The sequence below is a fragment of the Eubacterium segne genome (assembly GCF_014287775.1).
Lineage (GTDB): Bacteria > Bacillota > Clostridia > Lachnospirales > Lachnospiraceae > Eubacterium_G > Eubacterium_G segne.
Genome location: NZ_JACOOZ010000002.1, coordinates 173,015 through 230,685 on the forward strand (window position 1 = coordinate 173,015; position 57,671 = coordinate 230,685).

General features: G+C 36.2%; 33 protein-coding genes and 1 other annotated feature (2 of these 34 running past the window's edge). Of the genes, 3 read left to right on the plus strand and 30 right to left on the minus strand.

Annotation, left to right across the window (positions count from 1 at the left end; translation table 11 throughout):
* From H8S00_RS03195 to H8S00_RS03240, 10 genes are all read right to left on the minus strand, one after another.
* A protein-coding gene (locus H8S00_RS03195) for a SigB/SigF/SigG family RNA polymerase sigma factor (RefSeq protein ID WP_118588942.1) crosses the window boundary here: on the minus strand, window positions 1–431 show its 5' portion. Its footprint begins 283 nt before the window's first position; the window shows 431 of its 714 coding nt (coding positions 1–431); it begins with the start codon at window positions 429–431; its stop codon lies beyond the left edge, outside the window.
* A 2-nt stretch (window positions 432–433) separates the two neighbouring features.
* Window positions 434–904 carry an anti-sigma F factor gene (spoIIAB, locus tag H8S00_RS03200; protein ID WP_021953413.1) on the minus strand — a complete coding sequence of 157 codons (471 nt, stop codon included), beginning with the start codon at window positions 902–904 and terminating at the stop codon, window positions 434–436.
* 9 nt (window positions 905–913) lie between these two features.
* Window positions 914–1,243 (minus strand): STAS domain-containing protein, encoded by a 330-nt coding sequence (locus tag H8S00_RS03205; protein ID WP_021953414.1) that lies wholly within the window; start codon window positions 1,241–1,243, stop codon window positions 914–916.
* Between the two features lie 103 nt (window positions 1,244–1,346).
* Window positions 1,347–2,828 carry a tetratricopeptide repeat protein gene (locus H8S00_RS03210; protein WP_118588941.1) on the minus strand — a complete coding sequence of 494 codons (1,482 nt, stop codon included), beginning with the start codon at window positions 2,826–2,828 and terminating at the stop codon, window positions 1,347–1,349.
* Between the two features lie 20 nt (window positions 2,829–2,848).
* Window positions 2,849–2,995 (minus strand): hypothetical protein, encoded by a 147-nt coding sequence (locus H8S00_RS03215; protein ID WP_021953416.1) that lies wholly within the window; start codon window positions 2,993–2,995, stop codon window positions 2,849–2,851.
* A gap of 10 nt (window positions 2,996–3,005) precedes the next feature.
* Window positions 3,006–5,645 carry a valine--tRNA ligase gene (locus H8S00_RS03220; RefSeq protein ID WP_118588940.1) on the minus strand — a complete coding sequence of 880 codons (2,640 nt, stop codon included), beginning with the start codon at window positions 5,643–5,645 and terminating at the stop codon, window positions 3,006–3,008.
* An 82-nt stretch (window positions 5,646–5,727) separates the two neighbouring features.
* Window positions 5,728–5,935: a binding site (T-box leader), on the minus strand.
* A gap of 57 nt (window positions 5,936–5,992) precedes the next feature.
* Window positions 5,993–6,772 carry a tetratricopeptide repeat protein gene (locus H8S00_RS03225; protein WP_021953418.1) on the minus strand — a complete coding sequence of 260 codons (780 nt, stop codon included), beginning with the start codon at window positions 6,770–6,772 and terminating at the stop codon, window positions 5,993–5,995.
* 20 nt (window positions 6,773–6,792) lie between these two features.
* Window positions 6,793–8,031, minus strand: a complete 1,239-nt coding sequence (locus H8S00_RS03230; protein WP_118588939.1) for a DUF5716 family protein — start codon at window positions 8,029–8,031, stop codon at window positions 6,793–6,795.
* Window positions 8,032–8,071: 40 nt separating this feature from the next.
* Window positions 8,072–11,608, minus strand: a complete 3,537-nt coding sequence (locus H8S00_RS03235) for a DUF5717 family protein (protein ID WP_118588938.1) — start codon at window positions 11,606–11,608, stop codon at window positions 8,072–8,074.
* A complete protein-coding gene (locus H8S00_RS03240) occupies window positions 11,609–12,931 on the minus strand; it encodes a replication-associated recombination protein A (protein ID WP_021953421.1) in 1,323 nt (440 codons plus the stop codon). It lies immediately after the preceding gene.
* 201 nt (window positions 12,932–13,132) lie between these two features.
* Here H8S00_RS03240 and H8S00_RS03245 point away from each other — a divergent pair, with 201 nt between their 5' ends.
* Window positions 13,133–14,512, plus strand: a complete 1,380-nt coding sequence (locus H8S00_RS03245; protein ID WP_021953422.1) for a citrate/2-methylcitrate synthase — start codon at window positions 13,133–13,135, stop codon at window positions 14,510–14,512.
* 128 nt (window positions 14,513–14,640) lie between these two features.
* On the opposite strand, the gene dnaJ is transcribed toward H8S00_RS03245, so the two are convergent.
* The 4 genes from dnaJ to hrcA form a co-directional block, all read right to left on the minus strand.
* A complete protein-coding gene (dnaJ, locus tag H8S00_RS03250; RefSeq protein ID WP_118588937.1) occupies window positions 14,641–15,801 on the minus strand; it encodes a molecular chaperone DnaJ in 1,161 nt (386 codons plus the stop codon).
* A 117-nt stretch (window positions 15,802–15,918) separates the two neighbouring features.
* A complete protein-coding gene (dnaK, locus tag H8S00_RS03255; RefSeq protein WP_118588936.1) occupies window positions 15,919–17,781 on the minus strand; it encodes a molecular chaperone DnaK in 1,863 nt (620 codons plus the stop codon).
* Between the two features lie 34 nt (window positions 17,782–17,815).
* The gene (gene grpE / locus H8S00_RS03260) at window positions 17,816–18,457 is read right to left on the minus strand and encodes a nucleotide exchange factor GrpE (protein ID WP_118588935.1); all 642 of its coding nucleotides are present in this window, start codon (window positions 18,455–18,457) and stop codon (window positions 17,816–17,818) included.
* 30 nt (window positions 18,458–18,487) lie between these two features.
* On the minus strand, window positions 18,488–19,531 hold the full coding sequence (hrcA, locus tag H8S00_RS03265) for a heat-inducible transcriptional repressor HrcA (RefSeq protein WP_118588934.1): 1,044 nt from the start codon (window positions 19,529–19,531) through the stop codon (window positions 18,488–18,490).
* Between the two features lie 347 nt (window positions 19,532–19,878).
* On the opposite strand from hrcA, the gene H8S00_RS03270 reads away from it, so the two are divergent.
* Entirely contained in the window at window positions 19,879–21,282 is a 1,404-nt protein-coding gene (locus H8S00_RS03270) for an MATE family efflux transporter (protein ID WP_243053017.1), read from the plus strand.
* Between the two features lie 59 nt (window positions 21,283–21,341).
* Here H8S00_RS03270 and H8S00_RS03275 read toward each other — a convergent pair whose 3' ends face one another.
* The 4 genes from H8S00_RS03275 to epsC form a co-directional block, all read right to left on the minus strand.
* A complete protein-coding gene (locus H8S00_RS03275) occupies window positions 21,342–23,660 on the minus strand; it encodes a PTS sugar transporter subunit IIABC (protein ID WP_186839984.1) in 2,319 nt (772 codons plus the stop codon).
* 72 nt (window positions 23,661–23,732) lie between these two features.
* Window positions 23,733–24,584: a patatin-like phospholipase family protein gene (locus tag H8S00_RS03280; RefSeq protein ID WP_021953429.1), complete on the minus strand. Its 852-nt coding sequence runs from the start codon at window positions 24,582–24,584 to the stop codon at window positions 23,733–23,735.
* Between the two features lie 55 nt (window positions 24,585–24,639).
* Window positions 24,640–25,179, minus strand: a complete 540-nt coding sequence (gene rbr / locus H8S00_RS03285; RefSeq protein WP_021953430.1) for a rubrerythrin — start codon at window positions 25,177–25,179, stop codon at window positions 24,640–24,642.
* A gap of 149 nt (window positions 25,180–25,328) precedes the next feature.
* Window positions 25,329–26,300: a serine O-acetyltransferase EpsC gene (gene epsC, locus H8S00_RS03290; protein ID WP_021953431.1), complete on the minus strand. Its 972-nt coding sequence runs from the start codon at window positions 26,298–26,300 to the stop codon at window positions 25,329–25,331.
* Window positions 26,301–27,215: 915 nt separating this feature from the next.
* Between epsC and H8S00_RS03295 the strand changes: the two genes are divergently transcribed.
* Window positions 27,216–28,568: an MATE family efflux transporter gene (locus H8S00_RS03295; protein ID WP_118588932.1), complete on the plus strand. Its 1,353-nt coding sequence runs from the start codon at window positions 27,216–27,218 to the stop codon at window positions 28,566–28,568.
* An 89-nt stretch (window positions 28,569–28,657) separates the two neighbouring features.
* Here H8S00_RS03295 and aroB read toward each other — a convergent pair whose 3' ends face one another.
* The 12 genes from aroB to H8S00_RS03355 all read right to left on the minus strand — a co-directional run.
* Window positions 28,658–29,770: a 3-dehydroquinate synthase gene (aroB, locus tag H8S00_RS03300; RefSeq protein ID WP_118588931.1), complete on the minus strand. Its 1,113-nt coding sequence runs from the start codon at window positions 29,768–29,770 to the stop codon at window positions 28,658–28,660.
* A 99-nt stretch (window positions 29,771–29,869) separates the two neighbouring features.
* Window positions 29,870–30,637: an SDR family NAD(P)-dependent oxidoreductase gene (locus tag H8S00_RS03305; protein ID WP_118588930.1), complete on the minus strand. Its 768-nt coding sequence runs from the start codon at window positions 30,635–30,637 to the stop codon at window positions 29,870–29,872.
* 74 nt (window positions 30,638–30,711) lie between these two features.
* Window positions 30,712–31,035, minus strand: a complete 324-nt coding sequence (locus H8S00_RS03310) for a cupin domain-containing protein (RefSeq protein WP_347497878.1) — start codon at window positions 31,033–31,035, stop codon at window positions 30,712–30,714.
* 36 nt (window positions 31,036–31,071) lie between these two features.
* The gene (locus H8S00_RS03315; protein WP_118588928.1) at window positions 31,072–33,186 is read right to left on the minus strand and encodes a leucine-rich repeat protein; all 2,115 of its coding nucleotides are present in this window, start codon (window positions 33,184–33,186) and stop codon (window positions 31,072–31,074) included.
* A 12-nt stretch (window positions 33,187–33,198) separates the two neighbouring features.
* Window positions 33,199–34,092 (minus strand): hypothetical protein, encoded by an 894-nt coding sequence (locus H8S00_RS03320; RefSeq protein ID WP_118588927.1) that lies wholly within the window; start codon window positions 34,090–34,092, stop codon window positions 33,199–33,201.
* Window positions 34,085–35,242 carry a radical SAM protein gene (locus tag H8S00_RS03325; RefSeq protein WP_243053016.1) on the minus strand — a complete coding sequence of 386 codons (1,158 nt, stop codon included), beginning with the start codon at window positions 35,240–35,242 and terminating at the stop codon, window positions 34,085–34,087. The genes H8S00_RS03320 and H8S00_RS03325 overlap by 8 nt, the downstream gene beginning before the upstream one ends.
* Before the next feature lie 14 nt (window positions 35,243–35,256).
* A complete protein-coding gene (locus H8S00_RS03330) occupies window positions 35,257–36,111 on the minus strand; it encodes a hypothetical protein (protein WP_186839985.1) in 855 nt (284 codons plus the stop codon).
* A gap of 58 nt (window positions 36,112–36,169) precedes the next feature.
* Window positions 36,170–36,409 carry a hypothetical protein gene (locus H8S00_RS03335; RefSeq protein WP_021952642.1) on the minus strand — a complete coding sequence of 80 codons (240 nt, stop codon included), beginning with the start codon at window positions 36,407–36,409 and terminating at the stop codon, window positions 36,170–36,172.
* Window positions 36,409–42,393: a fibro-slime domain-containing protein gene (locus tag H8S00_RS03340; protein WP_118588925.1), complete on the minus strand. Its 5,985-nt coding sequence runs from the start codon at window positions 42,391–42,393 to the stop codon at window positions 36,409–36,411. The genes H8S00_RS03335 and H8S00_RS03340 overlap by 1 nt, the downstream gene beginning before the upstream one ends.
* A gap of 342 nt (window positions 42,394–42,735) precedes the next feature.
* The gene (locus H8S00_RS03345; RefSeq protein ID WP_021952640.1) at window positions 42,736–43,317 is read right to left on the minus strand and encodes a sortase family protein; all 582 of its coding nucleotides are present in this window, start codon (window positions 43,315–43,317) and stop codon (window positions 42,736–42,738) included.
* A 72-nt stretch (window positions 43,318–43,389) separates the two neighbouring features.
* Window positions 43,390–49,794: an InlB B-repeat-containing protein gene (locus tag H8S00_RS03350; protein WP_118588924.1), complete on the minus strand. Its 6,405-nt coding sequence runs from the start codon at window positions 49,792–49,794 to the stop codon at window positions 43,390–43,392.
* A 12-nt stretch (window positions 49,795–49,806) separates the two neighbouring features.
* A protein-coding gene (locus H8S00_RS03355; protein ID WP_118588923.1) for a hypothetical protein crosses the window boundary here: on the minus strand, window positions 49,807–57,671 show its 3' portion. The gene runs 25 nt beyond the window's last position; only the last 7,865 of its 7,890 coding nucleotides appear in the window; its start codon lies off the right edge, out of view — the gene reads right to left on this strand; its stop codon occupies window positions 49,807–49,809.

The following is a 57,671-nucleotide window of genomic DNA, read 5'->3' on the forward strand; positions in this document are numbered from 1 at the left end:
TCTCTTGATGCATCTAATGCAGTTATTATTTCCTCACAGGTTAAATCACATACTTTAGACAATTCCTCCACCGTAGGTTCCCTGTTATTATCTTTTCTGAATTTTTCCGTTTCTAAATAAATTTTCAATTGATTTTCTTTTATGGTTCTGCTTATTTTAATAATGCCATCATCTCTTAAAAAGCGTCTGATTTCTCCTGCTATCAGTGGCACTGCATAGGTGGAAAATGCCACTTTAAAATTAACATCAAACCTGTCAATTGCCTTAAGCATTCCTATACAGCCTATTTGAAATAAATCCTCACTTTCATAGCCTCTGTTTAAAAATCTCCTGACAATGCTCCAGATAAGACCACTGTTTTCTAAAAGTACCTTGTCCCTTGCTGCTTTATCTCCCTTATGAGCCATTTCTATTAACGATAATACATCCATTATCAGATTTTTTCCTGCTTTGTTAATCTCTTTGTCATGGAAACCTTAGTACCACGACCTTTTTCTGACTCTACAATCAGTTCATCCATAAACATTTCCATAAACATAAATCCCATTCCGGAGCGTTCTAACTCCGGTTTAGTTGTAAACAACGGCTCTCTTGCTTTTTCTATGTTTTCAATTCCAACACCTTCATCTTTTATTTCAATTTTTATGGTTGTATCTGTTTCGTATGTACTATCATTTTTCTTTATTTTATTTGTAAGCATGTTGCACTTCATGTATACAGTTCCCGTTTTTTCCCCGTATCCGTGAATTATTGCATTAGTAACTGCCTCTGAAACAGCAGTTTTTATGTCATTTATTTCTTCGATTGTAGGGTCAACCTCCGTGAGAAAGGCAGCCACCACCATTCTTGCCAGACTTTCATTTTGTGACTTGGCATCAAACGTAATGCTCATATTATTCTCCATACTTTCCTCCTAATATCTGGATAAATCCGGTGTTATTGTTTTTTCAACAATTTTGTACAAACCTGAAATAGTTAATATTCTGTCAATAGAATTATTAATATTAGTAACAGTAACTTTACCGCCCCGGTTTTTAACTAACTTATACCGTCCCATAATAACCCCGATTCCTGAACTGTCCATAAATTTTGTTCTTTTAAAATTAAAAATAATGTTTTGAATTTTGTTTGAAATAATATACCAGTCCGACTGCTCTGTTATGATTTTTGCATTATGATGGTCTAATTCTTCCGGTAAATAAATCAACAGATTTCTTCCCCTTACTTCATATAAAACTTCCATTGTAATCCCCCTTAAAATTTTATAAACATGGCTCAATACCTGTTTTACCATAACCACAAAAAGAGAACCCTTTTAAGGTTCTCTTCTTTAGTATTTTTATATTTTATTCTGAACTTCCGCCGTCTCCGCTATCACCGCCATTGTCTCCGTTATCACCATTGTTGCCGTCATCGCCGCCATTGTCTGATAACATATTTCTTGCTCTATCTGCGTATTCTGAATCTCCAAAATCATCAACGATTTTCTTGAAATACTTATTGGAGTTAGTTGTATCTCCCTGCCTGTTATAGGCATAGGCTAAGTAATAAATCGCTTTAACGTTGTTTTTATTTGCCTCAATACACTTTGTAAACTGTGTTATTGCTGTTTCGTAATCTGCACTTTCGTAGGCGCTCATACCTGCATCAAAAGCTGAATTTTCCACTCTTGATGACAACTGATCACTTAATGACTTGTACACCGATGTAAATGAAGCTGATTCCATCTTCATTTTGCCATCAACCTTTTCTAATGACTTTGCACTATTGTCGTAATCCTTTGCTAAGTAATACTGTACTGCCTCTAAAAGATTACTGTAGTTTGTGCTTAAAGTATTTCCCGTGCCAGTATACTGGGCAAGACTCGTTTTAAGCTTGTCCCTTTCCTTCTTTATTGTATCCACCTGATCCTGCAATTCGGAAATTGTAGAATTTTTTATAGCAATCTTTTGATTATATTCAACCTTTGTGTCATTTACTTTATCAGAAATGCCTGCAATTCTTGCCGGAGTAACAATAAAGTAAACCAATGCTGCGCCAAGCAAGACACCTATTATTATGTGTAAAATACTTTGGGCACTGCTAATAGCCTCTTTAAAATTGTTTTGTGGAACAATAACATCATTTCCACTTAAGTAAGGTCTGTCAACCATTACACCTCTTAAGCTTCGTCTTCGCTCCATTCTCCTGTCAGGATCATTTTTCTTTTCATCCTCCATATACTCGTTAATTTCTCTTAAATAACGGATACTTAAAGGATTGCACTTGTCAATTTTAAGAGACTTCTTTATTGTTCTCTTTGCTCTCTCGTACTGACCGTTTTTGGTGTAAAGTAAAGCTAAAAGCTGATAGGCCTTTATCAGATTAGGATTCTGATTAAGGACTTTCTTAAGCTGAATTATAGCCATGTCGTCAGTTCCGCTCTTGGCATAATTAAGAGCTACATTGAACTTCTTTATAGTATGATTCAACTCGTCTACTTTTCCCTTTTCCTGCTGTATAGCTACAAGATATCGGTCTGCCGGGTTGTTATCCGGCTGAATGTTGGTGCTCATAACCCACTCGGAAAATGCCTGAACTGTCTCTCCCATTTCAAAATACACAAGTCCTAAAAGATTTCTGGCATCAATATTACGTTTGTTTAACTTAACACAACGTCTTAAGGTATCTGCTGCTCCGGCTAAATCTCTGTTTCTTGCCTTTGTAAGACCCACGTTGTAATATGTGTTGGACAAACGCACAATTCTCTTGTAGACGCTTACATCCATACCACAGTGACTGCAATAATCACTGTTAGTAAGGACATTTCCACAATTATAGCATATCATCTGTTAAATCCATCCTTTGCTTATTTGTTCTCGCCCTTTAGTTCCTCAACCATCTGTATCATAACATCAGTAATGTCTGATATATTGTTGTTATAGATGGCGTTTTCTGCCTCTTCTATTTCAAGGCTTGGATGAAATTTTTTAATTTCTTCTTCAAAATTAATCATATCCTTCTCCTTATTTTTCTAAATGTGAAAGCTGTCCCTTAACCTGTTCCATCATCTGTTCATATTTAGCCTTCTTTTCCTTCTCCTCATTTATTTTCTTTTCAGGAGCCTTACTTACAAAGTTAGGATTTGAAAGCATTCCGTTTACTCTTGCAAGTTCCTTGTTAAGGCGTTCAACTTCCTTATGAAGTCTCTCAATTTCCTTTGCAATGTCAACAAGTTCGGCAAATGGCATGTAAATAGTAGCCTTTGGAATAACTACTGATACAGCGTCATCCTCAATGCCTTCCTTATCACTTTGAATAATAACCTCACTGGCATATCCTAAGGTAGCAAAGAATACATTTCCCTTTTCAAAGATTTCACGTACAGTTGCATCATCAGATACAACAAATACTTTTGCCTTCTTGCTTGGTGCAACATTCATCTCTGAACGTATATTTCTGATAGAACGTACAGCTTCCTTAATAGTTTCAACTGCTGCTTCTTCTTTTTCAAATGTGTTTTCTTCTGAATACTCAGGCCATGATGAAATCATAATGGACTCTTCATCATCCTGAATATTACAGAATATTTCCTCTGTAATAAATGGCATATATGGATGTAAAAGTTTTAATGAGTCAATTAATACTTTCTTAAGTGTCCATAATGCAGCCTGTTTTGTATCATCATTATCATTGTACAATCTAGGCTTAACCATTTCAATATACCAGTCACAAAATTCTTCCCAAATAAAGTTGTAAATTTTGTCAGCTGCTATACCAAGTTCAAATTTATCAAGATTTTCTGTCACATCTTTTGCCAAAGTGTTAACTTTTGATAAAATCCACTTATCTGCATCAGTTAAGTTTTCAGGTTTCTTACCTAAATCAATATTTTCTTCAGGAAGATTCATCTGGATAAATCTTGAAGCATTCCAAACCTTATTGGCAAAGTTTCTTGATGCCTCTACTCTTTCCCAATAGAATCTCATGTCGTTACCAGGTGCATTTCCCGTAATAAGGGTAAATCTTAATGCGTCAGCACCATATTTATCAATAACCTCCAATGGGTCTATACCGTTTCCTAAAGATTTTGACATTTTACGTCCCTGTGAATCTCTAACAAGTCCGTGTATCAAAACTGTATCAAAAGGTACCTCTCCTGTATGTTCAAGTCCTGAGAACATCATTCTCATTACCCAGAAAGGTATAATATCATATCCTGTTACTAATGTATTAGTAGGATAGAAGTAATCCATTTCTTCTGTTTTATCAGGCCAGCCCAGCGTACTAAATGGCCATAATGCTGATGAGAACCATGTATCAAGAGTATCCGGATCCTGTCTCATTTCCTTACCACACTTAGGACATACTGCATGGTCTTCCTTTGTTACAACCATTTCACCACAGTCATCACAGTAAAATGCAGGAATCTGGTGTCCCCACCATAACTGACGTGAAATACACCAGTCACGGATATTTTCAAGCCAATGGAAATATGTTTTATCAAAATATCCCGGTACAAACTTAGTGTCACCTTTTTTAACAGCTTCTATTGCAGGCTTTGCCAGCTCATCCATCTTTACAAACCACTGCTTTGAAACTCTTGGTTCAATAGTTGTATGACATCTGTAACATGTACCTACATTATGTTCATGGTCTTCAACCTTAACCAGATATCCTTCCTTGTCTAAATCTTCTACAATTGCCTTTCTTGCTTCATATCTGTCCATACCTGCGTACTTAGGATAATCATCAACAATCTTAGCATCGTCTGTTAAAACATTAATAACAGGTAAGTTGTGACGAAGTCCAACTTCAAAATCGTTAGGATCATGGGCAGGTGTAATTTTAACTACACCGGTACCAAAGTCAATACCTACATAGTCATCGGCAATAATAGGGATTTCTCTTCCAACTAAAGGAAGTGTAAGCATCTTTCCTATTAAATGTTTATATCTGTCATCATTTGGGTTTACTGCTACTGCTGTATCACCAAGTAATGTTTCAGGTCTTGTTGTAGCCAGCTGGATATATCCTGAACCATCTGTTAAAGGATATCTTAAGTGCCAGAATTTACCTGCCTGGTCTTCATATTCTACCTCTGCATCTGAAATAGATGTAAGGCAATGAGGGCACCAGTTAATAATTCTTTCACCCTTGTAAATCTGCTTTTTGTTATATAAATTAACAAAAACTTCCTTTACCGCCTTTGAACAGCCTTCATCCATGGTAAATCTTTCTCTGTCCCAGTCACAGGATGAACCAATCTTTTTAAGCTGTGAAACAATACGTCCGCCGTACTGCTTTTTCCACGCCCATGCTCTGTCTAAGAATGCGTCTCTCCCAATATCTTCCTTGGTAATGCCTTCTTCACGCATTTTTTCTACAATCTTAGCTTCTGTGGCAATTGATGCATGATCAGTTCCCGGAAGCCATAAGGCTTCATAGCCCTGCATTCTCTTAAATCTAATCAAAATATCCTGCATTGTATTATCAAGGGCATGTCCCATATGAAGCTGCCCTGTAATATTTGGAGGTGGCATAACAATAGTAAACGGCTTTCTGCTTCTGTCTACTTCTGCATGGAAATATTTCTTTTCCTGCCACTTTTCATAAAGTCTGTCTTCAATCTCTGCGGGATTGTAATTCTTTTCAAATTCCTTCATTGTTTTCTCCTATTCTGTAAGATTATGAAAAGAAAAAGAGCAGCCATGCCACTCTTTTCTTTTGTATAGTAACCGGTAGCACACAAAGGGCGAATATATCGCGGTACCACCTTTCTTTATCACTTATCTTATCCTGTAACGGGGATGAAACGTCTGCGGCTAATTGGATAATCCATTTTTTACCACGGCTGCTTAGAAACTACCTTCACAAATACCTTCCTAAGAGGCTTCCACCATCCCTCTTTCTCTATAAGGGGTTATCTGCTACTCCTTTTCCTCAACGCATTTAAACATATAGTCAATGATAAATATTTTATTTATGTTTGTCAACATCTAATATCAGCAAATTAACTGTTTATTTCCACAATATATTCTTTTCTGCACTGAGTTACAAACATATCCTCATTTTCTTTTTTCCACTCTGACTGTATATGCACTTTTCTCTTTATAAGTTCTGCCCTAAGTCTGTTAATAACCGTATCGCTTACCTTATATTTTTCCTTATCTATGTTAAGTCTCTTTTCATTATCACTTAACAAATCACATAGCAAAACCGACTCTAAGGACTCGTTGGACTTATTTAACCTGTATGCACATCTAAAGGCTGCTGCTCCATGTTCATATTCAAACAATCTTGCATATGCTACACCTAAATTGTTGTAAACATCTCCGTAAAATCTTTCCGGAAGTTCTGTGTTTATAGCCTTGTTAAGAATACTGTTATAGTAGTTAATTGCCATGTTATATTTGTCTGTATCCATAAGTATGTCCGCCTTCGCCTTTATTCGTTCAGCTGTTGTTTTTGAACAAAGGGCAACTAAATGATTTTCCAGTTTTTCTGCTTCTCTTTCAGAATAATATCCGGAATTTTTAATAACAAAGGCAATTTTTTCTCCCAGTTCGCCTTTCTTTGCTATTATCTGCTTTAACCCGGAAGCAATGGTTGTCTGCTTTAGTTCATTTTCAATATAATCAATTAATGTATCACTGAAAAAGGTATCATCTATTAAATACAGATAATTGTACAAATAATAACTTAACTCCTCAATTGAATATATGTTTTTGTTGACTTCCTTAATATAGTATGGTTTCTCTGTATGTATCGTACACAAAGTAATATAATTCATGACGTCTCCTCTTAAAAGTTCTATAAAGTAATTTCTTTTTTAACTGACATTCCTGAGGATTTAAAGAATTCTCCAAATCCTAAATCCTTTATTTCTATTTCAAAGGAATTTTCAGAAAGATATCTGAAATTTATTTCAAGTCTTGTGGTATTTGGCGGTCTCTTAGGAAAATCCTTTAAATCAATTTTGAAACTTTCATTGGCATGATTCATAATGTCCTGAATTTCAAAGGAAGCCTCCGTAGGTTTTTCCATTATACACTCAGCCTTTGATTTTGCCTGGTGCCAATACTCTCCAATGTTTGAAAGGGTAATGTAACTATCATGTTCCTTATATTTAACAGCCATAACAATTTTAACTCTCGTACGTCCCTTACAGGAAATAAGATATTTATCAAGAACCGGTACATAGAAAAATTCTCTTGCGCCATAGGCTGCCCCTTTTACTATAAGGTTACTACCTTTAAAAACTCTTCTGTTTCTGCACAAAACGGATAAGGTTTTCTGCCATCCGTCTACATAAAATCCTTCTCCTGAAAGAAAAACTCCTGACACAACATGTTTTTTAAGCTGTTCCTCCAAAAATTCAGAAAGTATTTCATCAGCTCCAAGAGGCTCTCTTGTAACTAAATCCATAGTGAATAAATTGCTTAAATCCGTCATTCTTACATCTGCCACATGAGGCTGTCTTCCTTTTATAACATTTAATCTTCTACATGAAAACTCATGTTTATCCAGCTGCAAAAACAAAACATTATTTATCCATATATCCTTATTCTGATTTAAAACATAGTATACAAAGCTTTCTGAGTGACTTATTACCTTTATGTCTTTTTCATTGTATCCCAACTCAGTAAATACCTCCAGCAGTCCCTTTATAACCTGAGGATTTACCTGATTTACAGTTACAAGAATATTTTTTATTAAACGTCCGTTGCTGTAATTAACCGCTAATTTAATTAGATATGACATAAATGTGGAAACTGCTTTTTTTGCCTCATCAGCATCATTTTCACTGTCTTCGTTGAATATTTCCGGAAGATTTTTGTAAACTTTGCTTTTTTCAAGTCTTCCTTTATTAACTGCCTCATCGCCTGCTGACCATTCATTCAATTCACTGTTGTAGCATACAACGGCGGGAATCATATAATTATCCTCTGTTCCCACACTTACGGACTGGGGATTTCCATCATTATCCAAATATGCTATCTGTGCATAGTCCATAGAAAAATCTATTCCTAAAATCATTCCTTTTCCCAAAGCCTTGTCCTCCTAGTACCAGCTTAATTTCCGATGTAATTTATAAAAGCTTAAAGATTTCTTTGCCTGCTTCCTTACAAAGAGCATATGACTGCATTATCTCCCTTGCCGCATCCTCTCTTCCTAAAGCCCTGCAAATCATCATTCCATTTATCATTCCAAAACGTGACTCATCGTTGTAAATATTTTTTTCTGTTATTCTTACGGAATAATTATCCACTACCTTTCCATCAGGGTCTTCATCTGAATACTCCTTAATGCTGTAGTCAATTTCTTCACCATAAAACATAATTATTTCCTTAGTAAATATTCCCTGATAAATGCTTCCCATTTCTTCCGTAACTTTCTTTGTACGTCCCTCAGGAGTCTTTATGCTATAGGTAATATCTACCCTGTGTTTTGGATTTGTTCTAAAATCAATTATGGTTTTGTCCACAAGATTAAATGGTATCTTAAACCACTTATTAAACTTCTTATAAAACTCAAAATTAATATTATTCTTTGCCAATGTTTCTATTAATGACTGAAGAATCTTAATCTGTCTTTCAGTAAGGCTTGTTTTTTTAGACATAGCCTCCACAAAAGCAATACTACATATAACCGGTGTGTTTAATCCGTTGTCATATTCCTGCTCAAGAATTTCCCACACCACATCCGGACATTGCACCTTCTTAATAAAGTAGTTGTATGTCACATATGTGTAAAATGCCTTTCTTATAACTGTAGATGTTGCTTCTTCTAAATAAGACATATAAATATCATATATTTTGTTTTCTGTATTTCCTTCAAAAATATACTGCACCAAGAGACGTTCAGCCATTGTATTATCCTTTATGCCTTTTGCTTTAATGGCAAGGTACAACTGGTAAAGTTCAAGACTTCCTGCCTCATAGTATTTTCCAAGGAACCTTAATACTCCCTCATCCCTGCATCCGTTTCTAAATGCACTGGCACACATTTCTTCCACATAGTCATTTGGGTCACATTCAGGATTTGCCACTAACTCTATGCATACCTTTTCTAACAGGGAATTGCTTATTCCCTTATAACCATACTTTGCCATATACGGATAAATCATTTCCATAAAGTTCTTTTCAATCATAACTTCCATTACTTTATTTCGTGATTTAACATCCAGTGAAGCCATATCAATTTGAAGAAGATAAATATCCAAATCTCCTTTATCGTAGCCCTTGTAATAATAATCCACAATAAACTCAATCAGTCTTTGCCTAAATTCCTCAGTAAGTCCCGGTGCACCCACCATTGCCTTTAATTCAATAAGCTTTCCCGGATTGTCTGCAGGATTTCTCATGATTTTTTCAATGTCACATAATTCTGTTAAAAGATTGCTTCCCACCTTTGAAACCGGTGCCGTTATTTCCATTTTTGAGATTTCATATTCCACATCTGAAATAATTCTTCCCCTTTTGTCCATAAATACAATAACCGGATTATCTGTATATAACTGAACATACGCCATTCCGTCTATAAAGGACACTGTCTGGAAATCTTTTATTTCTTTATGATTTACAATAACATGCTTTATTTTCCTGTTATTAACCCTGATACAATAAGTATGGAGAACCTTAGCCATATTATCACCTAAGTTTCCCACAATAAAATCATCATTTAAAATTCTGTTGTATATAACTCTTAAATGACGGTTGTTATTGCCCTTCATAAGCTCTTCTGTTACATATTTTTCCAAATCATTGTAGCATTTAGTATAAATTTCATCTGTGTCACTGAAATTAGTTACAAGATTTGCGTAAAAATAATCTCTGTTATACATTAAAGTATCAGTGCCATATGAAAAATACTTATATGCTGATTTTTCCAGCATATTGTAATTATCCACATCTATTGTGTATATATAATACTCGTAAAGATTAGTGATTTTTAATTCTTTTTTTACACCTTCACTTATCCACTTAGAGTATTCCTTGTTGGCTCTGTTTCCATTAATAATTGCACCGCAAATACAGTAAAGTACATCTGTACTTTCAGTTTCCTCATATAACCTGCTTAAGATATTAATATAGTTTTCGTTAAATTCCCTCTCCCTGCCAATAATATCTGCTGCCTGTTTTGCCAACTCTATTCCAACCATATGATACTTGCCGGCAAAATTTAAAATCTGGATTTCAAATTTGTTAAGCATTCTAAAAAGTTCCGGCTGCTCATTAATAACCTTTGCTGCCTCATAATACATAATAGGGCTGTGACAGCCGTTATTAAACATTCTCTTTACTAATGTATATTTAAGGCTTGGATTTTCATCATACCTGTCATCCATGTAAAACAGCATCCATAAAAGCTGCCATTTGTCGTATCCGCCTTCAAAATAACCTTTTATTTCTTCCTTAACTTCATATGTGTAGGAAGCATCATTTTTATATATAGATTTTAAATATAAATAATAGCAATAATAAATTACAGACTTTTCATCTTTAATGGAAACAAGATTAGATGCCCTGTTTAAATATTCTAATGCCATTTCGTCATCATTATTAGTTATTCCCACCTGAGCCTTTGCCAAAACTCCAACAATGTCATTTTTATTAGCTATTAATCTTTCCTCAGCAAGATTTAAAAGATTACTTTTCCATTTTTTACCATCTATAACCCCGGTACGGAAATCCAGATAGTTTTTTACCATATTGATGGTACTTTTTTTGTTTTTAAGGTACTCATCAATACTGTCTTTCTGATTTACAATAACCACATCATACACCAGTTTTTCGTTAGAGCTTCTTAAAATAATTCTTCCGCAATTACTTCCTCCGTGAAGTCTTCCTGCATTAATGAGATACTGATATTCAGCAATTTTTCCGTTAAATTCATCTCCGGAAATTTTGTCCTTACAGCCATAGAAGAAGTCTCCCTGAACTTCCACGTCTATGTCCACGTAGCCCCAGCCGCTTCTTGAAATATTTAACACATCGCCATAGTTTTCTTTTATATCCGTATACTCTTTTATGGTATTAGAAATACTTATTTTCACTTTGTCCTTTAGTTTCATTCCTACTAAAAATTCCTCAAGAGCAATGTTTCTGTTAGTATTTCTCATTACCTGATTATACAAAGTAAGGGCATGGTCATCTTTTTTAAGGAAATATGTTTTAAATTCCTTTGATAAAAACAGCAAAAGTGCCTCATCATAGCTCACTCTTACAAGTTTCACAAAGTCCGTAAGAGCTGTAATTTCACCTATGGAAGATGTTATAACCTGCTTTTTCACTGTTATGCCAAAAGGAATGGCATAGTCCCCAGCAGTGGTTATTACACTAATGGTTCCGCTTATTACCTGTCCCTCATACATATTTTTAGAGGATACAACATATTTAACCTTATTGTTAATCCCATTAAACTGGTTGTTCTCAAATTCAATGTGATTGTCAGTGGAAAAAACAATACCTTTAACGCTCATTCCGTGCTTACCATTAATGGCAATCTCTCCGTATGTGCTTTCCCCCTGCTCTAATTCCACTGCTATTCTATTTTCAGATATTTCCGCATCCGGTGTTTCATACACCGCATTTCCTGATGCCAGTTTATCTATTAATGCCTTCAATTAATCAATACCTCTTATCTTTTTAAAATATTCTTTAACTTCTGCTTCATATCCTAAATCTCCCGGATTGTAAAACTTTGAACCTACCAGTTCATCCGGAAGATACTGCTGATTAACATAATGGTTAGGATAATCGTGTGCATATTTATATCCTATACCATGTCCCAGTGCCGCTGAACCTTTATAATGTGCGTCCATTAAATGCACCGGCACCTTACTGGTTACTGTATTTTTCACTGTATCCATTGCCTTAAATATGGCATTGTAGGCTGAATTGCTCTTCGGTGAAGAAGCAACATATATTACCGCTTCTGACAAAATAATCTGTGCCTCCGGCATTCCCACCTGATGTACCGACTGTGCTGCCGCCGTGGCTACAACTAATGCCTGTGGATTTGCCATTCCCACATCCTCTGCTGCACAAATCATTATTCTTCTCGCTATGAAGTCAACGCTTTCTCCTGCATACAGCATTCTGGCTAAATAATACACTGCCGCATCCGGGTCTGAGCCACGCATGCTTTTTATAAATGCAGATATTGTATCATAGTGGTTGTCCCCTGACTTGTCATATCTTAATGCTCTTTTTTGTATACACTGCTCTGCCACATCTAGTGTTATATGTATCTTTCCATCTTGGCTTTTATCAGTGGTAAGGATACCTAATTCAACTGCATTTAGTGCTGTTCTTGCATCACCGTTAGATATTTCCGCCAAAAACCGTGCTGCATCTTTATCAATAACTCCGTTGTAAATTCCCATTCCATTTTCTTTATCTTCAACGGCTCTATATATTAACTTTTCAATATTTTCCGTGGACAAAGGTTTTAATTCAAATATAATTGAACGGGATATTAAAGCTGAATTTACCTCAAAATAAGGATTTTCAGTAGTAGCTCCTATAAGGATTATTGTTCCATCCTCCACGAAAGGTAAAAGATAGTCCTGCTGTCCCTTGTTAAATCTATGAATCTCATCTATAAACAAAATAGTCTTTTTGCCACTCATTGCCATGTTCTGTTTGGCAGTTTCCACTACCTCTTCCATGTCCTTTTTTCCTGCCACTGTAGCATTTAACTGTTTAAATTCAGCACTGGTAGTATTAGCAATAACCTTGGCAAGAGTTGTTTTCCCTGTTCCCGGAGGGCCGTAAAAAATAACCGAACTGATTTTATCTGCCTTTATTGCTCTATATAGAAGTTTTCCCTCGCCTATAATATGCTCCTGTCCTACAACCTGCTCTAGTGTTTTCGGACGCAGCCTGCTGGCTAAGGGTGACTCTTTTTCACTATTTATATTTCTTGCATAATCAAATATGTCCATATCAAACCTCTGTGGTAAATATAATAAATATGCTATTAGCCATTTGGGTTTATTGTATCACAAAACCCGGTATTGAGGAAGTGTCTTATTGTTTTTCCTTAAGTTGAGTTTATTCTATTTTTATGTTAAAATAGATTGTCATATTGTGTTTTTTTATGACAATTACTTAATTTTAATTTTAAAAAAAGGAGGGAAAATATATTGCTATTAAATGAAAATTCATTTGAGACTGAAGATAAGCTTACGGCACAAATTGAAAGGTACGCTGACCGTTGCGTAAACAATTCCTGCATAGATCCAAGTCTCTATGATGTATATAACGTTAAAAGAGGTTTACGTGAAAAAGGTGGAAAAGGTGTTCTTACCGGTCTTACTGAAATAGGTGATGTTCATTCATTTGAGGTGGTTGACGGTGTTACGGTTCCATGCGAGGGACAGCTGTTCTACCGTGGAATGAATATAGAAGATATTGTTAATGGATTTATTGCTGAGGACAGATTCGGATTTGAGGAAGTAACTTACCTGTTATTATTTGGCGAACTACCTAATGCAAAACGCCTTGAAAATTTCAATAATGTTCTTGCTTCATTTTGTAATCTTCCTTCATCCTTTGTAAGAGACATTGTTATGAAGGCTACAAGCAAGGATATGATGAATCTTTTGGCACGATGTGTATTGTCCCTGTATTCATGGGACGATAACCCTGATGATACTTCCATTCCAAACGTTTTACGTCAGAGTTTAAGTCTTATAGCAAGAGTTCCTCTTATTTCAGTATATGGATATCAGTCAATGAGGCATTATCACTATCATGATAATCTTCACATTATAAATCCTGACCCTAAGCTATCAACAGCTGAAAATATCTTAAGACTTTTAAGACCCGACAGCTCCTATACTAATTTGGAAGCTAAAATTTTGGATTTGGCACTTGTTCTTCATGCAGAACATGGCGGTGGTAATAACTCAACCTTTACTAACCATGTTGTATCTTCATCAGGAACAGATACATACTCAGCAATTGCCGCCTCTCTTTGTTCCTTAAAGGGTCCAAGACACGGTGGTGCTAATGTTAAGGTTAAGAAAATGTTTGATAACATGAAAGAAACTGTTAATGACTGGAACGACGATGATGAGGTTAAAAATTATCTTAAGGGTATCTTAGATAAACGTCTCTTTGACCAGTCAGGATTAATATATGGTATTGGTCATGCTGTTTATGCCATATCAGACCCAAGAGCCAAACTTTTGAAGAGTTTCACAAAAAAACTTGCCGAAGAAAAGAATCTTATGGACGAGTATCATCTTTATGAAAATGTTGAACGTCTTGCCCCTGAGGTTATTTCAAAGGCTCACAACAGAAAGAAAAGTGTTAGTGCCAACGTAGATTTCTACAGTGGATTTGTATATTCGATGTTAGGTTTACCTGATGAATTATATACCCCAATGTTTGCTGCCGCCAGAATGGCAGGTTGGAGTGCACACCGTATTGAAGAAATCATTAATGCCGGAAAGATTATCCGTCCGGCTTACAAGAACGTGGCAAAACCTACGGCATATGTACCACTTAACAAGCGATAAACAAAATATGACTTTAAATAATATACATTTTTAAATAAAACAAAGGCAGTTAGTTTAAGCAAATTGTTCATTCTAACTGCCTTTATTCTTTCAGATTTAATTTTCAGCAAATCTGAATTTCTCTATTTTTAAAAGAATTTCTTCTTTCTCTTCTTCTCAGTTCCTCCCGGTTTTGCATCGTCAAACTCATGAAGTGTATTGCCTGAGATTTCATCAAATTTCTTAAGAAGCTCTTTTTGTTCTGAATTTAAGTGAGTAGGAACGTCTACCACAAGAGTTGAATACTGGTCTCCCTTTGTATTCTGATTGTGTACATTGCAAACGCCCTTTCCCTTAAGTCTGATACGTGTTCCTGTTTGTGTACCCGGCTTAATGTTAAATTTAACATCACCATCTATGGTTTTGACACGAATATCTCCACCTAATGCTGCCTGTGCATATGATATACGGGTATTGTTATACAAATTCATACCATCACGCTCAAAGTTTGCACTTGGAGATACACGAACATCAACTAACAAATCACCTCTTGGACCACCGTTTGTACCCGGTTCCCCTTCACCTGTTTTACGGATTCTCTGCATATCATCAATACCTGCAGGAATATCAATAGTAACTTTCTTCTTCGTCTGTTTATATCCATTGCCATAGCAATCAGGACATTTTTCCTTGATAATTTTACCTGTTCCGCGACAATCAGGACATACCTGAGTACTTTGCATCATACCAAACATAGTCTGCTGACGTGAAACATACTGACCCTGACCATTACATTTAGGACACTTTTCAGGAGAAGTTCCAGGCTTTGCACCTGTTCCGTTACAGGTTTTACATATTTCCTTGTAATTAATTGTAACTTCCTTCTTGCATCCAAATACAGCCTCTTCAAAAGTAATTCGGATACCACATCTCACATCGGCTCCACGCATTGGACCGTTATTGCTTCTTGAACGTCCACGGCTTCCACCTCCGAAAATATCACCAAAGATATCACCGAATCCACCGAAAATATCACCGAAATCCATATTGTTAAAGTCAAAGCCACCTGCTCCGCCACTGCCATCAAAAGCCGCATGACCAAACTGGTCGTACTGCTTTCTCTTTTCATCATCAGATAACACCGCATATGCTTCTGATGCTTCCTTGAACTTTGCAGCTGCCTCTTCATTTCCCGGATTTGCATCAGGGTGATACTTTTTTGCCAGAGTTCTATATGCTTTTTTTATTGTGGCTGCATCAGCGTTCTTGTCAACGCCTAACACCTCATAATAATCTCTCTTATCTGCCATAATAATATACCTTCCATCGTTAAAAAATAGCGTATCTTATTTCGTGGGAAAACCCGTCCGTTTGAAACGGGCGGGATTCTCCGGTAATAAGGGGCATCACCCCATTATATTTTTAATTTATACTTCTGTGAAGTCTCCATCAACCACATCGTCATCATGTGGTGCGGCTCCACCTGCATTCATGTCAGGACCTGCACCCTGTGCTCCTGCAGCACCCTGTGCCTGTTCGTACATCTTCTGGAATAACTGCTGTGCTGAGTTCATTAATTTCTCTTTTCCAGCCTTTAATTCCTCAACCTGAGCCTCTGTAGGTTCATTAGCACCAATTGCAGAAACTGTGGCCTTTAATGCATCGATGTCAGCCTGAACTGCCTGCTTATCACCTTCTGCTAACTTATCACCGGCTTCGCTCATTGCCTGTTCTGTCTGAGTAATGATAGCTTCAGCGTCATTCTTTGCATCAATTGCTTCCTTACGTTTCTTATCAGCTGCTTCATATTCAGCTGCTTCCTTAACTGCCTTATCAATATCTTCATCTGACATATTTGATCCGGCTGTAATTGTAATGTGCTGTTCCTTGCCTGTTCCAAGGTCTTTAGCTGATACATTAACAATACCGTTTGCATCAATATCAAATGTAACCTCAATCTGTGGAACACCTCTTCTTGCTGGAGGAATTCCATCAAGTCTGAACTGTCCAAGGGACTTGTTATCTCTTGCGAACTGTCTCTCACCCTGTACTACGTTAATATCAACTGCTGTCTGGTTATCTGCTGCTGTTGAGAAAATCTGGCTCTTCTTTGTAGGAATAGTTGTATTTCTCTCAATAAGTCTTGTAGCAACACCCCCCATTGTTTCAATTGATAATGAAAGTGGAGTAACATCAAGAAGAAGAATATCACCGGCACCTGCGTCACCTGCTAATTTACCACCCTGAATTGAGGCACCAATAGCTACACATTCATCAGGATTCATCTTCTTTGATGGCTCGTGACCTGTTAACTGTTTAACCTTATCCTGAACAGCCGGGATTCTTGTAGAACCACCAACTAATAATACTTTGCTAAGCTCTGAAGCTGTAATTCCTGCATCCTTTAACGCATTCTGTACAGGAATAGCTGTTCTCTCAACTAAGTCTCTTGTAAGTTCATCAAACTTAGCCTTTGTAAGAGTCATGTTAAGATGCTGTGGTCCCTGCTCATTAGCTGTAATGAATGGGATGTTAATTTCAACCTGTGTAGATGATGAAAGTTTCTTCTTAGCATCTTCTGCTTCAGCTTTAATTCTTTCCATAGCCATCTTATCATTTGAAAGGTCAATACCTGTTTTTGACTTAAAGTCAGCTACCATATAATCCATAACCTTCTTATCAAAGTCATCACCACCAAGCTTATTATCACCGTTTGTTGCTAAAACTTCGATAACGCCATCACCGATTTCGATAACAGATACATCAAATGTTCCACCACCTAAATCGTATACCATAATCTTTTGTTCTTTTTCATTATCAAGACCATAAGCCAAAGCTGCTGCTGTAGGCTCGTTGATAATTCTCTTAACATCAAGACCTGCAATCTTACCTGCATCCTTTGTAGCCTGTCTCTGAGCATCATTGAAATATGCCGGAACAGTTATAACTGCTTCTGTAACTTTTTCACCAAGATAGCTTTCTGCATCAGCTTTCAACTTCTGAAGAATCATAGCTGAAATAGCCTGTGGTGTATAAGACTTGTCGTTAATAGTAACTTTATAATCTGTACCCATATGTCTCTTAATTGATGATACTGTACCTTCTGCATTAGTTACTGCCTGACGTTTAGCCTGCTCACCAACTAATCTTTCACCATCTTTTTTAAAAGCAACTACTGAAGGAGTTGTTCTTGCTCCATCTGCATTTGTTATAACTGTAGGTTCTCCACCTTCCATAACAGCTACACATGAGTTTGTTGTTCCTAAATCAATACCAATAATCTTTCCCATTTTATTTTCCTCCTAAAATAACATAAAACTTTAGTTAATTTGCAACTTTTACCATACTGTGTCTAATAACAGTATCTCTATATTTATAGCCTTTCTGCAGTTCCTGAGAAACAATGTTTTCACCAAGTTCATCGTTTTCCTCATGCATTACTGCATTGTGAAGGTCAGAGTCAAATTCCTTTCCTTCGGCTTCAATAGCTGTAACTCCCATTTCATCAAGAGTTGAAAGTAATTGTTTATAAATAAGATTCATTCCCTGTCCTACAGGTGACTCTAAATCTTCTTCACTAAGTGCTGCAACTCCTCTTTCAAAGTTGTCTACTATAGGAAGTATCTTCTCTATAATAGATTTGGCACCTGTTTCAAACATTGCTGCCTTTTCCTTTTCGCTTCGGCTTCTGAAGTTTTGGAACTCTGCAAATAATCTCTGGTACTTATCATTAAGTTCCTCTATCTGCTGGTCTTTTTTGTCCTTCTTCTTTAAGCCACGCTTTTTTTTCTTATCAGGATTTTCATTCTTGTCTGATGCCTCCTGTTTTTCCTCTGCCACATCCTGTGATTTTGCATCCTGTGACTTTTCTTCTTTTTTAGATTCTTCCTTTACTTTCTCTGTAGTTTCTTCATTTGCCACATCTTTTTCAAGGTTCTCATCTAAATCTTTATTTTCCTTTTGCATCGGATAATCATCCTTTCTTAAAACTTTATACTAATTATCATCTTTAAAAGTCTCACTTAACTGTTCTTTAACAGTTCTTAAAGTTTCAACAACCTTTTCGTAGTCCATTCGCTTCGGTCCTATAATACCGATAGTTCCTTTAAATCCATCTTCAAGCTCGTATGTTGCCGTGACAACGCTACAATCCTTCATGGACTTAACCGGGCTCTCACTACCTATATATACCTGAATGCCTGTTTCCTCATCACTTTCATTAATAAGTTCTGTCAGCTGTGACTTTTCTTCTAATGTTGTAAGTAACTGGCTGGCTCTTTCCTTATCACTAAGCTCAGGATATTTAAAAATATTAGTGGCACCTGATGTGTAAATCTTCATCTGTGCCTCTGTAGCAATAGCTTCCGTAATGGTCTTTAACACTTCATTAACCAATCCCTCAAGTTCTCCTGCCTGAGATGTTAATGTGGAAATAACTCCTAAGTTGATTTCCTCTAATGACAAACCTGCCAAAACAGTGTTAAGTGCCACATTCAATCTCACTATCATTTCCTGACTAATCTGCTGTGTAGTCTTTATAATTCTGTTAACTACGTGATTCTTGTCAGAAACAACAGTGCATAACAACTGATTTTCATCAATTACTGATAATTGAACAAACTTGATTTTATTCTCCTGAGACTTCGGTGCGGATACCATGGTGGCATAATTGGTATTATTTGCTAATACCTTTGCCATATTTTGAAGTAATGTCTCAACCTTATCAACCTTCTCAATTAACAAATCTTCTTTTTCAGTTACCTTCTTTTCTCTTTCATCTAACTCAGACATCTTATCCTTTAAGATATTGTCCACATAAAATCTGTAACCCTTATCTGTAGGAATACGTCCTGCCGATGTATGGGGCTGGATAATGTATCCCATCTCTTCTAAGTCAGACATTTCATTTCTAATGGTAGCTGAACTTAAATTCAAATCAGTGTTCTTGGAAATGGTTCTGGAACCTACCGGCTCGCCTGTTTCTAAGTAGCTTCTGATGATAGCATCTAAAATCTTTTCTTTTCTATCACTAAGTTCCATAAGCATCTCCTTTCTTTGATTTATTAGCACTCATTAGTTTCGAGTGCTAATATTTCATCTGACACTAAAATATCACTATCAAAGTACTTTGTCAACAATTTTATTAAAAAAGATTTGTTAATAAATTGTAAACATTTTTAACGCCACTATTTTAAGTTTTTCTTCTATTATAATAATGCACATTACCAATATATCTTAAAACTATAAAATTAATTTATATTTTTATATTGATTGTAGTGGAATCATGTGTTATTCTACTACCTATTGCAATTAATTATTGTGATTATTTTATACAGTTATTTATTGCTGTTTTTATTTAAATTATTTAATGAGATGAGGTTATTTTAATGGTTGCGGAAGGAAAACAGACTTTTAGAACAAAATATTTTGGCGACAAAGCTTTTTACAAAATGATTATGGCTATTGCACTGCCTATTGTTATTCAAAATCTTCTTACTAACTTTGTTGCTATGCTTGATAATGTAATGGTAGGAAAAATCGGAACAGACCAGATGACCGGTGTTGCCATTATTAACCAGTTATTTTTTGTGTTTAATCTGGCAGTTTTTGGTGGAATGTCCGGAGCGGGAATTTTTTCTGCCCAATATTTCGGTCAGAATAATCATAATGGTGCCAGAAATGTATTTAGAATGAAATTAATTATAGGAATATTTATTATTGCCATAAGCATGTGTGTTTTAATTATTCTCCACGAACCTTTAATTAATATGTTCCTGCATGAAGGTGGGGCTTCCGGAAATATCCATGCTACATTTAAATATGCCAGGGATTATCTATACATCATGCTTTTTAGTATTATTCCTTTTGTAGTGGCAAATTGCTATAGCACAACCCTTAAGGAAGCCGGTCAAACCATGGTTCCTATGATAGCAGGACTTTTAGCCGTTATTGTTGACTTTGTTTTCAATGCTCTTTTAATATTCGGTTTACTTGGTTTTCCAAAACTGGGAGTCATAGGTGCTGCCATTGCAACAGTTATGTCAAGATTTGTTGAATGTGGATATCTTATAATTTATACCTACAGACACAGTGATAAATATAGGTTTATTAAAGGTGTTTATAGCAATTTGCATGTGCCTTCCTCTCTTGTAAAAAAGATTCTTTTACGCGGTACTCCCTTATTATTTAACGAATTGCTTTGGGCCGCCGGAATAACAATGCAGACACAGGCACTTTCTACCAGAGGACTTTCGGCCATAGCCGGGCTTAATATTTCCAACACTCTTAATAATGTAGTTAATACATTTTTCTTAACAATGGGCATTGCCATTTCTATTGTTATTGGTCAGTTAATTGGTGCCGGCAAGCTAAAAGAGGCTAAGGAAACGGATACGAAGATGATCACTTTTTCTTTAATGATTTCTCTTGGAGTATCTGCCCTGTTGCTTATTGCAGCACCTTTGTTCCCACGTATATATAACACAACCGGAGAAATACGTTATCTTGCCACAAGATTTATTTTGGTATATGTTCTTGCCACACCATTTAACGCCTTTACCAATGCGGCGTACTTTACTCTTAGAAGTGGTGGCAAAACGGTTATGACTTTTATTTTTGACAGTGGTTTTATATGGGCGGTAAATGTACCTGTGGCAATGCTACTGGCACATTTCACTAATCTGCCGATTGTGTGGATGTTCTTTATTATAAGTATGCTTGATGCCATTAAATCTGTTGTGGGATTTATTCTTGTGAAAAAAGGCGATTGGCTAAATATAATTGTGGAGTAGGAAACCGGGGCGGTGAAATTTCATTTTTGTAATTTCACCTGCCCTGCCTATCTCCACAGCTATTCCGAAATTTCAATTTCAAACAATTCTTCTCCTGCCTGTACTGCACCTTCTTTTAGAAGTTTTATAGTCATCCTGTTATTCATATCAGTGCACAAAACCGGTGATACAATGGATGGAGCATTTTTCTTCAAATATTCCAAATCAAGTTTCATAAGAGTGTCTCCATATTTTACTTTGTCTCCGGCTCTTACAAACACATCGAATCCTTTTCCTCCTAACTTTACTGTATCAATTCCCACATGAATAATATAATTTAATCCATTTGAATCCTTTATTCCTATGGCATGCTTAGAATCAAAGACAAATGTCACTTCTCCATCTACCGGTGCCTTGACTATCGGTGCCCTTGGTGTCACCGCAGCACCATCCCCCATCATTTTTGAAGCAAAAGCCTCATCAGGCACATTTTCAATTTTATCCGCAAATCCGGTAATTGGACTTAAAACAAGAATCTTTTTCCCTCCGGATGTAATACTTGTTTCTTTCCTCGTAATACCATTCCCATTATTCTCATTACTTTCCATGGTACCATTCTTATTCCTCTCTATGGTATCATTCTCATTATTTTCTCTGATACTATCCTTATGGTTCTCCCTTAAAGCCTCCGTTTCTTTTCCTATGGTATCTGCTAAGTCACTTTCTAAAAATTCCTCAAAATCAGATTTTATTACCGTGACTTTTGGCCCGTATATTATTTGCACCCCATTGCCTTTGTGAACAACCCCTGATGCACCTGTCATTCTCAGAACTGAATCATTTACCAAATTGGCATTAAAAACCGTACACCTTAACCTTGTAGCACAGCAATCCACATCTGAAATATTGTCTTTTCCACCTAAGCCTTTGCAAATGGCAATAGACAATTCATTAGCGATTGCTTCTTTAGAGCCATCTCCCTCGTCACTTCCTGCTGAGCTGCCTGATTTACTTCCTGCTACACCATCGGATTCACTTACTGCTGTATCTCCCAAATCAGTTCCTGAGCTGCCTTTCTTTTTCGCATCCACATCACTTCGTTTATATAATTTAACCTCGTCATCATCAAATCTTCCGGGAGTTCTTAAATTAAGTTTTTTAATAAGGAAACTAAATAAGAAATAATAAATTATGAAATAAAACACTCCTACAATAACAACCCATATCCAGTTTGTTTTGGCATTTCCCTGTAAAATACCAAAAAGGAAAAGGTCAATAAGTCCCCCTGAAAAAGTCATTCCTACTCCAACATTAAAGAAATGCATTAATGCGTAAGCTAAGCCGGCAAAAACGCAATGTATTCCATACAAAAGAGGCGCTACAAATAAAAATGTGAACTCTAAAGGCTCAGTGATACCTGTAACCATTGACGTCAGTGCTGCTGAAAGTAAAAGTCCATATACAAGTTTTCTTTTTCCGGGCTGTGCCGTGCGATACATGGCAAGAGCTGCCCCGGGAAGTCCGAAAATCATAAGTGGAAATTTTCCTGACATAAATCTTGTAGCCGAAACTGCAAAATGAGTTACTCCTGAATCTGCCAACTGTGCAAAGAAAATGTTTTGGGCACCTTCAACAATACGCCCTCCAACTTCCATTGTTCCCCCAACAGCAGTCTGCCAGAAAGGAATATAAAATACATGATGCAGTCCAAAGGGAATTAACAATCTTTCCATAAATCCGTAAACCCATGTTCCGATGTATCCTGAATTAAGTACAACATTTCCTACTGAGTTTATTCCTATTTGGATCGGTGGCCAGATAAAATACATCAATATTCCCACCAAAGTGTAAACAAGTGCACTTATAATAGGTACAAATCTCGTTCCTCCGAAAAACGATAAAACCTGAGGAAGTTCAATTCGATAAAACCTGTTGTGAAGTGCCGCCACTCCCAGACCAACAACAATTCCACCGAAAACACCCATTTGCAGTGATGTAATTCCGCATACATCAGCCACTGCCCCCTGAAGCATATTTTCAATTCCACCATTTATAGATATAAGAGCACTAATTGATGCATGCATAATAAAAAACGCAATTACCGCAGACAGCGCCGCAACTTCTTTCTCCTTTTTTGCCATGCCTATGGCTACCCCAATGGCAAACAAAATAGGCAGGTTAGAGAACACAATATTTCCGGCATCATTCATAACCTGAAAGATTCCGTGAAAAACTGTCCCCTGCCCCATGATTCCTTCTAATCCATATGTTTTAAGAGTGGTTTCATTAGTAAATGAGCCACCTATTCCAAGAAGTAAACCTGCTACCGGCAATATGGCTATAGGAAGCATAAAAGACCTGCCTACACGTTGTAATACACCAAAAATTCTGTCTTTCATATGACTCTCCTTTTTTTATTATTCAACATTATTTTGAACCAAAAAAGGAAAATCATACCCGATTTTTGCCAATTACATTTCTAAAAACTTTTTAATATTTTCAATATGCTGTAATCCTTCTTTTCTACCGGTCTCGTACAAAGCCTTTAACTTTTCCGGATCAGTCTCTGTCCTTTTAATTTTAATAGGATTATTTGGACGGATTACATATACCTGCTTTTTCTTCTCCATTTCCCTGATATCGTCAAGAGTTTTGTTGTACATTTCATGTCTTATTTCCATATCATGCACTAAATTAGGGTACTTCTTTCCCATTTTTAACTTAATTAAAGGAAGAGCACTGCTTTTTTTCTTCCGATAACCATCATGCTGGGTAAGAATAATAACATTTCTGTCATATCCCATTTTCTGAAACTCATGAATAGGAATAGGATCAGCAATTCCGCCGTCTAACATCTTTTGTCCGTCTATTTCAACTATATTAGATACCAGAGGCATAGATGCAGATGCACGATACCATTCAACATCCACCCTGTCTCCATTAGGGCATTTGTGATAAACCGGCTTTCCTGTTTCAATATCTGTTGCCACGGCGTAAAACTCCATTGGATTTTCCTGATATGTTTTTATGTCAAAAACATCTAATTTTTCCGGCAACTGCCTGTAACAGAAATCTGCTCCATACAAATCACCGGTTTTTATCAGAGATCTTATTCCCACATATCGGGGATCTTTGGAATATTTTAAATTGTACCTGATGGTACGACCAATCTGCTTTGATTTGAAATTACAGCCAAAAGTAGCACCTGCTGAAACTCCTATGGTTCCGTCCACAGTAATATTATTTTCCATCATTACATCCAGAACACCTGCAGTATACATACCACGCATGGCTCCGCCTTCTAATACAAGTCCCGTTTTCATAACCGTCTCCTTCTTGTCAAATTGGTTCTTTGCCTACTAAGTAGTCATTTACATATTAATAGTTTTCAGGTTTTACCTGGAAATAAGACTGTGGATGTGCACAGACAGGGCAAACTTCCGGTGCCTTTTTACCGATAACAATATGTCCACAGTTTAAGCACTGCCATACGCAATCTCCATCCTTTGAAAATACCAAATCACCTTCAATATTTTCCAGTAATTTCTTGTATCTTTCTTCATGTTCTTTTTCAATTTTTGCAACACCGTCAAACAAATCTGCGATTTCGTTAAAGCCTTCTTCTCTTGCTTCCTTGGCAAACTCTGCATACATATCTGTCCACTCGTAATTTTCACCTGCAGCCGCATCCTTTAAATTCTCTACAGTTGATGGAATTGCTCCGCCATGTAATAATTTAAACCAGATTTTTGCATGTTCCTTTTCATTAGCTGCTGTTTCTTCAAAAATATTTGCAATCTGAACATATCCATCCTTTTTTGCCTTTGATGCGTAATATGTGTACTTATTTCTTGCCTGTGACTCTCCTGCAAATGCAGCCATTAAATTTGCCTCTGTTCTTGATCCTTTTAACTCCATAGTATTTCCTCCTAATATTTTAGATGTGCCCAACGACACACCTTATTTTTATGAGAATGCCCCAAACTCCTGTATTTCTAATTAATTTCAGGCATTCCACATTATATGGTTATCCCACATTTTATTTTTATGCATATTCTGCATGTTTTCTAAATAATATAAAACCAGCTTTCATCCTGCTCTAAATCAGTTATTTCAATGCCTGAAGCCTCTTTTTTGTTTTTTCCGGTTTTGTAATTTAACTCCTGATTTTTGATGCTTACCCTGGTTTCCGGTGCAATGGAACTGGTGATAAATGCGTTACTTCCTATTACTGAATTTCTTCCTATTACAGTTTCACCTCCAAGTACCGAAGCCCCTGAATAAATAGTAACGTTATCCTCAATAGTCGGATGCCTCTTTACACCCTTTAATTTCTGACCGCCTCTTGTAGACAGGGCACCAATGGTTACTCCCTGATACACCTTTACATTATCACCAATGATAGTTGTTTCTCCCACAACTATTCCTGTTCCATGATCCATAAAGAAATATTTTCCAATAGTTGCTCCCGGATGAATGTCTATTCCGGTCTGACTGTGAGCATGTTCAGTCATAATTCTTGGAATAAGTGGTACCGACAGTTTAAAAAGTTCATGGGCAATACGGTTTATGGTAATAGTGTATAATCCCGGATAAGACAAAATTATCTCATTTCTGTTAAATGCCGCTGGGTCACCATCAAAAGCCGCCTGAACATCTGTCTCTGTATACTCTCTTATCAAAGGAATCTTTTTGAAAAACTCTAATGTAATCTTTTCAGCTTTTTCAGCCATTTCGTCTTCGTTTGCATTCTGATTTTCCGGCAACTGCCTAAGAGCTATGGCAATTTGTTTATTCAAATTAAACATAACATCTTCTAACAAAACCGTAAGTCTGCTGTTTAAATTATAAAATCTATAGGTTTTTTCCCTGAAGAATCCCGGAAAGACAATTTTCAACATCTTATCTAATATATCAACTATAACCTCCGTATCCGGTTGGTCAAAAAGTTCAATCTGATTGATTGTTCTGTCATCCTTATAGTCTTCCAACAATTCTCCAACAATATTCCTAATTTCTTCTTCACGTCCGTCTCTCATATATTTAACTCCTCGACTTAAGTTACTTTTATATAATACTAGCACAATTTTTGAAATATGTGTAACTCTTTTTTAGGTTATGTGTCAGGCTCGATGTTAGTTTCAATGGCAAGTTAGGATTCGTGCCGGGAATTAATCATGAAATTGTTGTTTTCCCGGTTTGTTTCTTTGGTTTCAGCCGGGGAAGAAACAATTCGTGCCAGGAATTCGTTATGAAATCCTTCTTTTCCCGGTTTGTTTCTTTGGTTTCAACCGGGTAAGAGGTGATTTATGCCGGGAATTCATTATGAAATCTTTCTTTTACCGGTTTGTTTCTTTGGTTTTAGCCGGGGAAGGGGCGATTCATGCCAGGAATTCATTATGAAATCCTTCTTTTCCCGGTTTGTTTCTTTGGTTTCAGCCGGGTAAGAGGTGATTCATGCCGGGAATTCATTATGAAATCTTTCTTTTCCCGGTTTGTTTCTTTGGTTTCAACCGGGTAAGAGGTGATTCATGCCGGGAATTCATTATGAAATCCTTCTTTTCCCGGTTTGTTTCTTTGGTTTCAGCCGGGTAAGAGGTGATTCATGCCGGGAATTCATTATGAAATCTTTCTTTTCCCGGTTTGTTTCTTTAGTTCAAGTCGGGGAAGGGGCGATTTCTAAATGATTCCATCAAAATAACCCCAACGTCAAAAAAATCCAACGCCCAATAACCACAATGTCCAAAAAATTTTGGCTGAAGTAGAAATAAACTTTTCACTTCAACAAAAAATTTCAACATTTTTTGATTTAGTTGTAGACATATTTTTTATTAGTGATAGAATAAAGTGATATTTATCGGAAGGGGGCAAAACAGGGAGTTTTTTCGGGTATTTCACTTGGTATCTAACCTCATACTTTGTAATGTATCTCCCTGTTGTTTTTACAAAAATTTATGGGACAAGTTACTATCGATAACCGTGCTTTTTATAAGCAGATTCTGGTACTGGGAGCGCCTGTTGCTCTACAGAACTTTTTTCAGGCATTAGTTAATATGCTTGATGTTTTTATGATTGGACAGCTAGGTGCTGCCGAGGTTACTGCCGTAGCCATGGGAAGTGGCTGGATTGGACTTTTGTTCTATCTTTTTAATGGAATAACTGCCACAGGCGGCGTTTTTATATCCCAATATTGGGGAAAGAAAGATACCAGGTCTATTCATCATTATATGGGACTGATGTTTATATTAAACCTGACGTTTTCCATTATATTCGCCATATTTACGGCATTATTTTCGGATACGATTATGTTGCTTTACTCGAAGGACCCTGAGGTTATAGCCCTTGGAAGTTCTTATATGAAAATAATGAGTATTTCATGTGTCCTTATCGGACTTATAAATGTATGTTCCATATCTTTAGTAAGCACGGAAAAAACATTTATAACAATGTTTGGAACAATTATTTCTCTTTCAACAAATACAATTTTTAACTACATACTTATATTTGGAAATTTTGGTGCTCCAAAGCTTGGAGTCCGGGGTGCTGCCATAGGTACAATCATCGCCCTTACCCTTGAGCTTCTGTTTTTATATGGCGTATCCATTATAAAGAAGTTTCCGATTTGTGCACCGATAAAAGAATATTTCCAGTTTTCCTTTAGTGATGTAAAAAAATACTTTCACTACGGAACATTTCTTATTATGTGTGAGGTTGTATTTGCCATTGGAAATAACATTTACAATATCGGATACAAATACACCGGAACTGCATCCCAGGCGGCTTTGCAGATTGTAAACACCTTTACCCAGTTAGCAATGATTCTATCTCAGGGAATTGGAACTGCTGCCGGAATTATGCTTGGTAAATTATTGGGTGAAAATAAATTAGAGTTGGTAAAGGCCTACAGCAGACGATTTATGGTTCTTATACCGGCAGTTGCATTTGTTCTGGGAGTAATTATAGCATTATTCTCACCACTGCTTCTTAGTATGTTTAATGTAGGCGAGGAATCCTTAGGCTATGCTCAAAAAATGATGGTTATTTTTGCTTTGACCATGCCATTTAGGGCAGAGAACTTTGCCATTGTAGCAGGTATTTTAAGAAGCGGCGGAGACAGTCTGTATTGCTTCTTGGCAAACTTTGTGGGCAACTGGCTGGTGGGAATTCCTATGGTATTCCTTGGTGCAGTTGGACTTCATCTTCCGGTATACTGGGTTTACCTGATGGTTTCCGCTGATGAATTAGGAAAAATGGTTGTAGGAATGCCTAGGGCATTGTCCTACAAATGGGTAAAAAATATCACATAATTAAATAAATTATGTTGCACTCTAAAATAAAAAAGTGAATCAAATCTTTTTTCATTTAAATAAGCTGTCGCCAATTCGACAGCTTATTTTTACATATCCATAATAATTTCTCTTGCTACACTTTCTTCAACCTGTGTTGCATAAACTCCCGGCGAGAACTCAACAATAGCTCCGATTCCATTTTGAATAACAAAACGTAATTTTCCATCCTTAACTTTTTTATCAGTATAAAGCTTCTTTACTAAAGCTTCCCTGTCTATGTAATCAGGAATTTCTGTTGGAAGCTGTGCCTTTTGATATAGGTTTATAACCCTTGTTCTCTCTTCCTCTGTAACATATCCCATTTTCTTTGCCAGATTTACCTCTGCCACCATGCCTATAGCCAATGCTTCACCGTGAAGAAGCCGGTAATCGCTTACAGTTTCAATTGCCCTGCCAACGGTATGACCTAAATTAAGGACCTCCCTAAGTCCGCTTTCCCTTTCATCCTTCATTACAACATGATATTTTATACTGCAATTTTCCTCTGCAACCTTTTCGCAAACATCTTTATCCACAGCCATTATTTTATCAATATTCTTCTCTAAATATTCAAAGAAATCACTGCTGGCTAAACATGCATGCTTTATGGTTTCTGCCAAGCCACTGGATAACTGTCTCTTTGGAAGAGTCTTCCATGCGGCAATATCAATGTAAACCTTTTGAGGTTGGTTAAACATTCCAATAAGGTTTGTAGCAAGAGGAGTATCTACTGCGGTTTTGCCTCCAACTGATGCATCAGCAGAAGCAAGTAATGTGGTGGCATAATTTATAAAAGGTACGCCTCTTCCATAGGTTCCTGCCACAAAGCCTGCCAAGTCCGTAACCACTCCGCCGCCTACTGCTATAATACAGCAATCTCTGCGGTATCCCTTTGAAAGCATTGTATCTTCCACATACTCCTTTGTCTCTCTTGTTTTACTTTTTTCACCGGCTTCAAAAACAATCAAATCTGTCTTAAATCCTGCTGTTTCAATTAACTTATGTATTTTTTCACCATATAAATCCTTAACCACAGAATCTGTTACAACTACATATTTCTTTATATTCCCTACAAGGCCGGCTTTTAAATCTAAAATTAACTTTTCTTCCAAAGAAAAACCAATTTCAATATCATAACTGTCATCCACTACCTTTTTTAATTCTACGTTAAATGTACTCATATTTGTCCTTTCCTAAAACGCCCTAACATAGCTTTGTCAAACGTCTAACGTAATTTTCTCTATTGGTGCTTTGCAAAATGCTCTGATATAATGTAATCTTTAGTTCTTTGTCTTTTTCTTCTGCTGCATTGCAACTATTTTAAGCAGACTCTGCTTTGGCAAAAGTTTTTGTCCCATTACGCATATTTTCATTTTTAATGAAGGTACAATAATAACCTTTCTCTTTTTCATTCCCATTAAGGCTTCCTTAACACAGCATTTAGGAGTAATTCCTTTAAGGGCAAAAACAACATCTGCCATTTCATTAAATTCCGTGTCTACAGGTCCGGGACACAGCGCCCCCACATAGATTTTACTGCCCTCTTCTTTTAATTCCTGTGCCACCGCCTGGGTAATGCTTGTAACATATGCCTTTGTAGCATAATATGTCGCCATATAAGGCCCTGCCGGAAGAAGCCCTGCTGAGGAGGCTACGTTTAAAATTCTTCCATAACCCTGGAGTTTCATTTTTTGAAGGACTTTTTTAAATAAAATATGCATTGCCCTGATATTTACATTAATCATGGAAACTTCCTTTGCTAAATCCGTATCCTGAAAATTTCCACAGGTGCCAAAACCTGCATTATTTATAAAAACATTAATGTCCCTATGAGATATTTTTTCCCATAACTGATAACACTCCAATTCGTTAGACAAATCAGAGACAACAATCTCACAGGGAACTGAAAGTTCCGATGCCAATTTTTCCAGCCTGTCCTTTCTTCTTGCAGTAAGGATAAGGCTGTAGCCCATTCTGGCAAAAGCTCTGGCAAACTCCATTCCAATTCCGGAACTTGCACCTGTTATAACAGCTGTTTTTGTTTTCATGAAAAAACCTCCTTGCATAATATGTAGAACCTCTTCCCTGCGGTCAGAGGCATTTCGTCGGAAATATTTTTACACTAGAATGAAACAACTAATTCCATCTTGAATTTTTCTTCCCCAAAAACTGCATGAGGAACATCCTTTGGCATAATAAGTGATTCACCTTCTGTTAAGGTGAACACCTCTCCACCTACTGTAAAACGGCCTTTTCCGTCAAGTACAGTAACCATGGCATCTCCACCTGATGCATGAGTTGATATTTCCTCTCCCTTATCGAAAGAAAAAATGGTAACACTTACAAAATCGTTTTGAACCAAAGTCTTGCTAACAACCTGTCCATCCCGATATTCAACTAAATTCTTTAATAATATTTTTTCCTGTTTTGGAATATTCTTGTACAATTTGCCTCGTCCTTTCATAAAAGCCTATGGCTTAACCTATTTTTTAATTTTAACCTTTTTAGAAGTCCATCTACTATAATATACCTTTTTACCGACTTTTTTATAACATCTTACCTTTACATACAGAACTTTTTTGTTCTTTATTTTGCTACTTTTAACTGTAAAGACATTTTTCTTAACCTTCTTGGTTACGGTTTTTGATTTGGCATATTTCTTAGAACTTGAAATTTTAATTTCATATCCGCTTATGCCTTTTATCTTATTAAGGGATATTTTAACCTTGTTTGAAGCTAATTTTTTGCTGAATTTAGACACTTTTGTCTTTTTAACAGTCACTTTACCTACAGTGGTAGTTTGCTGTTTTTTAGTGGTAATATTTTCCCCTCCGGAAGTCTTTGTAGTGGTTTCCGGTTGCGTAGGAGCCACTGTTGTAGGCTTCTGTGTTGGAGCCACTGCCGTTGGTTCGCTCCCCGGCTCTGTTGCCGGCTGTGATGTTACAGGCTCGCTGCCAGGCTCTGTAGTTGGCTCTGCTGTCGGTGCCTCTGTGGTTGACTCTGTAGTTGGAGCTTCTGTTTCATCTTCCTTAATAAGCTTCACTGCTACATCAAAACTTCCAATAGCGTTTTTATCCTCAAATTTTGTATCAAGGAAATATACCTTATTAGCTTCAAGGTGATAACTGATAAAGAAATTGCTGTCATAATTTCCGTCAGAAAGTTCCCCTCTGTCATCATTTTCTAATAAGAGATTTTCATCTACATCATAGAGAGCTGCCCATGTATCTGTATCATCACCTATGGAATAAATATTATAATCTCCTGATTTAGCCGGAATAAATCTTAAACGGCTAGTCTGATTCTTTTCAACAACATTTACCGTGGTGTTCTTTCTTGTGGTTAAATCCTGTATATTTAACTGAGTTACCACTACAATATCATATGTTGTTGTTTTTCCTCCATACTCAACAGTAAGAGTTCTTCTTTCCACCTTGTCAGAGGCAAAGCCCTTAACTGAAAAGCCTGAACTTTTAATTGCACTGGTTCCGTCTACATAATTAACCTTTATTTCAAGACCTACACAATTAAATTTATCACCTATAGCAAATACAGTTTTCTTTGGATATTCTGATATTTCAATAGAACTAACCTTCTTCTCTGATAATTCACTAAACTGCAAATCATTTCTTTTAGCGTATGTATCTGCTGTAGATGCAGCATATCCGCAAATTGTAACGTTGCTATTATTTAAAATGTCATTTATCTTACATTCACTGTTTTCTATAGTTAATTTGCTTAATTTATCGCAGTTATAAAAAGCCATATAGCCGATTTCACTAACAGAGTTTTTAAGAACTACTTCTTCAAGATTTGCTGAATTGTAAAAGGCATTATCGTTTATGATGGTTGAGCCATCTATTGTTACTGATTTGTCCTCTCCTGCAATTGTATACTTAATAAGCTTCTTTAAATCCTTTGAATACAGACAGCCGTCCTTTGATGCATAATAGCCATTACCTGTGGCAACATCAAAGTTTTTAATTGACTTAGCACAATAAAAGGGTTCATATTCACCCATGCTTCTAAGTCCTGCCGGAATGGTTATGTTTTCAAGATTTTGACTGTAGTCAAAGGCATAGTCACCAAAACTTCTAACTGTTTCAGGAATTGAAAAATCTGTATTTTCCCTGTTTGCAGGATATATTAATAGTGTCTGCATATTTTTTGTGTACAAAACACCATCTGTTGACTTAAAATTTTCATTTTCATCATCTACTAGAATCTCTTTTAAACTTTGACAATTTTCAAACGCATATTCTCCTAAATTGGTAATGGTTTTTGGAAGACTAACACTTTCTAAAGCACTACTTCCAAGGAATCTTCTACTATTAATCTGTGTAATTCCCTCTTCGATAATAAGTTTTTTAAATGCTATTTCAGAAAAAGGTGAACTACTCACCGCTCCTTTACCACTAATTGTCAGTGTTTCACTGACACCGTCATAAGACCACTGTGCCTCACTTCCACAACTGCCTGATGTAGCGCTGTCAGCATAGACAGTGTTAGCACCGGTTGTAAAAACAGATGGTGCCGGGGAAAAAGCCATGGCAACTACCATTCCCCAGGTAACTATTTTCTTAAACTCTTTTCTCATAACCTTACTCTCCTATTCCTCTGCTATTTGTACATCCACTATTACACTGGTATTGGCACTAAAATGATTAGCCACTGATGTAACAGTTTTCTTACCTTCTATGTTTTCAAAGGGCACTCTGTAAGTTATACCTCCCATAAATGCTCCACCTGACTGCACATATTTATAATAAACATATACCTTCTTATAGGTTTTGTCTGTTTTGTTTTTAAGCTTGAGATTTCCGTTTTCCTTAATTACTTCAAACTTATCCTCTAACAAATCCGGGGCATCTAAGTAGGCATTAACTACATTTCCGTAAGAATAATCGTCCTTATCACTGTATTTTCTCTTATTAGATTCCAACACCAAAGCCGATGTATGAGGCAACAGATTAGTTACTCTAAAGGTAGCATTTTCCTTGTCACTAACTTTAAAGGTAATATCACCTACCTGTAACATCTTGTCAGATGTATTGGATATAATAATGGCTGCCACCTTTTCTATAGGCTCATCGCTGCCATCCTCTAAATAATTTCCTGTATAACTTCCCACTTTTTCAATAATGAGATTGCTGTCTGATAATTCTACCTTTTCACTTTTTTTATCGTCTTTATTACTTTTCTTATCTTTCTGATTAGTTGTAGAATTTTTTACGCTTTTTTTAGTTGTAAATCCCTGAATTTTGTCAACTTCCAATGTATTCTTTCCCGGCTCTACATAGTCCTCTACTCTGGTTACATTATTAGTTATGCTTTCTAATTTCTCAGGGCTTAAAGCAGTATTCTTTTGTGCTTCTTTTTTCATGCTTTCTACTTCGCTCTTGTTATTATTGGCGTTTTTAAAAAACAGTATAGTTCCTACTAACAGTAGCACCACACAAACAACTATAACAATTACAATTATCTTTTTATTTTTGCTATTCATCTTCATTCTCCGCCTTTACTAATGATTCAATATTACTTACAAAACTCTGGCATTGTCTTAGGTACTCATCGGTTATTCCACACAAATATTCCGGTTTTACCGTGGAATCACCATGACCTTCTGCAACAGCTAAAGCTCCACAAACGGTACATGCATTTCTATGCTCACACCGGGTGCAGGCTTTGGGTAAAAAGATCTTGTCAGTTTCCTTCACTATGTAATCCCAGCACTCATCAAAGGATTTTTCTTTGGGATTTACAACAGGCTGATTCATCATTCCACAAGGTGTCATACGTCCATCCCATGTAATCCAGAAAGAACATTTTCCTGCTATGCACCCCATGTTTTCTTCCTCAGCCACAATGCAACCGTCATCTTCATCTGCTCTAAAACCCTGTTGCATTCTTTTAATAAACCAATACAAAACTCCACTATCCATTTCAGCCTTTTTGGTTCTAAAAAGTGCCTGTCCTGCTTCTTCTTCCGTGAATCTTAAAACCTTATTTTCACTTTCAAAGCGTCTGATAGGTGGAAACATATACACCATAGGCTTAACTTTTAATTTCCGCTTCTTTGCAAAATCGTATATAGCCTCTATATCGCATACATTGTAAGGTGTGAAGCTGGCATTTAATGCTACCGCTATTCCCGCTTCAAGCAACCTGTCAATGGCAGCGGTCACCTTATCAAATCCATGGGAATCACCACATAAACGACTGTAAGTTTCATTACTTCCACCATATAAAGTTATTCTGATTTTTGATGGTGGACATTTTTTCAGCCAACAGACAACCTCATCAGTAATTAATATGCCATTAGAATTAATGGTAATTATAAATCCCATTTTATTCAATTCAGTATATATCTCTTTAAAATCCTTTCTAAAAAAAGGCTCCCCACCTGTAAGTAAAAGAAACAGCATGCCCTTATCCCTGCACACTTTTCCAAAATCTATCCATTGATTTGCCGTCCATTCCCTGCCGGCACTACACATTTCCTTCTCAGACATTCTGATGTAGCACATTTTACAATTCAGATTACATCTGGGTGTCAATTCAAAAGAACCATGTATCGGTGCCCTGTCCTTCATGGCTTTTAAATACAAACCGGTTCTAAGGTTAGGCTTAAAAGGATTATTCAAATCACTCACAAAATTTCTCCTTATTAAAATACCGTATCACAAACTAACTTTACTGCTTCTTCGTCCGGCAGACAGGTTAATTCATATACCGGTATCCTGCTAATAATTTCTTCTATAATATTCATGCTAATATTTGACAGCTTATCATCCCATCTGGCAAGAGAAAATCGTGGAAACATATTTCTATACAATTCCATTCCCACCAACTGCCTGATAGAATTTTTTTCTCCCTGTTTAAGCAAAATAATTGCTTTAATAGGTGCAGACTCATTTCTATATATCTTAGAACTTCCTGCATAAGGAGAACCATAAACATTAGTAATATCCTTAGAAATATCTATAGTAGCCCTGTCACCATTAAGTATATCAGCATTCATGTATTTTTTCCACAAGTTTGCCTGAGTTGATTTTCCAATCTCTGAAGGTCCACTAAAAAGGATTGCCTGATTTTGATATTCAACTACGGAAGCATGCATAATAATGCGGTTGAAAAGAAGTAAAACCAAATCAATATCAAGGCTACTCATTAAAAGTCCTGGACCATTAGTTAATTCAATAAACTTTCTATCAACATAAATTTGTGCTTCCTTTGATTCTATGTCAAACACTGTACTTATTTCCAGACTACTGTCATCTCCCATTTTGTAACTGAAATAAACAAAATATTTGCTGTTGTTTATATATATTTTTCTGATATTGTTTTCAAATATCAGAGTGCCTTTATCACTCTTCAACTCACTTTCCACCATGATTCTATATTTGAAATCTGCTTCCTTTTCATTGTTACATATAAAAGGCACCATATTTTCGGGTACCTCCTTATAAGGGAATCCTTCAATTTCAATTATTAATCCTGCTAAATTAATTTTTATATCCATATTATTTATAAAACCCTTTCCCGACAAAAGTCAGGAAAGGGTTTTCCTTTTTATTATCTTATGATGGCATAGTCGGAGTAAAGTAACACAATCCACTAGTAGGTGTGTCATATCCCATACTCTTTACCCATGCTTCAAATGCCTCATCTGTTTCAGGTGCACCTGCCGGTACCATTGTTGACTTATACGTATCTTTTAATTCATTATATAAATCTGATCCCATCTCTACAGTTGCTAAAATCTCAATATCCATATCAAACTTTTCAATGCAGATTTCAGGTTTACTATATTTCTTCATTATTCCTGTACCACCTTTCCATCAAATCCAAACTTTTCAGATCTGTATCCTTCTTCATCATATCCAACAATATACATTGTACTTGCCTTTATGTTTTCTGTCTTACTTGCTTTGAACTTGAGAGTCCATTCTAGTCCACCATCAACTGTCTTACTTGAAGCTGTTGTAAGTGTTACTTCTTTTCCATTTGCATCAAATACTTTGATATCATCTACTGCCACAGGTGTTGTTACCTTAACCATGGCATATCTGTCTTTAATAAAACTATCTGATTTTGTATTATATCCTGCCTTTATAACTACATCAGTAGGATTTAATTCTGATTTAACACCTTTATCTTCAACTGTAGTTGCTGTTACCGGACTTAATTTGTATCCTACGACTTTCATGCATGTTAATGAAACATATCCGTCACCACCTGCAACTCTTAAGTACAACTTTCCATCATACTTATCTCCAAGTGTATCAAGTTTATAATACAACTCTGTTGCTGATTTAATTGTAGCAATATCTGTCCATACAGCACTGTTATTAACTTCCTTTAAGTACTGAAGTTTAAGTTCACTTCCCTTAACATTCTTTATTCCAACCTGAATTGTCTTGGAATTTCCTGTGTAACCCTCTAAATTGTCATACATAAATGCCAAACCATATCCTGCACTTAAATACAATTCATTGTTTGGTCCACTTACTGCATATGTCATCATATCCTTAGTTGTGTTTGGATCCAACTCCTTAGTGTTATCTGTATTGTATCCGTTAAAGGATTCTACTACCGACTTACCTGTAAGGAAGGCTGCTCCATTTCCTGTATACTTAGCTAAGGAAATAACTCCCTGTTTATCATATGTTGAACTCAATGGGTCATCATAATTAAACTTAAAGTTTGCTCCTAATATAAGCTGTTTTATTTCGCTTACTGTTGCACCTAACTCATTGTTATCATCATATTTACCTTCAGCTGTTGAGTTACCCTTAGCCGGATTATAAATTCTGATTCCGTCAATAAATACACTCTTTGCTTCTGAATTATTTCCTTTAAGTGAAGTTATAGTAACAATATAGTCACCAGCTTCTCCTGTATCATTTCTCCATGTTATTACTGGAACCTGATACAAATCACCATTTTCGTATGATGTATCAATAATCATACTCTTAACAAGGTTACTCCATCCATTCTGAACAATTAACATACCATTGTTTTTAGTTATCTTTGTATCATCTGTCTTGTTGTATACGCTTACAACAATAACTCCTGTTGAACGATTTGTTCTACTTACAATATCAAATCCTGTACCCTTGAACTCAAAGGCTGCCATAGCAGATTTACCTAACTCGTGTGAGCTTCCATTACTATTACCGTAACTTTCATCTTCATATGCCGGATCATATCCGTACTGCATATCCAATGCATTAGACTGTGAACTGTCTTTTGTCTCACCATTAATTGTTACATTTCCTGAATAAATAATCCCGCTCTTAGAATCAATATTTTCATCTGTTCCAATATTAGAGAAGTTATCCTCATAATACACAATATTAGCCGGCATTACTTCTACCTTGGATGTCATAACCGGTGTAGCATTTGAAGCATCTAAATCAGATGCACCTGATGCAACGCCGTCCTTTGTAACCTGAACTCCCATATAGAAAGTATCTACATCACTCATGAACTTCTTAGGTGTGTACATAAGCTTTGAATCAGCCCATAATGCTGTTGCCTGATTGAAGTCCATCTGGTTCTTAAACTCGCCATCACTATATGTATAATTAAGTGAATTCTTGTAATTAGCACCAACTGTGCTATCAGACATACCTAATACTGTATATCCATCTGCGTCTGTATCATCCTGCAAAATTGATTTATTTGTAACACTAAAGTTCTTATCATAATTATAAGGTGTTGTACCACCTAAGATACCATTAGTATCAGCAAACAAGTCTGTCTTTAAACCGTAATCTAAAACGTAAACTTTATCATTTACATTATAGTTATAAACTACTACTTCTACTTTCTGTGTTCCGTTATTAACATTATCTGCTAACTTAAGAACAAACTTATCATAACCTACATGTTTTGATGTAAATGTCATCTTATTAATGCTTGATTCGTTGCTAACATCACCATTCTCCCATGTAACTTCTGCCTTGTTAGAAGCATCTGCATTATGTGTAAATGTAATGTCTGATGAAGCATTTTCAAGAGTGTAATCATTATATGTTACTGACTCTGTTCCCGGAGTTGTTACTGTTGTAGTAACACCTTCATCCAATACTACAGGCCATACATATGAACAATTCCATCCTTTATATCTTATAGACACATTAACATCTCCATCATTTGTCATTGTAAACGGAATGATTATTGATCCATCTATATTCATAAGCATATTATCTAAATCGCCACTGCTGGTTCCTGTTAAATACTGATTTTTAATTGCTGTATAACCATAAGTAGTATTATTAATTGTTATAGACTCAATTCCATAACCTCCTTTTCCAGGAGATGTTATCTTCAGCTTATGTTCATTACTTCCGTTTATAGTAGCCTGAACATTCGATATTGTTGTTAAACCAGTTGCCATGCCATTACTTACTGTGTTATCCATAGCTATAGAAGATGTCTTTTCATGACTAACTGTAGTTGTTGTTCCAGACTGACCTTCTTTAGTTGTCTTATGTGTAAACTCAGCCGGCAATGGTAAATTAGTTGTTTTACCAATCTCTGTATAATATACAAGTCTCTTCATATCCGCCTCTGTATTTGTAAATACAAATTCAGGTTCATTTGTATATGCAAGAGTTGCCATTGTTCCATCATTTGTTGTGAATGTAGCATTTTCAACCGACTCCTCTGAGCCTGAAACCTTTACATTCTTAAATGTTTTTGTTGCATTTAACTCTGTAACTTTAATCTTTGTATTTACCGGAATACCTGTAAATACAGCTTTCTGTCCGGCACTAATCTCAATAGTGCTGTCTGCTGATACGGTTTTATCTCCAATTTTTGCATTGGTATCACTATCATATACTGTATATGATACCCCTGCTAAAGAACCGCTTAACCCATAGGTCTCATTAGAAGCTCCAAATAACTGTGTATACTTAACTTCAAATGTATATGCTGAAGCACTTTCTGTACCAACAAATTCCTTAGCTACAGAGAAACCTGTCGCCTTAGCAGCATTTAAGTAATCAACCTTAATGCTTACATCCTCACCTGCTGCAGCAGCTGTTTTATTCTGAATAGTCACACTGTTCTGTCCATCAGTACGCCCATCATTTGCCTCTAAGCCTGATACATTTTCTGCAAACTTTTCACCATCTCCATCAGTTATGGAATATGATGTATCAAAACGCTTATCTTCTTTTTGCTTTATTGATACCTTATCACCACGTATACCATTTTCTGTAGAGCCGTCAATTTCTTCTGTCTGTGTAACAGTTCCGTTTCCGCCAAATGAAATACTGTTGTTTTCAAATAATGTCTTAGTTGTGTCTGATAAATCACTAACATCATAAGTGAATTTATCTTTTTCCATAATTCCTGAAACGGTGTTCTGCAATGTTTTCTGGATATTAGATAAATCCATTGTATTTGTAACTGTAAGACCATTCTTCTGCGTTAAATCAACAGCGTCCAAGTTGAAGTCAATCATAAGGTTTGAATCATACAAGCCTCGTTCCATATAGAAAACTGACAATGTATGTGTCTTACTTCTATCAAGATTTTTTATCCAATCCTGTACTGAACTGGCTGTTGCTTTCTCAATTCCTGTATCTGTAACCTTATATGGATTGTCAACATTAACCTCACCTGTTGTAAAGTTAATGCTACCTGTTGCACGTCCATGGGCACCACCAACATCAAGTGCTAATTTTCCGTCAACATATACCCACAAGTCGTCATCTCCTGAGAATCTAAATACTGTATCTTCTACAATATCAGGAAGATTTGTAATTTCACTTTCATCGCTTAATGCATACACCTTCATAACAGCATCATCTACATATGACCTATATCCTACTGATACGCTGTTAATATCAGTTGTTTCATTAAGTTTTAATAAAATGTATCCATCATTATTGTTATCAAGACTAACAACATTTTCATCTGTGAATTTACTTAATCCCGGATATGTAATTGTTGCATTTCCATTTGTCAACCAGTAATCAGTTCCGTTTATTCGTATATTATCAACATTAACATTTCTAGCTTCTGCTAATTTAACTACAACATACTTAGCTGCACTGTTTTTAACATTAAAATCTTTATACTTTGCATCGGCTGAACTACTTCCTCCAGTTTTTGCCAAGTCAATTCTTTTAGCATTTGCTGTTGCTGTTTTATCAGATACCGTAAACGGAATCCCCAGTCTCATACCAAAGCCATAGTTTACCTTGGTATCTTCCTTGCCGGGTTTTGAATCAGCCAAAGTTGCATTATTATTAACATTACCTGAAATAGGTGTGTTAAATGGGAAGAATCCAACTTCACCACTGGCATTTTCAGAAGGATTTGTTATAGTTGCAGTTGAACTTGAATTATATACAAGATTTCCTTCTGAATTCATATAAACATTATCTTTACCTGACTTACTGTCAAATATATAATGTCCATCCTCTGTGACCCTAAACGGAAACTGAATAGGATTTTCCATAGAACCATAAATGTCAGCATAATCTTTTAAGAAATTATCATCAAAAAATGGCATAATAACATTATTTTCTGATGATAACAACTGTCTGTTTGTTGAAAGATATGGTGCAACCAGCCCCTGAAGTGGACTGCCTACCAAACTTGTTTCATTATTTCCATTTCCATCACCTGATATATTATGGTTTGTGTACCACAACCTGTCATTTATTGAATAAGTCGAATCCTGACCTATTAGTTTATACAATGGTCTTGAACCAACTGCATTAATACCACCTTCTAATATATAATTTCTGCTGTCAGGTGCTCCGGTAACCATCGGGTATGTCATTTTTCCTTCACCCCAATATCTTGCTTTCATTGCATCATTGAAATTCTGGAACTGATCCCACCATGAAGCTCCGCCACCTTTTTTGTAATTATACATAACAGCTGGTACTGTAAACAACGTACTACGACTGCTTTCATCAGAGTTTGTATCTGTCATACCTTCTAATTTTAAATTATCAAAGTTATATCCATAATTAGCATCACTTAATTGTTCACCATAAATGCTGTCTGAAACACTCGGATCAGTCCACTGTCCTGTACATGAGGTATCGTCACTATCCTTAAAATTCGTTATATAATATTTTGTATACGACTTTCTGTCAAAAGCTCCCCATTTACCCCAAACTGCTCCATCTGATCCTCTTCTTTCAATCTGTATATTGTTTCCTACAGTCTTTGGAATAGATGTAGTCCACAAGGATACATCTGACTGCTGTTCAAATTTATAGTCAGTATTTGTATCATTATCATGAAGATATAACTGTGCACCAAAGTTTGAAAAATTAGCAAATCTCTCTGAATCAGATATCTTATTTACTAAAGTGAACGTTACTTCCGGTACTGTTCCGTCTCCCCATTCACCTGTTCCCATAGCTGTAACAGTATATACTGTATTGTTTCCTCTTTGAGTATTCATCCAATCATTCCAGTAATAAGATACCCCATTGTCTTGAACCGGTGATACTCTTACAAAAGTAACAACATCTGAATCAACTTCTGCTGTCCATGTGTAATCTTCAGTCGTCGATCTTGTCATCTCCTTACCGGCAATCATCTCATTATTGCTGTTCCTGTACGCAGATGAATCTGATACCGCCCCATCAATAACATAGACTCTGGCATTGTCATTAGCTACATCCGAGTTACCAACAAACTTAATAGTTGTAGCCGCCTTAACCTCACTGACAAACGGTTGTAAATTAACTGTTCCGATTGTCATTGCTACTGCCAATACAACTGACAGTATTTTCTTAATCAATCGTCTGTTTACTTTCATTACGATTTTTGCCCCTTTCTTATCATTTCATCATTATTTAAATAATCTTTTTTTAAATCAAAAAACTTTGTAAATACTAACCAAATTTGAAGAAAAGGTAAAACGTTTTACCTTTTTCTAATATTCACAAAGTCCTCCACCTTTCAGTATTATAGCATTTCTTTTTTTTTAATTCCATACTAAAACCTGATATTTTTTGTCGGTTTACTATTTTTTTTACAGAAGAATCTATTTTTTTCGATATTTTTATCAGTTTTTATTGTTTTTTCCTAATGTTCTAACATTTTCTTACTAAATAATGTCTTCCTACATTATTATTAATATTATTAATGATGTACTTTTTTAATCTCTTACAAACAAAAAATATCCTTTTTCTTTTCCTTCGCTATCCACCTTACATATTTTTATTCCATAATCTATTACTTTATTCTTATCTTTCTCTGCATCTTTTTCATATTTATATTCATATTTTTCTCCGGCCAAGTCTTCAAATATCAGCTTATCCCCGTTTTTTATTTCATCAAGGGCATCTGTAAATGAGTCTATTCCGTAAATAGTCATACCTTCTATATCCCAGGGCATACCATCACCACTTCTACATAGGGAATATGCATAGGTGTTTTTGTCAAATACATTTATTACAGGATATCTGATATTTTTATCCGGAATTTCCACAAATCCCACTATCACCTTGTCATCTATGGTTATGAAGGTGTCTCTATCCATCTTAGGGACATCCTTTTTAATGTGGGCAATCTCCTTTTCTGCATTGTCAAACAGTTGTTTTGCCCTTTTTCTGTCACCACTGCCATTACCACCGGTAGCTGCCAGTGCCACCACTATCACCACTAAGGCGCATAAAGTAACTGCCACTATGCCTGTTATTTTTTTATTTTTATTTAGCAGTTCTTTTATTTTCTCCATAATCATGCTACTCCTTTTTTACAGCATTAGGCGCCCCTGAAAGATTTTGACTTTCAAGGGCACCCCTATGCCTTACTTTAATTTCATTGTCTTCTTAACGAATCCCGTTTTTTTACTAAGTTTCTTCTTGTATTTCTTTTTGGCTTTCTTTGGCACCTTAAACACTGCCTTTTTGCTTATGCCCTTAAAAGCATATTTGCCAATTTTTGAAATCTTAGATGATTTAAACTTAATGCTCTTTAGTTTCTTTTTCTTGTAGAAGGCTTTGGCTGCTATAACCGTAACGTTCTTTCCTATTATAACGCTGGTAAGCTTCTTATTACTTTTAGCTACGTTAGTTCCCACTGCCGTAACCTTATAGGTTTTACCTTTTATCTTTATGGTATCAGGTATTGTAAGCTTCTTAGCCTTCTTGTCAGTTGTTCCAAGATATGTTACTGCTCCTTGGAATGTCACTCTGTATTTTGCCTTTCCTACAGTCTGGGTGCTTCCTACTTTTACAGTGCTATTATCTCCCGGCTTTACACTATCTCCACCGGAGGATTTTTTCCATATAGCATACAAGGTAACATCACCTTTAATATAGAATTTGTCTCCCGGAACATATGTGGTTCCTGAACCATCTGCCTTAGTGTTCCATGATACAAAGGTTTTACCCTGATAGGTAAATCCGCATTTTGAAACTAATACAGAGTCGTTTTTACTATAAGGACTGTTAGGGTCTGTCATGGCTCCCTTTCCACCGTTAGCCTTATAAATAACCTTGTAGCCTTTTTCCTGTGTCTGTCCCTGAACCTCAGCTCCAAAGGTAAATGATGTTGATAATGCTGCTCCATCTACCAGAATAAGCTTTCCTTCAACAAAACCGTGACTGCCTTTTTTCACTGTAAGTTTGTTGCTATCCATTTCAGCACTTCCAAGAACCGCTTTCATATTCCAGTCAACATTTTCCATGCCATTTAAAACAATGGTATTATTGTCATTAGTTATGGCACATAACTGCATTGCCACTGATGTGTCATCCTTATCGCTTAAGAACAGGTTTTTATTAGAATAAGAAATCCATTCCTTTTCCGTATTATCAGTAGTATCGGCACTCAACGCCACATCTAAGCTTTTAACATTTCCCATTCCGTTGTTAAAGACTTCGCACTGTGCCTTTTGAGTGTTTCCGATTTCATCACTTACAATGACTTCTACTTCCTTTTTATAATAACCCTTACCGATATTAATATCAAATGAGAAATCTCCTTCTTCTCCCATTGTTGCCTTAATATCCTTTAAAGTTTTCTGTCTCAAAACCGGCTTTCCGTCTACATTAATTGTAATATAGGCATCATCTTCCGTCATTCCACTTACTGTTAAAGTACCGTCTTCCTCAAAGCCTGAACCCTTAGTAGGTGACTTAAGAAGCAATGTTGGTGCTGTGGTATCTACGTTAAATACGAAATATTCACTAAATCCGTCTCCATTTTCATTTTTTCCATATACCGTTATGGTGTGGTCACCATCTGCTATGTTACTTAATGAAATAGGTATGGAGTTTGTATCCGTAAATGTTCCTGTTTCAACTTCTTCTCCATCTAACACCCATGTTCCTGACACTTTCATATCAGATGTAGCCGTAAAGTTAATGGTTGAAGAATCATATGTGTCATACATTACTGTTTTTTCCACAACATTTTCATTGTCATCCTTTACATGCTCTAATCTTCCTACCTGATATTTTTTCTTATCAGCAGTAAGCTTTATGGTAGCCTTATTTGGTGTATTAAGTACAATTTCATCTGAAAATGTTTCTTCGCCATAAGTTAATCCTGTAAGATTTCCCTTGTTATCCATCAATTTATTAAAAGGTGTAGCTGAAATTATGTACTTTCCATTAGCCTTAAGGCCTTCTTTTTTAACAATGGTTTTTCCCTTTTCATTTTCAGAACTGTTTTCACTGCTGCCTCCAAGTATGGCATATATTTCCTTTGCCTCATTTTTTGCTGCGGAAACAGTGTAATCCGGCAATTCTGTTTTTTCACCTTTTTCATTTACTTCATATACCTTAAATACAGCTCCTGCACATTTACTGTCCCCTGCTGCATCCACCTGAGCTTTAAATTGTAAGTCTCCTGCATTAGATACTGAAACACTTCCGATTTTAGCCGGCTGGGTATTGTTGGTGTACTCAAAAGTGCCTGTGGTATTTACTATGCCTGTAGTAACATCTTCCTTACTGTATACAACACGGATATAGTATTTACCTGCTGTAAGAGTTTTTGGAAGCTGTATGGTAGTGGTTTTCTTTGCAATATCCTTTTTAGTAAGGGTTGCAACCGGAGTTCCTCCCTCACTTTCCACATCTAAATCCTCTACCACATAAATATCCATTTTATCAAGGTCAGTCATCTTGGCATTTCCATTCCAGTTCACTGTCACCTTATTGTCTGTGTCAGAATATTTAGTTTTTGCTACACTTACCGTAGTTACTTCCGGCAGCGGGTCCACAGCATAAAGAATAAGTTCAGAAGCTTCTACAGTATTAACTTTATAAGTTTTGTTATAAAGATTTTTGTCTGTAAAGGACACTACTATGGTTCCCTGTTTTTTATCTTCATCATATGAGAAGTTGGCATTTGCATCTGCATTTTCTTCATCACTCTTTGAATTATCATAATATTTCAAAGTGATTTCCTTACCTGCTTCATCTTTAATCTTAAATCCTGCTTTTGACTTGTCAGCCTGTTCTAAGGTGTCTGCGCTAAAAGCTACACTTAACACCTGAGCACCGCCGTTTTCATACTGGCCTAACGTAAAATCGTGATAGGTCTTTGTTATGTCAGAATGAAGACTTGATGACACACTGCCACTTCCATCTGCCAAAAGATTTCCTCCTGTTGAAGATGCCGTTTCATGAATATTTGAAGCAAGACTCATGTAAAGAGTATCCTTCTTTTCGGCATCATATCCTACTGCATACCATGTTTTGCCATTAATGTCTTTCACACCGGCTTCCTCTAAATATTGCGGGTACGTTGGCTCTACCTTTGCCTCAGAGCCAAATGACAAATCACCACCATATACATAAGATATACCTGTTGAAAATCCTAAAACCTTAAGTGCTCCCCATATACGGGTTGAGTTAAGTCCAAGAGCTGCACTTCCTACTTCTATTCCACCAATTAATGGAATGAAATCAGGAATTTTAACTGCCGCCTGAGCATATGCCTCAAAGGCTTCTTCTGCTCCTGTACTGGTATCCATTATAATATAACCCTTACCTTCTATTACTCCAAGACACTTTATGCTACATTGCATAAGAAGCTTATAGTAAGGTATCCAGTCTACCTGAAGTTTAGCGTAATCCATAATTTTTATATCAGTATTTGAAACTTTAAGGTTTGATATTTTTACCCCAAATCCCGTAAGTCCCAAAGAGAAATCCGCTCTGGCATCTAATGCCTGAAATAGTCCGAAGGATACGCTAAGGAGTAATCGGATTGGCGGTACTTCGCTGGCGCAAAACAGTGTGTCATACATGTTTTCAAATCCGCCACCGCCTCCCATAATCCAGCTTACACCAAGGGAATCTAAATTAATTCCCGGTTTTACTCCCTGAATATAGAAGTACAGATTATCCACTATAGGAACGTTGTTGTGACTCTTAAATCCTAACTTAACCTCCAAGGTTATGGATTTAAGGAAGGCTGCTTTTCCTTCTACACTAAATGACCAGTCATTAACGGTATTTACCTCTAACTTTCCTTCAATGTTAGGCATTGAAGCGGTGTATCCCGGAACCTTTAATTCCACGCCAAAATTAACGCCGATAAATCCCTGATTCATTCCGTAAAGGACGTTTTTAACCTCTACTGTTCCCTGAGTTTCCCCTTTATCGTCATCATCCTTTATGGAGCCTGATGTTCCATTATTTCTCTTGAAAGTTTTAACCCATTCATTTCTAAGGTCTGTTGCCTTGGCTCCCATATCGGAAAATACGTTGTAACCACTGTTGCTTCCTGTATTACTTCCAGTGCTTCCACGCTTTGATAGCGGAATAAGGAAGCTTAAATCCAAACGTGCTGAAAAGGACATTACAAATCCTTTTGCCTCCCCTGCCTTTACATCAGCTGCTCTTTCTGCCTTGGTGTCATACATCATGCCAAGTTTTGCGAAAGATAAGTTAAACGCCATTCCTGCAATGGTCATTAATCCGTTAAGGGCTGAAGGATATACAAGGGTAATGGTTTCATCTCCAAAATCCTTTAATTCCTTACCGTCAGTATTATATGGTACAAGGGTAATTTCCTCCCCATCCTCAATGGACGTAAATCCGGCATTTCCCTTATATATTCTTGTGTTTTCCACAGATGCATTTAATGTAATATCATCAAAGTCCGTATCTATTTTTCCATCCTTTTTAGTAAGAGTTACGGTGCCGTCAAAAGCATCAATACATCCGTTAATTACAACCTTGTCTTTTTCCCCATTAATTGACTTTGCAACATATTTTACGTTGCTTTTATCATCCCCTTTATCAAAAGTATCATCTTTTATAAAGTCCCCTTTAAACAAAAGTAATACTTCTTCATATTCTTTCTTATTTTTTTCGTATTCCTTTTCATCGGAAAATGTCTTTATATCATATTTGGCATTGTCCCCTTTAGTGCCTTTTTCCTGAACTACTGCCAACAGTCCGTAGTAATCGTTTCTATACTTCATATCATCAGACATTACTATGGAAAGTGCCTCTCCTGTAAGTTTTTTGGCAACTCCACCAGGTGGCTCCGTCCAGTCAAATATAAGCTGATATGTTCCCGGTTTCATTTTCTCATTAAAAAGAATATCCAGCTTGTTTTCCTCAGCATATATGGTTATGTTAGAAGAAGGTATTTCATATCTCTCATCCTCACCCTGGGCATAGAGAGTATATCTGCTTTTATCTTCAAGCATGCCAAAATTTCTTCCTGTAATGTACAAATGTCTTGATAAATCATTGTACAAAATCTTTGGTGTTGCACTGTTAAAGGTTATTTCAGGAAGTTTTCCATTTCCTCCCGGACACAACACATAAGTTGAGCCTTCATACAACATATTTTCGTACAAAAGATTTGAATCTGTTCCATCTGATATTTTATATACCCTAAAGGTTATTTTTCTGTAGCTGGCAGAGGTATCCACATCCGCCTTAAAATAAAACGGTATGTTAATGTTTGTTCCCTTTTTAAAGTCCACGTAAGAACTGGTAAAAGGTCTGGCATAGCTGGTTTCATAGGATAATTTCTGCTGATGCTCATTTAACGGTGTAATCCCTTCTGATGCATAAACTGCTACAACTACCTCGTTGTAATCTGTATTATTTGATACATTCTTAAGGGATGCCTGAATGTTAAAAATTCCGTCTTCCTTAAACTTACCACTTTCGTCTCTATTGCAATTAGATATATACTGTTTTCCATCAGCTGACAGGCTAAGAGTAGCCGGTGCCGTCATGTTAAACGCTACTGTGTCAACTTCCGGCTTAACCTTTTCATTAGAATATACACCATAGTATGTATTTACTAATCCCTGTTTTCCTGCACTAACTGTTCCCAAGTCATAATACATTGCCATGGCACTGTCGGCTGTCCCGTATTCTTCATTTCCATCACTGGTAAAATCAAAGGATTCATTTGGAGCAAAATCAAAATCTGTTGCTGCTAAAGAATTCCAGTGGGCAAAAGCAATCTGCTTAAGCATTCCCTTTGATGAAATAACAGTATTAGCTGTAGCTGAAGGATTTTTTAAATCATCATAAGCATAAAAGGTTGATGGCACTTCACCGGCTTTTATAATACATTCCTTCTGTATAATGTCGCTGCTATATGATGTATCAGGAAGTTCATAATATACATAATCCTGACTGCCAATAGCTGAGTCTAAAAGTATTCTTGCTTCTATTTTTACATCATCTGTTCCATTATTCTTTACGTTATAGCTTATGCAAACCATTCCATGTTCATTAGAGCCTGAATTTGCCAGTTCTAAACGCTGGGTAAACTCAAGTTCCCCTAATGTCCACTTAGCTGACAGTCCGGTGGCATCCTTTGATACTGTTACAGGACTTGTTTTTATTCCTTCATAGGAGTAATCCTCACCAAAAATGTAATTTTTTGTTTCTCCGTTTTTTGTTATTTTAAAGGATGTAAATGATGTATCAAAATCATCACTGTGATACAAAAGTTCCTTATTGTTGTCAGATTTTATTGTTTTATCACCTTCTACATTTGATATATAAAACCCTCCATTTGTACCGGACATATGGACAGATGTATAATCATTCTCCAATGAAAGAATCTGACTGTTTATCTCAAATCCGTCACCTTCATTAGTTGCCGGCTCATTTGGGGCTGCCAGTGAATCCACCGGCATCCCTGTTATAACCAACACTGCTGAAAGTACCAGACAGATAATGCTGTTAAAAACTTTTTTGTTAAATATTTTTTTCATATATCTGTCCTCCTATCTGCTTATATAAAGATATGTTAAATATGACTCTTTATTTTGTGTAACAATGTACAAGGTATGGAATCCCTTTCCTAAATCCGTCAATTTACCATTTTTAGAAACCTTGGCATTTTTCATGGAACCTGCCTTTCTGATTCCCTCTTTATAGTAAATCTTAAAGGATTCACCTACCCTCTTGGATTTTTCAAGAGTAATGTCTACGTTGCTGTCAAACAATACCGTTGTGTCACAGGATGTCATTAATTCACCGTTAGCCCTTACCTTAAGGTTTGCTGAACTAATAACCTTTACATATCTGTTTACATTACGTTTGTTTCCTGCACTGTCTGTAAGAACATATGTTACCTCGTATATGCCCTGAACATTTAACTGGTTTTCACTTAACATATTTTTAATGATAATCTGTGGTGCTAAGTCCACATCATCCCACAATATGAAAGTGCTATCGTCTAATAACATTTCCTTTAATTCCTTTACGGAAGTTCCCTGAGATACACTTATTACTGATTTATTAAACTGAATGTGAGGTGCTACCTCATCTACATATTTAATTTCCAACAGCTTGTAGGATACAAGACCTGCCTCATCAGTTGCCTTTATCTGATAGCTTCCATTGGAATTAATAGGTAATGTAATCCAGTCTAACTCGTCACCTACATATTTTCCGTCTTTATTGGCATCTACCGGTGCATTAACACTGTAGTCTTTTCCCTGGAAGGTAATGGTTCCCTTTTCAGACATGGTAACCTTTACCTTGCAGTTTTCAGGAGTAACATAATCCTCCGGCATTCCTACTGCAAACACACTAGGTGGTGTCTCATCTATGTTGTTCACGGTAATTGATTTTACCGTCACATTTCCTGCCATGTCGGTAAACGTAATCTGATATGTTCCGTTTTCCTTTATTGTAAAAGGAATTTCCGTGTTAGCACCGTAGGTTGTGTCATAATCACAGCCTGTTACAAGAACCTTTTCGTCAGCTTTGTAAATTACCTTTACAGTGTTATTTTCTGTCTTTTGAGTAAATGTAACTTTTGGTGCCGTCTTATCAATAATTCCTACTAAATCAATATCCGTAAGCTCATTGCTCATGCCGTTAGGCGATGTAGCCACTACCTTAACAATTCCTAAAACCTTATTGTTAAATTCAACCTTTGCCGTTCTTCCTCCTAATTCAATAAAGGTCTTTGAGAATGTATTTTTATCCTCAACCCAGGTATCACCTTTTTGGTAGAACACCTTAAGTTCTGACACCGTCTTATCAAAGTCTAAGGACAAAGTTACCGAAGTATTAACCGGCTCTGTCGGTGCCAGCTTTTCGTATGCCTTTCCATCATTGGTGTAACATGGACTCCATGACGATACCTTAATAGTAGGCGCCTGATTATCAATTTCAGTTATCTTTGTGGTTACGGTAGTTCTGTTTCCACTCTTATCCTTAAAGGTTGTATTATAAGTTCCGTTATTAGTTATTTCTTTGTAATAATAATATCCGTCCTCATCTAATCCCATTTTTAATCCTGTGGTTACAGGAACTATGGTTCCATTCTGATTTTTAGCATCAGTATTGTCGTCGGTATAGAATTGCAACCTCATTAATGTAAAACTCTTTCCTACCTTCTTTACCGTAACTGTAGGTTTTTCCGTATCAAATTTTGACGGTGTATAACTATGGGATGTTTTATTTCCCTTTTCATCTACAGCTACAACAGTGATTGAACACTTCTTTGTTATAATTACAGTGCCATCATTTTCTGAAACCTTCACTCCGTCAATTTTCCGGGAAGAGCTGTCATAGGTAACGTCCTTTGCAGATGCATTTAAACCATTTAATACAACTATTTTTGACTTACTTTGGTCAAATAAAGTGTATTTGATTTTGTATCCGCCGGTATAACCTATGTCCTCAGCAATTTCCTCAAAGGAGTCACTGTCAGGATTCCATGATGTTTTGTATTCAGCCATACCATCATATACGGCATACACCTCTGCTGAAATACCCGGTGCATCCTTATCTTCCCTTTCTTCTCCCTCCTCAGGGACCGGCGTCTCATATGGTGTCATTATCAGTTCATCCGGCAATGTTACCGTAACCGGCTTTCCTTCATTTCCACATTCATCTGCATATTCAAAGGTGTAGCTTCTATTCATATCCTTTGAATATGTAAATGTATATTTAAGTTCCTTTCCATTTACTGCATATATGTCCTCTGATGGAGAAGATATATACACATCTATGTCATTATTTGTAGTAAGGTACAGCAAATCTTCAGGATTAATAACTGCTCCTGTGTAAATATCGCCGTTTTCCTTAAATACCCATGTTACCTGAACGTCATCCGGTGCTTTTTTATCAATATTTCCTACGGAAACATTGTATTCAACAGTTTTTTCCTCTGCAGCGCCCTTTACCGTAAGGTTAAAGGTAACTGAGTCATTTTGACTAAACTCTATGGTTGCCTTGGACTTATCTTTATTCCAGGTTATCTTATAGTTGTCGCTTTCTTCACTGCCCTCCTTAAGACTAAGCTCAGCTTTTTTATCCACTCCTGTAATTGTAGCTACAACATTCTGGTTAGTTTTTGACAATGTACTATACTGAATGTCTGCCGCATAATTTCCAAAGAAATCTTCAACCTTAAAAGTTTCCTTATACCTGTTATTATAAACATCCTTATATTCAATACTGTATGTTCCGTCCTTACTGATTCCAAAGTAATCCTTTAATACAATATCTCCTAAGTCTGCTCCTTCAAAGTAATGTCCCATTTCCTCTGCCTTGGTGATAGGGAATCTATCCATCATATCCATTCTTTCATATACTTTTTCAGGAACATCATTTCCGTTTATGTTAGTTACCATTACATTGGCAGTAAATTCCAAGGTAATCATTTCAGCGTCCGGCTGAGGGCATACCTCCTTGATTTTAGGAACATTATTTAGTCCGTAAAACTCCCTGCCATCAGTGGTTATTTTTTTGTCCAACTCATTTCCTACCTGGTCGCTTACATTGATTTCCACTGTATGGTTAACTTTTTCCTTGTACTTCTTTGTGGCATCTATATCATCATTCATTTTTATATATATGTTGAGATAATATCTGCCATCCTGTTCAGGGCCAAAGGATATCTGAATTTCCTTCATTCCTGTATTTTCAAGTCTTTGTCTGCCAATATAGGTTCCACCGTAGCCGTCTCCGTAATCCCACTTATCACTTAAATCCACAGCATATGGTTCTCTTCCATCTACTGATATTTTAATGTCTGATTCCATTAACGACTTATCATCTAAAACTTCCACCTCTAAACTTGCATTTTCCATGTAACCGTTAAATTCCCCTTCACTATCAAGAGAAATATAAGTTGCAGGATTTACAGACTTAAAGGAAGCTGTTGGCACATAACTGTCTATGTTTTCAATATAAAACTGTCTGAAAGATAAATTGTAATATCCGTCTATTGCATAATACAAATGTCTTCCGTTTTTACTGTAATTAAAGGTTCTTTCATCTATTGCATTAACTTTTGACTCATCCCCCTTAAAATCAGTTTCGTAAAGATTTACATCTTTAATTACTAAGTCACTGCTAATTTCCATAACCCTTGCTTCCATAGTTGTTACAACCTTATCCGGTTTGTCAACATCTATGTTAAGGGTTGGTGCCTTAGTGTGATACATAATTTCTATTTCATGAATTTCAGACTTATTTCCGCCTATGTTCATAATCTGATATGAAATAGTATTTGAACCTTCAAACACAGGTATTTCACATACAGTGTCTGAAATGTCTGATGAATAAAAATCTTCAGGAGTTTCTGCATTTTTAACTTTTGCAGCATCAATTGGTTTAATGTTAATGGACATTGTTTTGTCTGTGTCATTAAAACTTTCAAACTTGAACCATTTTACTGCTCTGACATTTTCTCCGTCTCCTGCCCATACTTTTATCCAGTAATTATCCAAATCATCTTTTTCCATGGCGTTTATTGACATTTTAATTGTTCTGTCATATGAAATTACCTGATTATCATCATAGGTGTCTGTGGCACAGTTTCCAAGATATAATGTATCTGCATCATATGCCTCCTTAAAATCAGATGTATAATCCTTTTCTCTTTCCTGTACAAAACTTCTTGTAAAGTTATAGTCTCCGGTTTTTACAAAGCCGTAATATGGTGGCTTTTCGTCATTTCCATGTTCGTCCTTAGCGGTAAAATTAATTTTGGTTGATACACTGTCAATACCAAAAGCTTCCGTCATTTCATTAGAATAATCATACAGGTAAATATCATCGTAGGTAGCTGTTGAAATACAATCCTTTGCCTTTCCATCTACATAATTACAAATAGATACTTCCACTGCATAATGACCATTTTCTAACTTAAGGTCTTCCGGTATGGTTATTTCATCAGTTGTAACTCCTGTTGCTAACTGCCACTGGTAAACATATTTTCCTGTGTCTACATTTTTAAGCTTAATATATGTATTTTCAGAATTGTAATTTATATCCTCTGTCACAAAATCATTAGTTCTGATATTTGATATTTTAAAACTGAACTTTGCATTTTTAAGGCTGGATAAATACTCCGGCTGATAATCTTCCGGGTTATACTGATAACAAAGTCTTTTATCTACCTGCTGTCCATAATTACCCTTAGCCGTCAATTCAACCTTCAATGCCTTTCTGGCATAAATGTGATACAGATTAAGTTCTATATCCTGAGTATCTGACAGGGAATACATATCAGGAATCATAATAAATGAATCCTTAATTAATTTTCCCTTTGAAGCATCAAATTTAATAGTGCCGGTGCCCCATTCAAATGCTGATGCCTTAAATCCGGTACCTGCCATTACATTTAATTTTCCATAGTATTTATCTGATGCTATAGCCAAAAATCTCTGTCTGTATGTACCATTATCTGCTAATTTTGCCGCCTCTGCAATGGTGTACTCACTGCCACTGCCGGTGATTTTGGCATATGTCCACAGTTTTATTTTGTTTTTATCATATTCATCAGAATATGGGAAATCATCTCCATTTAAAAATTCTTCCCTATTTAATGCAATATAGGCTGACTTTCCAGACTGCTTTCTGACAAAATAGTAACCTTCATTACAAGGGTCTTCAATGGCAACAAACATACCTACATCGTTACTACTTGATGTAAAAGGTCCATCTACCACTAATGATGATTTTTTGTTTGGAACATCTGTTGGTAATGAAATCTGCATTTCCGGCATAGTCATATCAATGTTTGCTGTAACTAACTTTCCACTTGTAGTACTATTCTTATTTTTTGATACATCCCGTGCATACACATAAAGATCTCCGGAATAAACCTGATTCTGAGTCACATTTTCCGTTTTTATGGTTGCAATACATTCCGTTACTTTTCCGTTATTTGTTTTTACTTTTTCTACCATACCGGCAGGTAAAACTTTGTATGATTTTAAATCCGGAACCACTTCCCCCTTTTTAACCCATATATACTTTATGGCGTTTATATCAACACCACCTTCGTCTTTAATTCTGACTTTAGCTTCCTGATATGCGCTGTTGTCTGCATTTTCCTTAAGACTTATTCCTCTATATGAAATTTCAGGGCTAATCTTATCTTCAGGATTATAATTATATTTAATGGTAGCTGTAGCTAAGTTAGTGTTTACATCTGCCGCCGTCATTTTGACCTTTATACCTGATGTAACCGGGGAATAGTCAATTTCGTCAATAAATTTCAGATACAAATATACATAAGTCCTTTCTCCTGTAAGAGTAAAGGTTGTATCACTGTCATCTGTTCCTTCTAATATCAGATTTTTGTTTGATTCCCCTTCCTTAAATGTTCTTCGGGAAAGCTCGCTTTTGCTAAGTTCCTTCGGTGACAAAATATACCTGAATTTTTTAACGGTGCTGCTTTGCAAATCAACACTTATAGAGCCTTTTCCATCTCTGACACCGGAAGCAAAAGGCTTTTTATCACTTCCGCTTTCCTCATCATTATCAGTTGTGTTAAGGACAATTCTATACACCTCTCCGGTTATATCGCATCTTGCCATATCATAAGTTTTAGTGTCATCAGGCACACTATCTTCCACCATAATTACAGGTGCCTTATTATCTAAGTAAAATGTTTTTGATGTGTCATTTCTTAAATCTCCAACGGTACCTGCCTCGTTATCCGAATAGTCTTTTAACAAATTTCTATTTTCAATATCTAATATGGTTATTCTGTAGTCTTCCTTCTTTTTCCCACTGGATTTTGGTTTTATAACCATATCACCAGTGATGGTTACCGGTTCAAAAGTGATTTTGGTGGAATCACCATAGTAAATACTTTTAGCTTTTGCCGTAATCTGTTTTCCTGCGGAACTATATATATTAAACTTTGCCTGTATTTTGGCAAGGTTTGTTCCGGAAACTTTTTTAATATTTTCATTATATTCCACACTGGCTGTTAATTTTGTTCCTACTTTTAAATAATAGTTTTCGTTGTCATTTAAATTGTTTATTTTCTGATTAGATGAAAGCTTAACACTTTTAATGTTAGGGCTTACTGCATCTAAATAAACCCTGCTTATGCTTACACCGTTTTTGTAGGCAGAATCATCCCTGAAGCTGTTGATATCCAACGGATTTCCTGCAATATCAGTAATGGCACTGGTGGTCTTTTTAATTTCATTTTCAAATTTAGTGGAATCGTTTATACCACTTTTTAATTTTGATATGGTTGAACTACTGTTTGAAAGTGTATTTCCATTGTTATCTAAAAATGCACGGTCAAATTTTGAGTTCTTATTTGCTGATGATTTCACTATAAGACTGCTTTGTTTATCAATGTCTGCAAGACCTGATACAAAGTAATCCATAGCCTCTGTTTTGTTATTTACCTTAATAGTTGCCGGTATGTCGTAAGAGAAAATTGCCGTATCATTCTTTAAACTAACAAGTTTTGCCTGAATGTGGGTAGCATTCTTTGTATTTTTCTTTGCTAAAGACAAACCTAACTTAATATTAGTAGACTGTTTACTTGAATTCTTGTTATCTGCCAAACGTACATATTCACTGAATTTTACCTTAGCGTAAAGGGTCTGACCTGCCTTAAAATAGGTCGTTTCACTGTCGCTGTTAGCTGCTGAAGTAATTTTTATACTTGAAATAGTAGGTGCCTTTGTATCCTTTAATGCTATAGATACATTTTCTATGTATGCACCACTACAACCGTCACAGCCTTTTTTTGCAGTCATATATACTACAAGACGGTTTTTGTAACCTCTGTCAGGATTAGTTGTATTCCAGCATCCGTTTCCTCCAATTTCTGAATAATCAGAATTGTCTTTTGTTTCAAATAGTCTGCCATAAAACCAGTCATTGTTATCGGCTTTTGGGTATCCGAAAATTATTTTTCCGTACTGTTTTATTTTGTTCCAATGACGTTTTGTACTTCTATGATTATGGTTTTTAACATTTGCACAAATGCTTTGCTCAATCTGACCTTTCTTTGCTAAATCATAGAGGCCAACAAACTTACTGCTTTTTAATTCAGCCCAGTAAGATTTTCCTGCGCCTCCATGCCTGTTCTGGTATGTAAGACCCAGCATATTTACATTGTTAAATGCACTTCCGTTCCTTGAATCTTCTGCTAAGGAGTTGGTTCTTGTTAATGCTTTGTATACGTTATCGGCATTGTCCCCTGACAACATATCGTTGCACATTAAGGAAACTCCTATTTTTTTAGGTTCGTAAGTAACTGCCGCATTTACATTAACAGCACCTCTAAAAAATTCCACAGCCGGAATACTTGTAACCACTATCGCCGTGGCAAGTATTGTGCTTAGAATCTTTTTGCTTTGTTTTA

Excerpts from the sequence above, each read along its gene's own strand:
- H8S00_RS03345 (WP_021952640.1), bottom strand. The coding sequence starts at position 43,317 with ATGGAGAAAATAAAAGAACTGCTAAATAAAAATAAAAAAATAACAGGC.
- epsC (WP_021953431.1), bottom strand. The coding sequence starts at position 26,300 with ATGAGAGACGGACGTGAAGAAGAAATTAGGAATATTGTTGGAGAATTG.
- H8S00_RS03295 (WP_118588932.1), top strand. The coding sequence starts at position 27,216 with ATGGGACAAGTTACTATCGATAACCGTGCTTTTTATAAGCAGATTCTG.
- H8S00_RS03315 (WP_118588928.1), bottom strand. The coding sequence starts at position 33,186 with ATGAGAAAAGAGTTTAAGAAAATAGTTACCTGGGGAATGGTAGTTGCC.
- H8S00_RS03215 (WP_021953416.1), bottom strand. The coding sequence starts at position 2,995 with ATGATTAATTTTGAAGAAGAAATTAAAAAATTTCATCCAAGCCTTGAA.
- H8S00_RS03225 (WP_021953418.1), bottom strand. The coding sequence starts at position 6,772 with ATGAATTATATTACTTTGTGTACGATACATACAGAGAAACCATACTAT.
- hrcA (WP_118588934.1), bottom strand. The coding sequence starts at position 19,531 with ATGGAACTTAGTGATAGAAAAGAAAAGATTTTAGATGCTATCATCAGA.
- H8S00_RS03350 (WP_118588924.1), bottom strand. The coding sequence starts at position 49,794 with ATGAAAAAAATATTTAACAAAAAAGTTTTTAACAGCATTATCTGTCTG.
- H8S00_RS03275 (WP_186839984.1), bottom strand. The coding sequence starts at position 23,660 with ATGAAAGACAGAATTTTTGGTGTATTACAACGTGTAGGCAGGTCTTTT.
- H8S00_RS03340 (WP_118588925.1), bottom strand. The coding sequence starts at position 42,393 with ATGAAAGTAAACAGACGATTGATTAAGAAAATACTGTCAGTTGTATTG.
- H8S00_RS03305 (WP_118588930.1), bottom strand. The coding sequence starts at position 30,637 with ATGAAAACAAAAACAGCTGTTATAACAGGTGCAAGTTCCGGAATTGGA.
- H8S00_RS03270 (WP_243053017.1), top strand. The coding sequence starts at position 19,879 with ATGGTTGCGGAAGGAAAACAGACTTTTAGAACAAAATATTTTGGCGAC.
- H8S00_RS03320 (WP_118588927.1), bottom strand. The coding sequence starts at position 34,092 with ATGAATAGCAAAAATAAAAAGATAATTGTAATTGTTATAGTTGTTTGT.
- H8S00_RS03240 (WP_021953421.1), bottom strand. The coding sequence starts at position 12,931 with ATGGACATATTTGATTATGCAAGAAATATAAATAGTGAAAAAGAGTCA.
- aroB (WP_118588931.1), bottom strand. The coding sequence starts at position 29,770 with ATGAGTACATTTAACGTAGAATTAAAAAAGGTAGTGGATGACAGTTAT.
- spoIIAB (WP_021953413.1), bottom strand. The coding sequence starts at position 904 with ATGGAGAATAATATGAGCATTACGTTTGATGCCAAGTCACAAAATGAA.
- H8S00_RS03280 (WP_021953429.1), bottom strand. The coding sequence starts at position 24,584 with ATGAAAACGGGACTTGTATTAGAAGGCGGAGCCATGCGTGGTATGTAT.
- H8S00_RS03205 (WP_021953414.1), bottom strand. The coding sequence starts at position 1,243 with ATGGAAGTTTTATATGAAGTAAGGGGAAGAAATCTGTTGATTTATTTA.
- dnaK (WP_118588936.1), bottom strand. The coding sequence starts at position 17,781 with ATGGGAAAGATTATTGGTATTGATTTAGGAACAACAAACTCATGTGTA.
- H8S00_RS03335 (WP_021952642.1), bottom strand. The coding sequence starts at position 36,409 with ATGAAGAAATATAGTAAACCTGAAATCTGCATTGAAAAGTTTGATATG.
- rbr (WP_021953430.1), bottom strand. The coding sequence starts at position 25,179 with ATGGAGTTAAAAGGATCAAGAACAGAGGCAAATTTAATGGCTGCATTT.
- dnaJ (WP_118588937.1), bottom strand. The coding sequence starts at position 15,801 with ATGGCAGATAAGAGAGATTATTATGAGGTGTTAGGCGTTGACAAGAAC.
- grpE (WP_118588935.1), bottom strand. The coding sequence starts at position 18,457 with ATGCAAAAGGAAAATAAAGATTTAGATGAGAACCTTGAAAAAGATGTG.
- H8S00_RS03220 (WP_118588940.1), bottom strand. The coding sequence starts at position 5,645 with ATGAAGGAATTTGAAAAGAATTACAATCCCGCAGAGATTGAAGACAGA.
- H8S00_RS03210 (WP_118588941.1), bottom strand. The coding sequence starts at position 2,828 with ATGATATGCTATAATTGTGGAAATGTCCTTACTAACAGTGATTATTGC.
- H8S00_RS03330 (WP_186839985.1), bottom strand. The coding sequence starts at position 36,111 with ATGGATATAAAAATTAATTTAGCAGGATTAATAATTGAAATTGAAGGA.